Origin of the sequence: Paraburkholderia sp. EB58 (assembly GCF_050436665.1) — a bacterium.
GTDB lineage: Bacteria > Pseudomonadota > Gammaproteobacteria > Burkholderiales > Burkholderiaceae > Paraburkholderia.
The window spans coordinates 57,672-115,342 of the sequence record NZ_JBNDMQ010000024.1 but is presented as its reverse complement, the minus strand read 5'-3'; the positions used below and the strand labels follow the sequence as shown (position 1 = coordinate 115,342).

General features: G+C 62.8%; 46 protein-coding genes and 3 pseudogenes (1 of these 49 only partly in view). 27 read left to right on the top strand and 22 right to left on the bottom strand.

All coding sequences use genetic code 11. The annotated features are described in order from the left end of the window. The first annotated feature begins 300 nt into the window (after positions 1–300). From P3T40_RS29535 to P3T40_RS29525, 3 genes are all read left to right on the top strand, one after another. Positions 301–825 (top strand): hypothetical protein, encoded by a 525-nt coding sequence (locus P3T40_RS29535; protein ID WP_429271242.1) that lies wholly within the window; start codon positions 301–303, stop codon positions 823–825. A gap of 427 nt (positions 826–1,252) precedes the next feature. Next, the gene (locus tag P3T40_RS29530; RefSeq protein WP_429271241.1) at positions 1,253–2,854 is read left to right on the top strand and encodes an L-lactate permease; all 1,602 of its coding nucleotides are present in this window, start codon (positions 1,253–1,255) and stop codon (positions 2,852–2,854) included. A gap of 260 nt (positions 2,855–3,114) precedes the next feature. Next, the gene (locus P3T40_RS29525) at positions 3,115–4,050 is read left to right on the top strand and encodes a DMT family transporter (RefSeq protein WP_429271240.1); all 936 of its coding nucleotides are present in this window, start codon (positions 3,115–3,117) and stop codon (positions 4,048–4,050) included. Positions 4,051–4,481: 431 nt separating this feature from the next. Here the strand turns inward: P3T40_RS29525 and P3T40_RS29520 are convergent, their stop codons facing one another. Together P3T40_RS29520 and bamC are read right to left on the bottom strand one after the other, a co-directional pair. After that, positions 4,482–4,673 (bottom strand): hypothetical protein, encoded by a 192-nt coding sequence (locus tag P3T40_RS29520; RefSeq protein ID WP_429271239.1) that lies wholly within the window; start codon positions 4,671–4,673, stop codon positions 4,482–4,484. 162 nt (positions 4,674–4,835) lie between these two features. Continuing rightward, positions 4,836–6,071, bottom strand: coding sequence for an outer membrane protein assembly factor BamC (gene bamC / locus P3T40_RS29515; RefSeq protein ID WP_429271238.1), 1,236 nt, complete (start codon positions 6,069–6,071; stop codon positions 4,836–4,838). A gap of 511 nt (positions 6,072–6,582) precedes the next feature. Here bamC and P3T40_RS29510 point away from each other — a divergent pair. From P3T40_RS29510 to P3T40_RS29495, 4 genes and pseudogenes are all read left to right on the top strand, one after another. Then, positions 6,583–7,005: a DUF2844 domain-containing protein gene (locus tag P3T40_RS29510; RefSeq protein WP_429271269.1), complete on the top strand. Its 423-nt coding sequence runs from the start codon at positions 6,583–6,585 to the stop codon at positions 7,003–7,005. Between the two features lie 12 nt (positions 7,006–7,017). Then, a complete protein-coding gene (locus P3T40_RS29505) occupies positions 7,018–8,289 on the top strand; it encodes a DUF3443 domain-containing protein (RefSeq protein ID WP_429271237.1) in 1,272 nt (423 codons plus the stop codon). Between the two features lie 276 nt (positions 8,290–8,565). Then, positions 8,566–10,458 carry a glycosyl transferase family 1 gene (locus tag P3T40_RS29500; RefSeq protein ID WP_429271236.1) on the top strand — a complete coding sequence of 631 codons (1,893 nt, stop codon included), beginning with the start codon at positions 8,566–8,568 and terminating at the stop codon, positions 10,456–10,458. A 178-nt stretch (positions 10,459–10,636) separates the two neighbouring features. Beyond that, positions 10,637–12,528: pseudogene (locus P3T40_RS29495) on the top strand (glycosyl transferase family 1). A gap of 86 nt (positions 12,529–12,614) precedes the next feature. Here P3T40_RS29495 and P3T40_RS29490 read toward each other — a convergent pair. Next, the gene (locus tag P3T40_RS29490) at positions 12,615–13,076 is read right to left on the bottom strand and encodes a hypothetical protein (protein ID WP_429271235.1); all 462 of its coding nucleotides are present in this window, start codon (positions 13,074–13,076) and stop codon (positions 12,615–12,617) included. Between the two features lie 137 nt (positions 13,077–13,213). On the opposite strand from P3T40_RS29490, the gene P3T40_RS29485 reads away from it, so the two are divergent. Continuing rightward, positions 13,214–13,822 (top strand): cadmium resistance transporter, encoded by a 609-nt coding sequence (locus P3T40_RS29485; protein WP_429271234.1) that lies wholly within the window; start codon positions 13,214–13,216, stop codon positions 13,820–13,822. An 80-nt stretch (positions 13,823–13,902) separates the two neighbouring features. Here P3T40_RS29485 and P3T40_RS29480 read toward each other — a convergent pair whose 3' ends face one another. Together P3T40_RS29480 and P3T40_RS29475 are read right to left on the bottom strand one after the other, a co-directional pair. Next, the gene (locus tag P3T40_RS29480) at positions 13,903–14,220 is read right to left on the bottom strand and encodes a hypothetical protein (protein ID WP_429271233.1); all 318 of its coding nucleotides are present in this window, start codon (positions 14,218–14,220) and stop codon (positions 13,903–13,905) included. Positions 14,221–14,475: 255 nt separating this feature from the next. After that, positions 14,476–15,807 (bottom strand): LLM class flavin-dependent oxidoreductase, encoded by a 1,332-nt coding sequence (locus P3T40_RS29475; RefSeq protein ID WP_429271232.1) that lies wholly within the window; start codon positions 15,805–15,807, stop codon positions 14,476–14,478. 377 nt (positions 15,808–16,184) lie between these two features. Between P3T40_RS29475 and P3T40_RS29470 the strand changes: the two genes are divergently transcribed. From P3T40_RS29470 to P3T40_RS29450, 5 genes and pseudogenes are all read left to right on the top strand, one after another. After that, entirely contained in the window at positions 16,185–17,036 is an 852-nt protein-coding gene (locus P3T40_RS29470) for a class I SAM-dependent methyltransferase (protein WP_429271231.1), read from the top strand. Between the two features lie 281 nt (positions 17,037–17,317). Further along, complete coding sequence (locus tag P3T40_RS29465) at positions 17,318–18,310, top strand: aliphatic sulfonate ABC transporter substrate-binding protein (protein ID WP_429271230.1); 993 nt, start codon at positions 17,318–17,320, stop codon at positions 18,308–18,310. 10 nt (positions 18,311–18,320) lie between these two features. Continuing rightward, entirely contained in the window at positions 18,321–19,241 is a 921-nt protein-coding gene (locus P3T40_RS29460; protein ID WP_429271229.1) for an ABC transporter permease, read from the top strand. Beyond that, positions 19,238–19,987, top strand: a complete 750-nt coding sequence (locus P3T40_RS29455) for an ABC transporter ATP-binding protein (RefSeq protein WP_429271228.1) — start codon at positions 19,238–19,240, stop codon at positions 19,985–19,987. The genes P3T40_RS29460 and P3T40_RS29455 overlap by 4 nt, the downstream gene beginning before the upstream one ends. Before the next feature lie 27 nt (positions 19,988–20,014). Then, positions 20,015–20,470 (top strand): annotated as a pseudogene (locus P3T40_RS29450) (LLM class flavin-dependent oxidoreductase); the annotation flags it as partial. A gap of 143 nt (positions 20,471–20,613) precedes the next feature. Here the strand turns inward: P3T40_RS29450 and P3T40_RS29445 are convergent. Further along, positions 20,614–21,276 carry an amino acid ABC transporter ATP-binding protein gene (locus P3T40_RS29445; RefSeq protein WP_429271227.1) on the bottom strand — a complete coding sequence of 221 codons (663 nt, stop codon included), beginning with the start codon at positions 21,274–21,276 and terminating at the stop codon, positions 20,614–20,616. A 404-nt stretch (positions 21,277–21,680) separates the two neighbouring features. Here P3T40_RS29445 and P3T40_RS29440 point away from each other — a divergent pair, with 404 nt between their 5' ends. Beyond that, positions 21,681–22,877: a mechanosensitive ion channel family protein gene (locus P3T40_RS29440; protein WP_429271226.1), complete on the top strand. Its 1,197-nt coding sequence runs from the start codon at positions 21,681–21,683 to the stop codon at positions 22,875–22,877. Between the two features lie 117 nt (positions 22,878–22,994). Here P3T40_RS29440 and hydA read toward each other — a convergent pair whose 3' ends face one another. The 5 genes from hydA to P3T40_RS29415 all read right to left on the bottom strand — a co-directional run bounded on the left by hydA (position 22,995) and on the right by P3T40_RS29415 (position 30,354). Then, positions 22,995–24,446, bottom strand: coding sequence for a dihydropyrimidinase (gene hydA, locus P3T40_RS29435; RefSeq protein ID WP_429271225.1), 1,452 nt, complete (start codon positions 24,444–24,446; stop codon positions 22,995–22,997). Positions 24,447–24,544: 98 nt separating this feature from the next. After that, a complete protein-coding gene (locus P3T40_RS29430; RefSeq protein ID WP_429271224.1) occupies positions 24,545–26,056 on the bottom strand; it encodes an NCS1 family nucleobase:cation symporter-1 in 1,512 nt (503 codons plus the stop codon). A 131-nt stretch (positions 26,057–26,187) separates the two neighbouring features. Then, complete coding sequence (preA, locus tag P3T40_RS29425) at positions 26,188–27,495, bottom strand: NAD-dependent dihydropyrimidine dehydrogenase subunit PreA (protein WP_429271223.1); 1,308 nt, start codon at positions 27,493–27,495, stop codon at positions 26,188–26,190. A 72-nt stretch (positions 27,496–27,567) separates the two neighbouring features. Next, positions 27,568–28,914: an NAD(P)-dependent oxidoreductase gene (locus P3T40_RS29420; RefSeq protein ID WP_429271222.1), complete on the bottom strand. Its 1,347-nt coding sequence runs from the start codon at positions 28,912–28,914 to the stop codon at positions 27,568–27,570. A gap of 159 nt (positions 28,915–29,073) precedes the next feature. Further along, the gene (locus tag P3T40_RS29415) at positions 29,074–30,354 is read right to left on the bottom strand and encodes a Zn-dependent hydrolase (protein ID WP_429271221.1); all 1,281 of its coding nucleotides are present in this window, start codon (positions 30,352–30,354) and stop codon (positions 29,074–29,076) included. 318 nt (positions 30,355–30,672) lie between these two features. Between P3T40_RS29415 and P3T40_RS29410 the strand changes: the two are divergent. From P3T40_RS29410 to P3T40_RS29395, 4 genes and pseudogenes are all read left to right on the top strand, one after another. Further along, a pseudogene (locus P3T40_RS29410) lies at positions 30,673–31,402 on the top strand (TetR/AcrR family transcriptional regulator). A gap of 87 nt (positions 31,403–31,489) precedes the next feature. Continuing rightward, the gene (locus P3T40_RS29405; RefSeq protein WP_429271220.1) at positions 31,490–32,353 is read left to right on the top strand and encodes an alpha/beta fold hydrolase; all 864 of its coding nucleotides are present in this window, start codon (positions 31,490–31,492) and stop codon (positions 32,351–32,353) included. A gap of 179 nt (positions 32,354–32,532) precedes the next feature. Beyond that, the gene (locus P3T40_RS29400) at positions 32,533–32,895 is read left to right on the top strand and encodes a hypothetical protein (protein ID WP_429271219.1); all 363 of its coding nucleotides are present in this window, start codon (positions 32,533–32,535) and stop codon (positions 32,893–32,895) included. A gap of 82 nt (positions 32,896–32,977) precedes the next feature. Continuing rightward, positions 32,978–35,122: a phosphocholine-specific phospholipase C gene (locus P3T40_RS29395; RefSeq protein WP_429271218.1), complete on the top strand. Its 2,145-nt coding sequence runs from the start codon at positions 32,978–32,980 to the stop codon at positions 35,120–35,122. A gap of 163 nt (positions 35,123–35,285) precedes the next feature. Here P3T40_RS29395 and P3T40_RS29390 read toward each other — a convergent pair whose 3' ends face one another. The 8 genes from P3T40_RS29390 to P3T40_RS29355 form a co-directional block, all read right to left on the bottom strand. Further along, the gene (locus P3T40_RS29390) at positions 35,286–36,587 is read right to left on the bottom strand and encodes an MSMEG_0569 family flavin-dependent oxidoreductase (protein WP_429271217.1); all 1,302 of its coding nucleotides are present in this window, start codon (positions 36,585–36,587) and stop codon (positions 35,286–35,288) included. Positions 36,588–36,692: 105 nt separating this feature from the next. Further along, positions 36,693–36,977: an MSMEG_0570 family nitrogen starvation response protein gene (locus tag P3T40_RS29385; protein ID WP_429271216.1), complete on the bottom strand. Its 285-nt coding sequence runs from the start codon at positions 36,975–36,977 to the stop codon at positions 36,693–36,695. Positions 36,978–37,000: 23 nt separating this feature from the next. Continuing rightward, the gene (locus P3T40_RS29380) at positions 37,001–38,179 is read right to left on the bottom strand and encodes an MSMEG_0565 family glycosyltransferase (protein WP_429271215.1); all 1,179 of its coding nucleotides are present in this window, start codon (positions 38,177–38,179) and stop codon (positions 37,001–37,003) included. Next, positions 38,176–39,162, bottom strand: a complete 987-nt coding sequence (locus tag P3T40_RS29375; RefSeq protein WP_429271214.1) for a sll0787 family AIR synthase-like protein — start codon at positions 39,160–39,162, stop codon at positions 38,176–38,178. Before P3T40_RS29375 ends, P3T40_RS29380 begins: the two co-directional genes overlap by 4 nt. After that, positions 39,159–39,743, bottom strand: coding sequence for an MSMEG_0567/Sll0786 family nitrogen starvation N-acetyltransferase (locus tag P3T40_RS29370; protein WP_429271213.1), 585 nt, complete (start codon positions 39,741–39,743; stop codon positions 39,159–39,161). The genes P3T40_RS29375 and P3T40_RS29370 overlap by 4 nt, the downstream gene beginning before the upstream one ends. A 2-nt stretch (positions 39,744–39,745) precedes the next feature. After that, positions 39,746–40,816, bottom strand: coding sequence for an MSMEG_0568 family radical SAM protein (locus P3T40_RS29365; protein WP_429271268.1), 1,071 nt, complete (start codon positions 40,814–40,816; stop codon positions 39,746–39,748). 10 nt (positions 40,817–40,826) lie between these two features. Then, entirely contained in the window at positions 40,827–41,876 is a 1,050-nt protein-coding gene (locus P3T40_RS29360; protein WP_429271212.1) for a Nit6803 family nitrilase, read from the bottom strand. Between the two features lie 18 nt (positions 41,877–41,894). After that, positions 41,895–42,377, bottom strand: a complete 483-nt coding sequence (locus P3T40_RS29355) for an MSMEG_0572/Sll0783 family nitrogen starvation response protein (RefSeq protein WP_429271211.1) — start codon at positions 42,375–42,377, stop codon at positions 41,895–41,897. Positions 42,378–42,768: 391 nt separating this feature from the next. Between P3T40_RS29355 and P3T40_RS29350 the strand changes: the two genes are divergently transcribed. The 3 genes from P3T40_RS29350 (at position 42,769) to P3T40_RS29340 (ending at position 47,804) form a co-directional block, all read left to right on the top strand. Further along, positions 42,769–44,160 (top strand): PLP-dependent aminotransferase family protein, encoded by a 1,392-nt coding sequence (locus P3T40_RS29350; RefSeq protein WP_429271210.1) that lies wholly within the window; start codon positions 42,769–42,771, stop codon positions 44,158–44,160. A gap of 249 nt (positions 44,161–44,409) precedes the next feature. Beyond that, the gene (locus P3T40_RS29345) at positions 44,410–45,990 is read left to right on the top strand and encodes a methyl-accepting chemotaxis protein (protein ID WP_429271209.1); all 1,581 of its coding nucleotides are present in this window, start codon (positions 44,410–44,412) and stop codon (positions 45,988–45,990) included. A gap of 110 nt (positions 45,991–46,100) precedes the next feature. Continuing rightward, a complete protein-coding gene (locus P3T40_RS29340; RefSeq protein WP_429271208.1) occupies positions 46,101–47,804 on the top strand; it encodes a hypothetical protein in 1,704 nt (567 codons plus the stop codon). A 57-nt stretch (positions 47,805–47,861) separates the two neighbouring features. On the opposite strand, the gene P3T40_RS29335 is transcribed toward P3T40_RS29340, so the two are convergent. Then, positions 47,862–49,757, bottom strand: coding sequence for a methyl-accepting chemotaxis protein (locus tag P3T40_RS29335; protein ID WP_429271207.1), 1,896 nt, complete (start codon positions 49,755–49,757; stop codon positions 47,862–47,864). Between the two features lie 244 nt (positions 49,758–50,001). Beyond that, positions 50,002–50,382 (bottom strand): DUF5594 family protein, encoded by a 381-nt coding sequence (locus tag P3T40_RS29330; RefSeq protein ID WP_429271206.1) that lies wholly within the window; start codon positions 50,380–50,382, stop codon positions 50,002–50,004. A 200-nt stretch (positions 50,383–50,582) separates the two neighbouring features. On the opposite strand from P3T40_RS29330, the gene P3T40_RS29325 reads away from it, so the two are divergent. The 3 genes from P3T40_RS29325 to P3T40_RS29315 all read left to right on the top strand — a co-directional run bounded on the left by P3T40_RS29325 (position 50,583) and on the right by P3T40_RS29315 (position 52,956). Then, positions 50,583–51,644: a hypothetical protein gene (locus tag P3T40_RS29325; protein WP_429271205.1), complete on the top strand. Its 1,062-nt coding sequence runs from the start codon at positions 50,583–50,585 to the stop codon at positions 51,642–51,644. A gap of 332 nt (positions 51,645–51,976) precedes the next feature. Continuing rightward, a complete protein-coding gene (gene tssD, locus P3T40_RS29320) occupies positions 51,977–52,459 on the top strand; it encodes a type VI secretion system tube protein TssD (protein WP_429271204.1) in 483 nt (160 codons plus the stop codon). A gap of 14 nt (positions 52,460–52,473) precedes the next feature. Further along, positions 52,474–52,956, top strand: coding sequence for a DUF2778 domain-containing protein (locus tag P3T40_RS29315; protein WP_429271267.1), 483 nt, complete (start codon positions 52,474–52,476; stop codon positions 52,954–52,956). Between the two features lie 424 nt (positions 52,957–53,380). Here the strand turns inward: P3T40_RS29315 and P3T40_RS29310 are convergent, their stop codons facing one another. After that, on the bottom strand, positions 53,381–54,622 hold the full coding sequence (locus P3T40_RS29310; RefSeq protein ID WP_429271203.1) for an alpha/beta hydrolase family protein: 1,242 nt from the start codon (positions 54,620–54,622) through the stop codon (positions 53,381–53,383). 490 nt (positions 54,623–55,112) lie between these two features. On the opposite strand from P3T40_RS29310, the gene P3T40_RS29305 reads away from it, so the two are divergent. The 3 genes in view from P3T40_RS29305 to P3T40_RS29295 are tightly spaced (at most 34 nt apart) and all read left to right on the top strand, a layout consistent with a single transcriptional unit that may run on beyond the window. Continuing rightward, a complete protein-coding gene (locus P3T40_RS29305; protein ID WP_429271202.1) occupies positions 55,113–57,245 on the top strand; it encodes an FUSC family protein in 2,133 nt (710 codons plus the stop codon). Between the two features lie 34 nt (positions 57,246–57,279). Continuing rightward, positions 57,280–57,489: a DUF1656 domain-containing protein gene (locus tag P3T40_RS29300; protein WP_429271201.1), complete on the top strand. Its 210-nt coding sequence runs from the start codon at positions 57,280–57,282 to the stop codon at positions 57,487–57,489. Further along, positions 57,486–57,671, top strand: partial view of an efflux RND transporter periplasmic adaptor subunit gene (locus tag P3T40_RS29295; protein WP_429271200.1) — the 5' portion only. It continues 822 nt past the right edge of the window; 186 of the gene's 1,008 nt are visible here — the first part of the coding sequence; its start codon is at positions 57,486–57,488; its stop codon lies off the right edge, out of view. The genes P3T40_RS29300 and P3T40_RS29295 overlap by 4 nt, the downstream gene beginning before the upstream one ends.

Genomic DNA, 57,671 nt, shown 5'->3' with positions numbered 1-57,671 from the left:
CCGCGGGCGAGTATGGCGGCGCTCGCAGCATTTGCCGCCGCACTCGCTTGCCTGCTAGTCATGAATGCAGCATTGAGCCCGCCCCCAGCGGGCTCTTTCATTTATGACGCGCCCTCGACGACGCACAGGGCGCCGCCCCGAGCCATTTCCTCTCAACAATCCACTGAAATAAGCGGTAACGACTTTGCAACCTGACAAGCGACGGCGCGGCGTAAGCTGAGAAGATGATGCCGTTTTGCGCATCCGTTGCGCGCCATTAATATCAACCGTCGCGGCATCCAGACGTATCAGGAGCGTGCCATGAGTTTTCTTTCGGCTACCAGCCGCCTCGCCGCCGGGGCCGTGGTGCTTGCCCTCGCAGGCTGTTACTACCCCTACGGCTACTATCCCTACGGCGCGAACGGCTATTACGCCACGGTGCCGGGTTCGTCTACCCAGACCGCAGTCCCGGTAACCGCTAGTGGCGAACCGCAACCGGCCTTGAACAACCATGACCCTATCCCGGCCCCGCCGCCGCCGTCGGTCACGGCTTCGGGTTCTTACACGGTGCCGTCCGCGTCGTACGCGGCGACCCAACAACAGCAGGTCTATGTGCCGGCGCCCGCGCCCGCTTATCCGGCCTATCCCGCTCCGGCTTACTATCCCTACCCAGCCTACCCTGCCTACTACGGCTACGGCTACGGTTATGGCTATCCGTACTACGGACCGTCGGTCTCGATCGGCTTTACCGGATTCTGGGGCGGCGGTTGCTGCTGGGGCGGCGGCTGGCACGGCGGCGGTGGCTGGGGTGGCGGCTGGCACGGCGGCGGCGGTCATTGGCATTGAGTTTTACGCCCGGTTTTGCGATCACGCACCTGGCTATGAGCGGCGGCGAGCGGTCCAAATGGCCGCGCCCGCCGCGACGCTTTAGCACTACGGCGCCCGTCGGCCTCTGCACTACCCCTGCATCAACTCACTCTCCACTCCAAAACATCCAATCTGACCGCAACGCCAACCCGGCGCCATCTGCCGGTCAGCCACAAGTCACCTGACCGCCATCCGCGTCACTAAGTGCCGCTTCTCCCGTAGTTTCCCGTCTTGACTGCGCCAGCGTTAGCTCTATGCTGGAAACGGCATGTGCACTATCTATTTAAATACGCGATTCCGGTGCTGTTCCCACACGCAGCCATACCGTCATCCGTCCTGCCTAATCCGACGCGTCACATAACACGCAGTCCGTCGCGCCGACTCGAACAACAAAGAAGGAGACGTGATGTTTCACCAACTGTTGACCCCCATCGGCAATTCGCTCTTGCCGTCGTTCCTCGTCGCCGCGCTACCAATCCTGGTCGTGCTGGTGCTGCTCGGCTGGGCCCGGCGCCCGGCCTGGCAGGCCTCGCTCGCCGGACTGATCGTCGGGCTGCTGGTGGCGATCTTCGGCTGGCAGTTTCCGGTCGGGCTCGCCATCAACACTGTGGTCGCCGGCGCCGTATTCGCGTGCTGGCCGATCATGTGGATCGTCGTCACCGCGATCCTGCTGTACAACATCGCGCAACGCTCGGGCCGCTTCGCCGCGTTCCGCATGTGGATGATCGACAATCTGCCGAACGACCGGCGCATCGTGCTCGTCGTGATCGGCTTCTCGTTCGGCGCACTGCTCGAAGGCATCTCCGGATTCGGCACGCCGGTTGCCATCACCAGTTCGCTCTTGATCATGCTCGGCTTCCCGACGCTCGAAGCCCTGACCTTCACGCTGATCTTCGACACCGCGCCGGTAGCGTTCGGCGCGCTCGGCGTGCCGGTCACCGTGCTCGCCGCGGTCACGCACCTGCCTGCCGACAGCCTCGCCCAGATGATCGGCCGCCAGTTGCCGTTCTTCGCGTTCCTGCTGCCGTTCTATGTGATCGCCGTGTATGCGGGCTTTCGCAACATGCTGCGCATCTGGCCGGTGCTGCTGGTGGCCGGCGGCAGCTTCGCCGTCACCCAGTTCATCTCCTCGAACTACCTCAACTACAGCCTGACCGACGTGCTCTCGTCATTGGTCTCGCTGATCGTGACGGTGGCCTTCCTGAAGGTCTGGAAGCCCGCCCCGGATCCGAAGTTCGCCGTCAATATCGAACGCCTCGCCGAAGTGCGCGACAGCAAGATCAGCGGCGCGCAGGGCTGGTATCCGTGGATCATCGTCTCGGTGGTCGTGATCGTCTGGACCATCGCCAAGGTGTTCACGATCGGCGACGTCAAGGTGCCGTGGCCCGGTCTCGACAAGGCGGTCTACATCACGTTGTACCACACGCCGTATGGAGCCATCTGGGACTTCCAGCCGCTCGCCACCGGCACGGCGATTCTGGTTGCGGCGATCATCACTGCGCTGCTGGTGCGCATCTCCGTGGCTGAATTCGGCCGCGCGATCGTCGATACCTGGGTGCAGACGCGCATCGCCATCCTGACGGTGGCGACGATCGTGGGGCTCGCCTATCTGATGAACTACTCGGGGCTCACCTACACGCTCGGCCTCGGTGTAGCGTCGGTGGGCGCGTTCTTCCCGCTGGTGTCGGCCTTCCTCGGCTGGATCGCAGTGTTCCTGTCGGGTAGCGACACCTCCGGCAACGCCCTGTTCGGCAACCTGCAGGTGGTGGCGGCCAACCAGCTCAACCTGAACCCGATCCTGATGGCGGCAACCAATTCGTCGGGCGGTGTGATGGGCAAGATGATCTCGCCGCAGAACATTTCCACCGGCGTCGCGACAACCGAACTCAAAGGCAAGGAAGGCGTCGTGTTTGCGAAGACGTTCAAACACTCGCTGATCCTCACGATCGTGCTCGGCATCATCGTGTGGCTGCAGCAGAACTACCTGCAGTGGATGATTCCGCATTGAGCTAGCGCTCGCAGTCATGACGAAGGGGCACGCCCGCGGGCGTGCCTTTTTTTGCCCCGCACCCTGGCTTCTGTCAATTTTTCTCACATATCAGTGAGAATTGATCGTTTTACGCCGAGCGCCGCGACGCCTACGCTTAACCCCGTCGAACCGGCCACAGCAAAGCGATCTTGCTGTTTCATTCCAGCGTGAAGTATTCGCGAAACCGCGCTGGTACCATCTCTTCGCGTCTCGACTCAACCGCGCGCGGCGTGCCTTCCATGAATTCCAAAAGCATAGTCCAGCTTCTCGTCCTCGCAGCCCTGTGGGGTGCCTCGTTCCTCTTCATCCGGGTCGGCGTGACCGACTTCGGAGTCGCGCCGCTGATGGCCTTGCGCGTCGGCATCGGTGCGGTGTTTCTCGTGATCGTGCTGTTTGCGAGGCGCCCGGTGCGCCAGTCGCTTACGACCCTGCGCTCCCGTGCGCTGCCGCTGCTCGTGGTGGGCATCCTGAATTCGGCTGCACCCTTCTGCCTGTTTGCCTACGCGGAGTTGACGCTGGCGGCGGGCGTCACCTCGGTGATCAACGCAACCGCGCCGCTGTGGGGCGCGCTAGTGGCCTTCCTGTGGCTCAAGGACCGGCTGAGTGCGCTGCGCAGCGTGGGCCTCGTGATCGGCTTCCTCGGGGTATCGATGCTCGTGTGGGATCAGATCACGGGATCGCCTGGCGGCAGCGCGACGCCCATGACCGTGGCGCTCGCCGCCGGGGCCGGCCTCGGCGCGACGCTGCTCTACGGCATTGCCGCCAACTATACGAAGCGCTATCTGACTGGCGTCGACGCCCTCATCGTCGCCACCGGCACCATGATCGGCGCCACCGTCGTGCTGGTGCCGATCGCGGCGATCTACTGGCCAGCCACTCCGATCTCGCTGCACGCGTGGGGTGCGGTCATTGCACTGGGCATCGCCTGCACCGGCGTTGCCTACATGCTGTACTTCCATCTGATCGCCACCGTCGGTCCGGCGCGCGCCATCACCGTGACGTTCGTGGTCCCGATCTTCGGCATCCTGTGGGGCGCGCTGTTCCTCGCCGAAAGCGTGTCGGCGGGCATGCTCGAAGGCGGCGTGGTGATCCTGACCGGTACCGCGCTCGCAACCGGCGTGGTCAAACGGATTCCGTGGGTGGGGCCGCGCCACCATAGCCGCGCCGATACCTGAAAGCGTTGCACGCGGCGCCGTCCCCAAGCGTCGCGTCCACTCGAAACGCCATCCCGGAACTCCCTCTCGCCAACCGCTCAGCCAAAAAATAACCCGCGCTCCAATGGAGCGCGGGCGAAACCGTCGCCCTACGAGGATAGGCGACGGGGCCACCGGGGCCCGCGCGTCAAGCGCGCAGGCCGTCATCGGGCAAAGCACCGGCTGGTCGGCCGGCACCAACAATCATCACGTTTCGAGGTGGGTAGACGTCGTCAGTTGCATGAGCGGCTGCCACTCGGCCATCGGGCCCCATGAGGTAGATAAAAGCAGCTTGCGTGCCATGCTGAAATGCTGTTGACACACCGCTGCAAGCCTTTGATTTTTATATTTATTTTTTAACCCCCTAAGCAGATCTGGCTGGTTTCCGAAGCGCGTTACGCCGTAACGTCACGTTACGTGCGGTCTGCACACGCGGTGACAGAGGCCGCGCGGGCTCGCCGCGTCCACCATCTGGCGCGCGGCGCCGGATGACGTGCGCGCATCAGGGTGCGCTCAGACTCTTTTGCCGACAGCGCTGCGCCGCACACGAGCGCGAGAACGAGCAGGCTAACTGCCCACATCCAGTAGGGAATGACGTCGAACATGGCGGGTCTCCTTTGTCATGGTTCTCCCAGACAAGCAAACTCCATGCGAACGACATGGCCCCGACGGGTAGGGGCGGTACGGCCGCTCGAGGCCGGGCCAGGGCTATAAAAAAACCCGCCTGGAAACCATTCCAGGCGGGTTTTGACTGAGCTGACGGCGAATCAGCGCAACTGATCGACCACGAGGCTCATGATCTCCTTGGCCGGCTGCGACGCGTCGATATTGCCCTTGTCGTCGACCACCGCTATGCGGGTCTGGTCCGGCGTAACCGCGCGCACGTTCAGGAGGTACTGCTTGGCAACCTTTTCGGTCTTGCCGTGGAACACCTGGCTCCAGAAGCCCTGCTCGGCGGACCTCATATCCTTCGGATCCACGTAGCGGATCGAATACAGGCCGCGCGTGCGGTCGCGATTGTCGACCGTGAAGTTGCTGCGGTCCAGCGCGATGCCCACGCGCACCCAAGCGCGGTCATACGGCTCGCCCAGCGTGAGTTCGGTGGACGTGTATTGCGCCGAGGTGTTCGACGTCTCGTTCTGATCCGGCACGGGCGGTTGCGTCGACAGGGCGACGTTTTCCGCAGCGGCCTTGGCGGCGGCGGAGTTCGCTCCCGCGGTTGCCGCGCCCGGCGCCGTCTGCGCGCCAGCCGGCGACAGGGCCGTGCTCTGCGTCGTGCTGCCCGCTGCGGAACGCGAATCGGCCAGTGCCAGCGACGCCATCAGGCGCTTCAGGTATTCCGTTTCGAGACCCGGATCGTTCGGCTTGGGCTGCCACGTCGTCGAGTCGTTATTGGTGCCGGAGAGAGCCTCCTGCATGCCCTTCTGGCTGATGAACACGTAGGTGCCGCCGTTCGGCGCCGCTTCAAGGCGGGTCCGGTATTTGTTGCGTTCCGACGCCACGTACGAGTTGCCCATTGCCTTCGACAGCGTACTGCGGATCAGGCCGTCGTTGATCGACGCATGGGTTTCGTTCCAGTCCGTCTCCATCACGCCCTTGTCGCGCTGGTCCACCACCAGCAGGAAACCCTGCTCCTGCCAGAACCGGCGGATCTGCGCCCAGGCCTGATCAGGGGTCTTGTTGTCGAGCACGAGCCAGCTCTCGGTGCCGTCACGCTGGATATGCATGCCCTGGACCACCGGCGCTACCGTCAGGTCGGAAACCGGTGCCTGCGCCTGAACCTGCTTGAGGGCAGACAACGACGTCTCGCCGCCCTGCGGCGGAAGCGAGCGCTGATCCGACGTCTCATCGATCATGTTCGGCGGCACGGCCAACGACGCCTGCTTGGATTTTGAGTCGCTCTTGTAGTCAATCTGGGTCGGCGACGAGGTACCACAGCCGGCGACCAGCCCGCCTGCCATCAGCAATACTGCATACCGCTTGGTAAGACGAAGATGAGTCATGTTCAGGGAATCCTTCCGCTACGCCACGGCAAGTTTCCGTGGATCAACCCGTTATTTTACCGATCCCGGACGCACATGTGCAAAAAGCCGGTTTAGCGGCCGCGTGACGGGGCCTCAAAGGCGATTTTGAGCGGCCACATTTACGGCTCGCCGGACGGGTGAAACGCGGCGCCAAATCCCGCGAATTGGCCTCGAGTTCGCCAGGAAATCCTGTGTTGCGGACGCCTTGACGGCCCGACGCGCACGCGCAATTTAACAGTTCACAACAATCCTCACACCATTGTCAGAGCGCTCTGTCAGAAGCACTATCCCGTTGTTTTATCGAGCCATTTCCGACACTCCCGGCCGCTGTTTTTGAGATTTCAGAACGGCACGCTCTGCCCCGCCAGTATTGATGAGGAAACCTCAGTGATATCTTGAATTAACCATCTTGAAAAGAACGAAGAGGCCAGCCATGCGGGTGTCGAGGATGATCCCAATCCCCATTTGTGGAAGCGTCGCGTTGTCGGCGATGCTGACTGTCTTACTTTCCATCACAGACGCCTACGCCGCGCTCGGCGGCACCGTGGCCGCCACATCAGGGAGCGCAAACGCCGCGCCGGTGGGGCTGCTGAACGGCGCGGTGCAGATGCGCACGCGTGTCGACACGGGCGGCACAACCGTCAACGAATTCGCGTCCAGCACGGGCCAGATCGTCGCCTACAGCTGGCAAGGGCCGACGATGCCCGACCTGCCGGCGCTGCTCGGCGCCTACAACGCCTCCTACCGGGCCGGCGCGGCCGAGGGGTTCGCCGCCGGCCAGGACCTGCACGCGTCGCGCGTGGTCCGCTCCGACGTGGTCGTGGAGTCGGGTGGCCAGATGCGCAGCTATGTGGGCCGCGCATGGCTGCCCAGAGCGCTGCCCGGCGGCGTCACGCCTGCCGATCTGCCCTGAAGGAGCACGCTCATGCCGACCCGCATCGTGTCCCTGCTCCTGCTATGCAGCGTGCTAGGCAGCTTCCTCGCCGCCTGCGGCGGAGGGGGCGGAAACGCCAACACCGGCACAACCGGTGCGGCCGCCGCGCCAGCCGCAGCCTCCGGTGCGGCAAGCGCGCCGCTCGCCGGCGTCCCGCCCAGTAGCCCGGTGGCGATTCCCCAGTCCAGCACGCCGAACGTCCAGCCAATCGCCGTGGCCGCGGCACCCGGACTGACCCGCAATATGCTGACCACCAGCATCACGGTCTGCGCGCCCGGCACCAGCAACTGCGCGACGATTGACAACATTCAGGTCGACACCGGCTCCCAGGGCCTGCGTATCCTCGCCTCGGCGCTGCCGGCCAGCCTGCAACTGGCGGCGCTGCCGTCCGGAGGCGGCACGGCTGGCGAGTGCGCGGTGTTCGGCGGCGGCTACACCTGGGGCGCAGTGCGCAGCGCGGACGTGCGGATGGCCGGCCAACTCGCCGCCTCGCTAGCGATCCAGCTGATTGCCGATCCAACCGTTCCCACCGTGCCGTCCGACTGCGCCGGTTCTGGCCTCGCCATGCAGACGACCACGCTCTTGCGCAGCAACGGGATTTTGGGGGTCGGACTGTTCGCGGCGGATTGCGGCAGCGCCTGCGCGAATGCCGCCCTGCCGCGCTGGTATTACAGTTGCACCGCGAGCGGCGCCCGACAGGCCAGCATCCAACCGCTCGCCCAGCAGGTCACAAATCCGGTGAGTGAATTCGCCCTCGATAACAACGGTGTGGTCATCGACCTGCCTGCGGTCGCCGATACCGGCGCGCCGTCGGTCGCGGGATCGCTGATTTTCGGCATCGGCACCCAGGCCGATAACGTGCTCGGCGGCGCGACGGTTCTGCGGGCGAATTCGCAGAGCGGCTACGTGACGACGGTCAGCGGCGGCCAAACCTACTCGCAGAGTTATCTGGACAGCGGCTCGAATGCGCTCTTCATCGCCAACGCCGGGTTGCCCGAATGCGGCCTGTGGTATTGCCCTGCTACGCCGCTATCTGCTACCGCGAGCATCGCTGGCACCGACGGCACCATTTCCACGGTCGCCTATTCGATCGGCAATTCGACCGCTCTGTTCAATAGCGGGAACAACGCCTTCGACAATCTTGCCGGCATCACCGGCAACAGTTTCGGCTGGGGCCTGCCGTTCTTCTATGGGCGTCGTATCTATACCGCAATCGAATCACGCCTGACCTCGGCGGGCGCCGGTCCTTACTACGCGTTCTGAACGCGCGGCGGATTTATCGGACTTCTGCACACGGCGGCGGGAGGCAGATTGCCGCCTCACTCGCCTGGTCACGACCCGCGACACTCCTACGCGCAATCTCGGTATGCCTCACACCGCCCCGTGCGATCCTTACGGCCTGCACGCAAGACTCCTACACAGAAAATTCCCAAAGTCCCGGCCCGGGCATATTTGATACGAGCCAACTGCGATAATTCGATTCTGGGACGACATCATCTCAATATTGTTAGTCATGCCTATCTTTAAAGAATCGACATCATGGCATTTACCTTTTCGCTCGATGAGTTCGAGCAGCTCGTCTATACGAAAGAGAACTACGTCGCCTCGTTCCGGCTGATCGGCGCGCTCGCGCTGCTCGAACACAATCGCGGCGAGGTCGATGCAAACTTCCTCGCTTCGGACCTGAATCATCTGCCGCCTGAGGAGCGCAGCGAGCGTCTTTGCACCCGCCTCGCCAGCGCGATTTCCACCTTGTTCTCGCGCCATGACTTCACCCCGGTCGACGATTGCTACCGGGTGCTGCTCACGCTGCACCAATGGCTCGGCCGGCTGTTTGCAGCGACCGCGTTCGGCAATGCGGATCACATCCTCCGTCACCTGAATCCGCGCGGTCCAGCCGACCGGCAGTTTCTGCCCGGCGACCGTTTTACCGACAAGCTCAGCCTGTTGTATTCGACCGAGTCGGAATTTGACGTGGATCTCGCTGCACTCTGGGCGCACGACAAAACCACCGCGGCACGTCTCGCCCTCGTGCTGCTCGCGCCCGTCTTCCAGGGTTCGGCGCATGCGCATGGCAAGCGCGAAGCGCTGCTGGAATGGCTGCCCGGCAAGCTTCAGCAGATCGACGATCTGGACGACCTACCGACCGCCGTGCTGCATCACGCGTACATGTTCTGCAGCTACGCCGATACACCCCGGCGTCATGCGATCAAGCGCGACCTGAATGTGTTGATACGCCGCAAGCTGGACCAACTCGCTCTGACCGACCTGCCCACGGCGATTCCCGGTTCAGCGCCGCAACCCGCCCGCCAACGCCAACGCCAACGCAAGAAGCCGTTGATGGTCGTAGTGTTGGAATGGTTCGGCGGCACGCATTCGATTTACCGAACCCATTCGCGGACCATCGAGGCCGCACGCGAGCATTTCGAAGTGGTCGCATTTGGCTTCGGCTCCGCGACCGACTTTGCCGGACACGCGATCTTCGACCGCTTTATCGAACTGGAACAGCCGGACTATCTCGGCGAGTGCCTGAAAACGATTCGCGATTTCGCCGAAGCCGAACAGCCCGATGTGTTGTATATGCCGAGCGTCGGCATGTTCGTGCTGACCTTGTTCATGTCGAACCTGCGCATTGCGCCATTGCAGATAGCCGCGCTTGGCCACCCTGCTACGACGCATTCGGACAAGATCGACTACATCAGCGTCGAGGAAGACTATGTCGGCGACCCGGCCTGCTTCAGCGAACGCTTGCTGACGCTGCCCACGGACGGTCAGCCCTACCGGCCATCGTGCGCGCTGCCGGTAATCACGCCGCGCGCGCCAGAGCGCCGCGAAACGATCCAGATTGTCGTCACAGCGAGCGCGATGAAAGTAAATCCAGGGTTTCTCGATGCCTGCCGGCAAATTCAGGCACGCGCGAGTGTGCCGGTCGAGTTCCATTTCATGGCGGGCGTGATTGCCGGGCTGCCGCTCCAGCACATGCGCCGCGTCGTCAGTCATGCCGTGCCCGGGGCTTCGGTCCACGGCTCGCACGACTACGTGTCCTATCTGGCGCGTGTCGACCAGTCGGACCTGTTTCTCAGCCCGTTTCCGTTTGGGAACACCAACGGGATTGTCGACGCCTTCACACTGGGCGTCCCGGGCGTCTGCAAGACCGGTCCCGAGGTGTTCGAGCATATCGACGGCGCGCTATTCGCACGCGCCGGCATGCCCACCTGGACCACGACTGACACGGTCGAAGCCTATATCGAGGCAGCCGTGCGCATGATCACACAGCACGACGAACGCGAGGCCTTACGGCGCCAGTTGATCGAGACCAGGGCAGTCGAGCGGTTCTTCGAAGGACGGCCGGAAGTCTTCGGTGAGCGCGTCTTGCAACTCGTCGCCGAGCATGGAAATCACGAGCCGGCGGCGGTGTGCGGCGTTGCCTAGCCCGGCCAGCTTCAGCGCCAGAGTCTGGCGAAAGGGTGACGTCCAACCCACCCTACAGAAAATTCCTAAAATCGCAGACCGCACATATTTGATACCCATGCGCTGCGATAATCATCGTTTGTGGCTGACTTCATCTCAATATAGTTAGTCATGCCTATCTTTATAAAGTGTTGAATCGATGGAAGACATTTTTTCGCTCGACGATTTCGAGCAACTGGTCTACACCCGGGCGTACGATCAGGCCTCGATAAAGTTCATCGCGTTTCTGGCGCTTCTGCACAGCAAACGCGGCGAACTGGACGGAAGTTTCCGCGCGTCGGGTATGGACGGTCTGCCGCCTGACGACCAACACGAGCGCTTTTGCTCGCGTCTCGCAAGCGCCGCCTCGACGCTGTTTGCCGATCCGGATTTTCGTCCAGCTACCGAATGCTTCAGATTGATGCTGACGCTGCACGAATGGGTCGGCGTGCTATTTTCGGCCACTGCGCTCGGCAACGCCGATCACATCACCCGCCATCTGAATCCTCGCGGCCCGGCTGGCCCGGCGTTTATGCCCGGCGACCGGTTTATCGAAAAGTTGTGCGTGCTCTACTCGAGCGAATCCACCCAGGAGCTCGATTTCACCGCGCTGTGGGCGCACGACAAAACCCTCGCGGCCTGTCTCGCACTCGTCCTGATGGCACCGCTCTTCCATGGTTCGGCCCATGCGCACGGCAAACGTGAAGCGTTGCTGCAGTGGCTGCCGGGCAAGCTGCAGCAGATCGACGATCTGGACGACCTGCCCTCGGCCGTGCTGCACAACGCCTACATGTTCTGCAGCTACGCCGACACGCCCGAGCGTCATGCGATCAAGCGGGACATCAACGTGCTGGTACGCCGCAAGCTGGACCAACTGGGCCTGACGGACCTGCCGCAGCCCACAGCGGCACCTGGCAAAGGACGCGGGCGGCGTGGCAAGAAGCCGTTGATGGTCGTGGTCACGGAATGGTTCAGCGGCGCCCATTCGATCTATCGCACCCATTCGCGGACGATCGAGGCCGCGCGCGAGCATTTCGAGGTGGTCGGGTTCGGCTTCGGCTACGCGGTCGACGACGTCGGACGCGCAGTCTTCGACCGCTTTATCGAACTCGAGCGGCCGGAATATATCGGCGAATGCCTGAAAACGATTCGTGATTTCGCCGAGGTCGAGCAGCCAGACGTGCTGTATATGCCGAGTGTAGGCATGTTCGTGCTGACCGTGTTCATGTCGAACCTGCGCATCGCTCCCCTGCAGATTGCGGCGCTCGGCCATCCGGCCACCACGCACTCGGACCGGATCGATTACATCAGCGTCGAAGAAGACTACGTCGGCGACCCGGCCTGTTTCAGCGAACGTCTGCTGCAACTGCCCAAGGACGGTCAGCCGTATCGCGCCTCATGTGCACTGCCGGACATCGCCCCGCGCGTGCCGGAACGGCGCGAGACGATCCAGGTCATCGTCACGGCCAGCCCAATGAAGCTCAACCCGGCGTTTCTCGATGCCTGCCGCCAGATTCAGGAGCGCGCAGGCGTGCCCGTCCAGTTCCATTTCATGACCGGTAACAGTAACGGCTTGCCGCTCAAGCACATGCGCCGCGTCATCAGTCAGACCGTGCCGGGGGCCGTCACGCACGGTTTTCACCAGTACACCGCCTATCTGGCGCGGGTCGACCAATCGGACCTGTTTCTGAGCCCGTTCCCATTCGGCAATACCAACGGGATTGTGGACGCCTTTACGCTTGGCTTGCCGGGCGTCTGCAAGACGGGACCGGAAGTCTTCGAGCATATCGACGGCGCACTGTTCGAGCGCGCCGGCATGCCCGCCTGGACCACGGCGGACACGGTCGAAGCCTATGTCCAGGCCGCCGTGCGCATGATCACGCAGCATGACGAGCGCGAGGCTTTGCGCCGCCAGTTGATCGAAACCAAGGCGGTCGAAGGTTCTTCGAAGGATGCCCGGAGGCGTTCGGCGAGCGCGTCTTGCGGCTTGTGCGCGACATCCGCAAGCGCAACGCGCAAGCGGCCGCGGCCTCAGCTGTTACCAGCGCTTGAAGTTAGGGGCGAGCGCCCCTGAACCCGGCCGGCGCCGCAGACAAGGCAGAGCGTGGCGCAATGCTGCTCTGCCCTGCGCAATGCCCTTATTCTGCGGTCTCGCTGGCCGCCTTGTCGCCGGTCTGCACGAGTTCCTTTGGCGCCAGCCAACGGAATGACGCCAGATTCAGCCCGGTAAACGTGCATTCGGCGGCTACGTTCTTCGCCAGCTTCTTGGGTTTGGCAGCTTTTGCGCTGGCCGCCTTCGCCGACATGCCCGCAGGAGGGGCTGACGCAGCCGCGGCGGCCGAGGCAGCCGCTTCCGCAGCGGTCTGCATACGCGACAGCGAGGCCTCTACCACGACCCGCGTGCCGTCAATGCCGGTGCCGCGATGATCGATGGACAGCTTGCCGGTCGTTAAATCAGGCAACTGCTCAGACGGCACGTCAGCCAGCTTGCTGCGCATCATCTGTTCACACGCGTCCGTGTTCTTGTAGACGGCCGTACACCCCACCAGCAGCACGGCGGCGGTCGTTACGCATGCGATACATAGAGTGCGGATCTTCATTGCTATTCCGTTTTTCAGGCTGTCGGCATTGTAGCGTAAGCGCCGCGACGCCCGCACTGCCCGACCGGAGCGCTCGGACCCGCCCGCTGCTGGCAGAATGGCTGGTCGCCTCTCGTTCCGTGTACCGGCCCGCTCGCATGCTCAGTCTCGTTGCCCTCGCCATCGGCGCCTTCGCCGCCACCAACATCGATAACCTGTTCGTGTTGCTCGCCTTCGTCGCCGAGGCGCACGGCTCAAAGCGGCGCGTGATCGTCGGCCAGTATGCGGGCTCGCTGGCGCTGATCGCCGTCGCGATCGGCCTGGCGGAGATGCTGAGGAGTCTCCCGCATGGGTACGTCGGCGTGCTGGGTGTGCTGCCGATCGCGGTCGGCCTCGCCAAGGCATGGGCGCGGTTCGGCCCGCGCCGCGCATCGGAGGCTGACTCGGCGGACGCCTCGCGGCTCGCGCAGGCGGGCTCGTCGTGGTGGACCGTGGCCGGTGTCGCCATCGCCAACGGTTCGGACAACATCGCCGTCTACGTGCCACTTTACGCGGGGCATTCGCGCATCGATTGCGTGACGATTTCTCTCGTATTCGTCGCGATGATCGGCATCTGGTGTGCCGGTGCCGTCTGGCTAGTCAATCATCCATTGCTGGGCGCGCCGATCCGGCGCTACGGCACCGCGCTGCTGCCGCTCGTCCTGCTCGTGATCGGCGTCTCGGTGATCATGCAGAACGATACGCTGCGCGTGCTGTTCGGGATCTGAACCTAGGCGATCGCCGAGAGCACCCAGCATCACGGCACCGCCTTCACGCTGGCGCTGCCGCGCGCCTGACGTCAGTCAGGTCAGTTCGACGGGGGCGGCTGCACATTGGTGCGCACGCCAGCCAGCGGCGCGCCGTAGCCGCCCGCCTCCGCATTGTTAGGCAGTCCGTTGGCAAGCTGCGCGCGCGGATCCACCGGGTTCAGGTTCATTTCCCCCGCCTGCTGGTTGCCGTGCGACGGATATTCGCTGCCGAGCGCTGCGTTCGGCATCAACTGTTTACCGTTTTGCGGCGCATACACATCGTCCTGCGGGGCGAGGCCCTGCGCGCCCGCGTGAGCTGCGGCGCCCAAGGCTGCTGCGCACAATACGGCCTGCAATAGTTTCGATGTTAGCTTCATGTTGCCTCCGACAAAGTAAATGGGTCAAGTCGCGCACGATCCACGTCTTGCCAGCCAGAAATCGGCCGGACATTGTTTACCAGCATAGACGAGCCACGCCGCTCTTGCAGCGCATGATGGCATGGCTCTCAACACATATACGCGCGGCGCCCCGCACCGGTTTCAGCGTGTGCTCGGGCAACCGGCGTCACTCCCGAGACATTGGACGGCCGACGTTTCATCCCCGTTTCAAGGGTGCCATCCACGACACTGCAATCAAGCGCGGAAAAAGCGATTCTCCGGGCGCGGCAGACCGAGATTTTCGCGTAGCGTCGCGCCTTCGTATTCACGCCGGAAAATCCCTCTGCGCTGCAACTCGGGAATCACCTTGTCGACGAAGTCATCGAGGCCGCCAGGCAGATGCGAGAACATCACGTTGAAGCCATCCGAGCCCTCTCCGACGAGCCAAGCTTCCATCTGATCGGCGATCATCGCGGGCGTGCCGACCATTTCCAGCCCCGAGTAGCCGCCAATGCGCTGCGCCAGTTGGCGAATCGTCAGGTTGTCCCGCTCTGCCCACTCCACTACGCGCTGCCGGCTGGTACGGCTCGCGTTGCTCTCCGGGATCTCGGGCAGCGGGCCGTCCGGATCGAAGCCCGACACATCGTGTCCAAGCGCGATGGAGAGCGACGCGATGCCGCTGTCGTAATGCACGAAAGTGTCCAGACGTGCGCGCTTTTCCAGCGCTTCATCCAGCGTGTCACCCACGACCACGAACGCGGCGGGCAAAATCTTCATATGGTCGCGCGAGCGTCCGAGTTTCTCCATGCGGCCTTTTACGTCTGCGTAGAAGCGTTGGCCTTCGGCGAGCGTCGTCTGCGCGGTGAAAACAGCCTCGGCGGATTCGGCGGCGATCTGCCGTCCCGCTTCCGATGAACCGGCCTGCACGATCACGGGCCAACCTTGCACCGGACGGGCGATGTTAAGCGGCCCCCGCACCGAATAGTATTTGCCTTTGTGATCGAGCACGTGCAACTTGTCCGGATCGAAGAAGATGCCGGACTCGACGTCGCGAATCAGCGCGTCGTCGGCCCAGCTATCCCACAGGCCGGTGACGACATCGAAGAATTCGCGCGCCCGGCGATATCGTTCGTCATGCTCAACATGTTCTTCGAGGCCGAAGTTGAGCGCCGCATCGGGGTTCGAAGTCGTCACGAGATTCCAGCCCGCGCGGCCGCCGCTGATGTGATCGAGCGAGGCGAAGCGGCGCGCGACGTGATACGGCGCGTCGAACGTGGTAGACGCTGTCGCGATCAGGCCGAGGTGCTCGGTTACGGCAGCGAGCGCCGGCAGCAAGGTCATCGGTTCGAATGACGTGACGGTGTGACTGCGCTTTAACGACGCCACCGGCATGTTGAGCACGGCGAGGTGATCGGCCATGAAGAACGCATCGAAACGGCCGCGCTCGAGCGTCTGCGCGAAGCGCTTCATATGCGCGAAATTGAAGTTGGCATCCGGGTAGGCGCCAGGATAGCGCCATGCGCCGGTGTGAATCGTCACGGGTCGCATGAAGGCACCGAGGCGCAACTGCCGTGGCTGGGTCGACATAAAGGCAATCTCCGCTTGAATCGACGACCGCGTATCACCCTACAGGCGACGCGGGATTGAGAGAGTTCTTTAATCCTCTGCGCTCCGGTATCGGAGGGCCGTGTAATGCCAGGTCGGCACCCGTCAGCAGCAAACAGAGCAAACAGCGAGAGCAAATAGCGAACTCGCGAAATAACATACGCTCAATCCGCCGCGCGTGCAGGCCACGTGCCTATCCCCGATGCACTCCGCCATGCATCCCCGCATGTCTCGCGGCGTCGGAAACGGACTGCGTCCGAACCGGCTGCGTGCAAAGCGCGCCGCAAACGCTTATCGTTAGGCCTGTTGCCGCTTTTGCCAATGTCTGCCGCGGCCCACTCGAACCCAAACCAGGCGCCATGACTCACCACCCCACTCCGTTGCTTCGCACGCTGCGTTACACACTCGCCGGGCTCTCCGCCGCGCTGCTTCTGGCGGCCTGCGCGTCGACCCCATCCAGCACGGACTCGTCGCTGGCTGCCGCCGTTGCCGGCCCGCAGCGCAGCGACGCCGCAAAAGCGCGCGACGTCTATCGTCATCCGCAAGGTACGCTGCAATTCTTCGAGATCGAGCCGACGCAAACGGTGCTCGAAATCGCCCCGGGCGGCGGCTGGTACACAGACATTCTCGCGCCTTATCTGCACGATCACGGCACGCTTTACGAAGCCGAATACGAGAGCCCGTCGCCGGACGCGGCGGCGGAAGAGAAGGCAGGCGACGCCGCGTTCGCACGCAAGCTCGCGGCAACACCGGCTGTCTACGGCAACGTAGTCGTCGGCACGCTGCAAACGGGACAGTTCAGCGGCTTCGAGGCGAACGGCAACGTCGACCGCGTATTCACGTTCCGCAATATCCATAACTGGATCAAGGACGGCCAGCTGGACGCCAACCTGCGCGCGTTCTACCGTGCGCTCAAACCGGGCGGCATACTCGGCGTCGAAGAACATCGCGCGGCACCGGGCACGTCGCTGCAGCAGATGATCGACAGCGGCTATGTGACGGAGGCTTATGTGATCGAGCATGCGAGCGCCGCAGGCTTTAAGCTCGCCGGCAGCAGCGAAATCAACAGCAACCCGCGCGATACCAAGGACTACCCGCACGGCGTGTGGTCGCTACCGCCGACCTACGAAGGCGGCGACGTCGACAAGGCGCGCTTCGCCGCAATCGGCGAATCGGACCGGATGACATTGAGGTTCGTGAAGCCACAATGATGAAGGCGGGAGGGTGGGCCGTGCTTCGCGTCGCCGGAGCAGGGCCCGTTTTCCAACAGGCACGTTGACGGCCAGGATGAGCATCAAAAGCAAAGACGCACCATCGTCAACACAACGTCTTTACTGACGCTATAACGCCAACAAACGCCGCCCCCACTCCGGCACATGCGATATCGCTGCCGCGGGTTTCCTTGTGATCTTTCGTTAGTTACCGAACGCGGTGTCTTTCTTTACATTAACCGGTCTACTCACACCAATCTCTGGATACTGGGAGACCACACATGAAGCGGTTCTTCAATCGTGCGCTGGGCCGGCTTGCCGTGCTTGCGGCGGCCCTCGCTACGATGGCCGCGGCGCACGCCGCGACACCGCCGGAGATCCGTGTCGACTATGCGTACTACTCGCCGGAAAGTCTCGTCATCAAGCGCTTTGGCTGGCTCGAAGACGAATTCAAGCCCGACCATGCGCAGATCAAATGGGTCCTGAGTCTCGGCAGCAATCGCGCGCTCGAATATCTGAACAGTGCTGCGATCGACATCGGTTCGACCGCAGGCCTCGCTGCCGTGCTCGGCAAGGCGAACGGCAATCCGATCAGAACCGTGTATATCTTCTCGCGTCCCGAATGGACCGCGCTGCTGGTGCGCAAAGACTCGCCCATCAAGACGCTCGCCGATCTGAAGGGCAAGAAAATCGCCGCCACCAAGGGCACCGATCCGTTCCTGTTCACCTTGCGTGCGCTGCATACAGTGGGCCTGACGCGCGACGATGTCGAGCTCGTGAATCTGCAGCATCCGGATGGCCGCACGGCGCTGGCAAACGGCCAGGTGGATGCATGGGCGGGTCTCGATCCGCATATGGCCGCCGCGCAGATCGACGACGGCGACCGCCTGCTCTACCGCAACGTCGACTTCAATACCTACGGCTTTCTGGACGCCCGCGAAGCGTTTCTCCAGCAATATCCGGAGACGGTGGCGCGCGTGCTGAAGGTCTATGAAAAGGCGCGCGTGTGGATCATCGCGCATCCCGACGACGCCGCCACAATCGTCGCAGAGGAATCCAAAGTATCGTTGCCGGTCGCCAAGCTGCAGTTGCAGCGCAACGACTTCAGCCAGCCGGTGCCGGGCGCGCAACAGATTGCAGCGCTCAAGGCGGCCGCGCCGATTCTGGTTCAGGAGCAACTGGTCAAGCCAGGCACCGATCTGCCGCAGGTAATCGACGCCCTGGTCGATTCGCAGGTCGCCCAGCCAGTCGTGACGGCGGCAACGTCCCAGTGAGTGCGGTGTGATGGCTTCTGCTCCTGAAGACTCCTTAGCGTTCGACGCGACTGAAGCGGAGCATCTCGCGCCGCACACGCCCGTAGTGAACGGCACCAATGACTCCAACGTACGAGCGTCAGTATTGCAGCCGCATAGCGGTCTGCGCCGCTGGCATATCGCCGGCCTGGCGCTGCCTGTTGCCCTGCTTGCGCTGATCGAAGTGCTGGTGCGCACGAACGTCGTGCCGGATCATCTGCTACCCGCCCCGAGCACGATCGCACAGACGCTCTGGCAAATGGGTGCCGCGCGGCTTGGGCGTCATATCGCGGCCAGTACGCTACGGGTGTTCGCGGGCTTCGGCATCGGCGCTGCGTTGGCGCTCATACTGGGTGCCGCAATGGGTCTGAGCCGCCGGCTCGACGCCCTGCTCGAGCCTTGCTTTCAGGCGCTGCGCTCGATTCCGTCGCTTGCCTGGGTGCCCGTGCTGCTGTTGTGGATGGGCATCGACGAAGCACCGAAAATTACGCTGATCGCGATAGGCGCATTCTTCCCCGTGCATTTGAGCGTGGTGGCGGGGATTCGCGGCGTCGATCGCAAACTGGTCGAACTGGGCGCGATCTACCGGCTGAAGCCCGCAGCGCTATTCACCCGCATCCTCCTGCCCGCTGCGTTGCCGCAGATTTTCACAGGCCTGCGCACGGGACTCAGTCTTGCGTGGATGTTCATGGTCGCCGCGGAACTGATCGCCGCGACGCGCGGCCTCGGCTACATGCTGAGCGACGGCCGTGAAACCGGCCGCCCCGATCTGGTGTTCGGCGCCATCATCCTGCTCGCCGTGCTCGGCAAGCTGAGCGATGGCGCCATGCGCTGGCTCGAAAACAGCGTGCTGAGCTGGCGCGATGCCTTCGACGCATTCAGCGATCAATCACGCGCAGGAGAGGAGCGATGAGTACGTCGGTTCAAGCGGCGCTGCTGGACGTGCGCGTCGAGGCCAAACACTACGCGGCCCGCACCGTACTCGATCATCTGTCGTTGCGCATCGCGCCTGGCGAGGCTGTGAGTCTGGTGGGCCCCAGCGGCTGCGGGAAAAGCACGCTATTGCGGATTGTCGCTGGACTGGATCGCCAGTATCAAGGCGAAGTACGGGTGAACGACGTACCGCAACACGGACCTTCGCCGCAGATCGGCGTGATCTTCCAGGAACCGCGTCTGTTGCCGTGGCTGACAGTGGCCGATAACGTCGGCTTCGAAGCGGGCCGTGGCGGTGGGCGCGATCCGCGAGTGGGACACCTGCTTGCCGAAGTGGGACTGGCAGGCCAGGAGCATGCGTTGCCGAAGGCGCTCTCCGGTGGCATGGCGCAGCGCGTCGCGATCGCCAGAGGGCTTTTCTCGCAACCCGATCTGTTGTTGCTCGACGAGCCGTTTAGCGCCGTCGACGCGATGACGCGGATGCGTTTGCAGGCACTGTTGCTGTCGGTGACACGCGCGCATGGTACGGCGGCGTTGCTGGTCACCCACGATCTCGACGAGGCGTTGTACCTCAGCGACCGCGTGCTGCTGATGTCCGCGGCGCCTCCCCGCATCGACCGCGAATATCGCGTCGCACGTCCACGGCCACGTGACCGGCGCGACCCCGTGCTCGCTGATTTACGCGCGCAAGTGCTCGAACGGCTCGACAGCTTCGAAACGGTGTGAACTGAGGTGGGACGCCTCGCGGCCAGAGCCCTCTCGGTCGTGACACAGCATATCGGACTGGTCGCCACCGTCTCCACCAGTTTCAACGAGCCGTACAACCTGGCGCGCAAATTTGCCTCACTCGATCATCTGAGCGGCGGACGCTCGGGCTGGAATCTCGTCACATCCAGTACGGAGTCCGAAGCGCACAACTTCAGCTTCGAACAGCATCCGGATCATGCCGTGCGCTATGAACGCGCCCGTGAGTTCTACGACGTCGTGGCTGGCCTCTGGGATAGCTGGGAAGACGACACGGTCCTGCGCGATAAGGAGAGCGGCGTCTACTTCGATCTGGCCAAGCTGCATGTGCTCAATCACCACGGCAAGCACTTCAAGGTGCGTGGGCCGCTGAACGTAGCACGCGCGCCGCAGGGCTGGCCGGTGGTCGTGCAGGCGGACGCCTCCGAGGCCGGCAAGGAACTCGCAGCGCAAACTGCGGAGGTACAGCGGCGTGGCCTGTTCAGAACCGAATACGAGGGGCGCACGCTGCGTGACAATCTGGGTCTGCCGCGGCCGCAGAACCGTTATACGCAGCTGGCTGCCAAGCAGGCTCAGTCAGTGGCAGGAGCGCGCTAGCGCGGCGCGGCTCATTCGGCCCACGCGTCCGGCAAAGTTTGCGTCAACGTCGACACAAAGCGCGCGCTCTCGGCTTGCCGGGGCTGCGTAAAGATCTGCCGCGACGCGCCCTGCTCCACCACCACGCCGTTGCTCAGAAACACGACATCGCGCGCAATCGACGCGGCCAACCGCAGGTCGTGTGTCGCCATCAGCATCGTCATGCCTTCGCTGGCGAGCTGCTTGAGCACTTCCACCACCTCCGCAGCCAGGCCCGGATCGAGCGCCGAGGTCGGCTCGTCGCACAACAGCACCTCTGGCGACGGGGCCAGTGCCCGTGCAATCGCGACACGCTGCTGCTGTCCACCGGAAAGGGTCGCGGGCCACGCATCCGCCTTTTGCGCGATGCCCACTTTTGTCAGCAATTCATGCGCACGTTCCCGTGCCCGCGCCTTGTCCCACTTCTGAACCGTTAGGAGGCCTTCCATCACGTTCTGGAGTACCGTCAGATGTGGGAACAACTGGAAGTTCTGGAACACCATGCCAGTGCGGCGCCGGATGGCGAGCACCGCGTCGCGCGCGGGCTTGTGCTCCCGGCTGAATTCAAGCCGCTGGTCGCCAGGCTGGAGCGAGCCAGCCACCGCCCAGCGCGGGCCAAACAGGCGGATCAAGGCGGCGGCGAACGCCAGCGTCAAGCCGAGGTCAGGCTGCCGCCTGCAGGAGAGCAATCAACAGGATGGAACGAATCGACCTCATGAGAATGTGCTCCGTAGGTATTGGTATGGAGAATCAGTTGCCTGCCCGGCTAGCCGCCCCGGCAGAGTGGGCGGACTGTAGCAAACGGCCTCCGTTTCCACAAAGCATCAAGTTTTCGAAGAATATGCGGATCGGTGATAAGCCGCCAGGACGCGGATTTGAGAGTATTAGACGCGACGGGGCGGCTCGCCATTACAATACCGCCTGAGGCGCCGAGGCCAGCCTCACCCGCATTGCAGCAAAGGCTCAAGGCGACTGGGTAACGCATCTGTGCTGCGCTGGTTGTTGTCAGCCACCACCGGAAGCCCTGCAACGAACGACCTGCTCACGACTGCGAGGTTCTATGTTCGGCGGCATTTTCCAGATCGTGACGGACCGGGACGGGCACCGTCATTTCTATGCCCATACCGACAGCGCCGTCGTCGCCACGCTTCTTGTGATTGCATTGCTGCTGCTCATTCTGCTGACCAGCACGCTCTGCTACTACCTCACCCGTCTCATCATGCTGTGGATCGTCGGCCGGCTCGCGCGCGGCGAGCGCCGCAAGTGGCTGCAAGCCGCCGTGAAGCACAAGGTGTTCGACCGCCTCGCGCCGCTCGTGCCCGCGTATTTTGTTTACCTGTCCGCGCCGCTCATATCGAACCTGACGTTTCCGGTGGTCTACCTGTTGGGGCCGCCGCTGGAGACTCTCGCCGCGTGCTACATGGTGCTGACTACCCTGCGCGCCGCCTTCGCTTTCCTCGCCAGCATTGAAGATCGCTACAGCCACTTTCCGCACGCGAGTGAAAGGCCGATCAAGAGCTTCCTGCAGGTCACCACCATCGTCCTGTATCTCGCGGCCCTGATCGCGCTCATCTCCGTGCTGCTGCATCGCTCGCCAGCTTATTTCCTCACCGGCGTGAGCGCGATGACCGCACTCCTGATCATCATCTTTCGCGATTCGCTACTGGGCTTTGTGGCCAGCATTCAACTGGCCGCGTACGACATGCTGCGCCTGGGCGACTGGATCGAAGTGCCGGGCTTCGTAGCCGACGGCACGGTCGTCGACATTGCCTTGAACACGATCACGGTGCGCAATTTCGACAACTCCATTGTGACCATACCCAGCTATGTACTGCTGAGCAATGGCGTCAAGAACTGGCGGGGCATGGTCGAATCCGGCGGACGGCGTCTCAGGCACGAGATTCATCTGGACGTCGACAGCATCCGGTTTGGCGATGAGGAATTGTTTGCGAAACTGCAGACGAGCACGGATTTGCAGACGCCCTTGATCTTCGCGGAAGAAGACCCGCGGCTCACCAATCTCGGCATGTTTCGCCGCTATCTGATGGCATTCTTTCGCCAGCATGCTGCGATTCGAACCGATATGCCACTGGTGGTCCGGCTCCTGCAAACGACAGACCGCGGTCTGCCGCTGGAGGTGTTCCTGTATATCGACAACACCGACTGGGAGTCGTTCGAACGTATCCAGTCAGACATGCTGGACCATGTGTATGGGGTCCTGCCGCAGTTCGGACTACGCGTCTGGCAAAAGCGTTAGCGCGCCGTCGTCAATCCGGGTGCCTCGCGCTCGCGGCATGTACACGTTGAAGATGCCAACAGGTCTTTCAAAAAGCCTGGCCCGTGGACGACCAGTCACAGGCCAGGGTCACACTCATTACCGCTCAACCGCGTGCGGCTCCTTGAGCTTGTTAGCCACGCGAATCGCGTCGAAGTAGGCGGAGTTCGGCGGACGTTTCAGATACTGACCCGCTCCGCGTACCGCACGCAAATCGCCGTCCTTCCAGGCAAGCGCACCGCGTGTGAGCGTATGGGTTGCCACGCCCTGCACGGTCATACCTTCAAATACGTTGAAGTCCACCTTCTGGTGGTGTGTCTTGACCGAGATGGTTTTGGTCGCGGCCGGGTCCCACACCACGATGTCCGCATCGGCGCCCACTTGCACCGCCCCTTTACGCGGATACAGGTTGAAGATTTGCGCGGCATTCGTGGAGGTAATACGCACGAACTCGTTTGGCGTCAGGCGCCCGGAATTCACACCGTGATGCCAGAGCACCGACATGCGATCTTCGACACCGCCGCAGCCGTTTGGAATCTTCGTGAAGTCTTCCCTGCCCATGGCCTTCTGCGACGCGCAGAATACGCAATGATCGGTCGCAGTGGTATGCAACTGCCCTGCTTGCAGACCGCTCCACAGCGCCTCGCGATGCTCGGCCGAACGGAACGGCGGGCTCATCACATGCGCCGCTGCACGAGTCCAGTCAGGATCGCGATAGACGGCCTCATCGATCACCAGGTGCCCCGGCAAGACCTCGCCGAACACCCGCAGGCCCTCGCTGCGCGCCCGTGCAATCGCGTCGGCCGCGTCTTTCGACGACACATGCACGATATAGACCGGCACACCCAGCACCTGCGCGATCCGGATCGCCCGGTTGGCCGCCTCGCCTTCCACTTCAGGCGGCCGCGAGAGCGGATGCGCTTCCGGCCCGGTGATGCCGCGTGCCAGCAACTGCCGCTGCAACTGGAACACCAGTTCGCCGTTTTCCGCATGGACGGTAGGCAGCGCACCGAGTTCGAGCGAACGTGCGAAGCTGTTCACCAGCACTTCGTCGTCGGCCATGATGGCGTTCTTGTAGGCCATGAAGTGCTTGAAGCTCGACACGCCATATTCATGCACGAGCGTGCCCATGTCGCGATGCACCGATTCGTCCCACCATGTCACCGCAACGTGAAAACCGTAATCGGAAGAGGCTTTCTCGGCCCAGCCGCGCCATGAATGGAACGCCTCCATCAGTGACTGGCGCGGGCTCGGAATCACGAAGTCGATGATGCTCGTGGTGCCGCCCGAGAGGCCTGCTGCGGTACCCGTATAGAAATCGTCACTGGCGGTGGTTCCCATGAAGGGCAACTCCATGTGCGTGTGCGGATCGATGCCGCCTGGCATCACATACTGTCCGTGTGCGTCGACAATCGACGCGCCCGCCGGCACCTCCAGGTCCGGGCCGATCTGCAGGATCGTGCCGCCGTCCTGCGGGTCCGCGCACAACACGTCCGCCCGCCAGCTACGGTCCGCGTCGATTACCGTGCCGCCGCGAATCAGGGTCGTCATCTTGCTGCCTCCTCATTAACTGCTACGTGTTCATTGCCGCTGTTACTGTTACCGCATCGAAGCGGCGGGCCACCCGGCCCACCCGCTCAACATGCGCCTCATGCGCTGGCAACCCGCGCACTCAGTCCTTTGCTCAACTTCATCCAGGCGCTATAGACGATGGACGCGAGCGCGAGGCCCACGAACCACGCATACGTGTAGAGCGTATTGAAGAATGCCGGCACGTTCGGGAACGTCGCCGGAAACGCGGTATGCAAAAATCCCGGCAGGTTCGGCAACACGCCCACCAGCAGCGCCACCACGGCGCCGATATTCCAGCCGCCTGTGTAACTGTACTCGCCGTTTTCGTCGAACAGTTCGCGCGGATCGAGCCGCGTGCCGCGAATCAGGAAGTAATCGACCATCAGAATGCCGGCGACGGGTCCGAGCAAGGCCGAATAGCCCACCAGCCACGTGAAGATATAGCCCTGCGTCGTGGCCAGAATCTTCCAAGGCATCATCACAATCGCGATGGTCGCGGTAATCATGCCGCCCACGCGATACGAAATCCCCTTCGGCCACAGGCTCGAGAAGTCATAGGCCGGCCCGACGAGGTTGGCAGCAAGGTTGCAACACATCGTATCCAGCGTCAGGATCACCAGTGCAACGCCTACGCCGATGCCAGTCATGCGGCTGGTGAGATCGATAGGATCCCAGATTGCCTTGCCGTAGATCACCACCGTCGCCGACGTCACCACCACGGAGATCACCGAGAGCAAGGCCATCGGCGCCGGCAAGCCAATCGACTGGCCGATGATCTGATCGCGCTGCGAACGGGCAAAACGCGTGAAGTCTGGAATGTTCAGCGCAAGCGTGGCCCAAAAGCCGACCATCGCCGTCAGCCCCGGCCAGAAGGTCACCCAGAAGAGCCCTTCTTTCTTGCCGCCGGCCACGAATTGCGACGGCGCCGAGAGCATCGAACCAATACCGCCAGCCTTTGATGTAGCCCACCACACGAGCGCGACACACATCACCACCTTGATCGGCGCCGACCAGCTTTCGAGCCAGCGGATCGAATCGGTGCCGTGCACAATGAAGTAGATCTGCAAGGCCCAAAACACGAGGAAACACGCCAGTTGCCCGAGCGAGATGTCGAGGAACGGCAACGCGTCGCCGTGCAGCGCATTGCCGGTCAGGATATTGAGCAGCGTATAGATCGCGCTGCCGCCAAGCCACGTTTGGATCCCATACCAGCCGCACGCCACGATCGCCCGCAGCATGGCCGGCAGTTTTGCTCCTTGCGTGCCGAACGACGAACGCACCAGCACCGCATACGGAATGCCGTGTTTGGCGCCCGCATGGCCGATCAGCAGCATCGGCGCCAGCACGATCAGGTTGCCCAGCAGCACGGTCACCACCGCCTGCCACGGCGACATGCCCTGCTCCGTCAAGCCGGCCGCCAGCATGTATGAAGCGATATTCATGACCATCCCCACCCACAGCGCCGCGAAGTGATACCACTTCCACGTGCGCTGCGCGACGCCGGTTGGAGCCAGGTCGTCGTTGTAAAGACTGCTGCCTTGCGCGCCGGCCGCTAGCTGCGGATCGACGGTTTGCGCTGTCTGCTTCATTGAATGATCTCCACTGGGTCGTTGAATCGCTGAATCGCTTAGGCCTGCGCATCTTCTGGGGATGCATCGGACCGGATCAGAACAGGCTTCGGTACAAACGCTTCACTTTTGCGGGTTCTCGCCTTCTTTCCTCATGCGGCTTTCGCGGTGTCCTGCGCTGCATCCTCTAGCCCGGCTGCATCCACCCGCGACGGGTTGTTCGGATGCGTGGTCCAGTTGGCATATGCGCCGGCGTCGACGCGTTCCATCGTGATGCACTGCTCGACCGGGCATACGTGCATGCATAAGTTACACCCAACACATTCGGAGTCCACCACTTCAAAATGCCGGACGCCATCCTTTTCGCGCGTGATCGCCTGGTGCGCCGTGTCTTCGCAGGCGATATGGCACAGCCCGCACTGGATGCACTTGTCCTGATCGATGCGAGCCTTGATGTCGTACTTGAGATTCAGGTACTTCCAGTCGGTGACGTTGGGCACGGCGCGGCCGCGGATCTCGTCGAGCGTCGCGTAGCCTTTCTCGTCCATCCAGTTCGACAGGCCGTCAGCCAGATCCGAGACGATCCGAAAGCCGTAGTGCATCGCCGCCGTGCAGACCTGCACGCTGCCCGCGCCCAGCACGATGAATTCCGCGGCATCGCGCCACGTGGAAATGCCGCCGATGCCGGAGATCGGCAGACCCGGCGTTTCAACGTCGCGTGCAATTTCGGCCACCATGTTCAACGCAATCGGCTTGACGGCCGGGCCACAGTAGCCGCCGTGCGTACCCTTGCCGTCGACGATCGGCATGGGCGCCATCACATCCAGATCCACGCCGACGATCGAGTTGATGGTGTTGATCAGCGACACGCCATCCGCACCACCCTTGTAGGCCGCTCGCGAACCCATGCGGATATCGCTGATGTTCGGCGTGAGTTTCACGAGGCATGGCAGCTTCGTGCCCTCTTTGACCCAGCGCGTGACCATCTCTACGTATTCGGGCACCTGGCCTACCGCCGCGCCCATGCCACGCTCGCTCATGCCGTGTGGGCAACCGAAGTTCAGCTCGACCGCATCGGCGCCGGTGTCTTCGACGAGCGGCAGGATCCATTTCCAGTCGCTTTCGTTGCACGGCACCATCAGCGAGACGATCAGCGCGCGATCCGGCCAGTCGCGCTTGACCTGGGCGATCTCGCGCAGGTTGACGTCAAGAGGCCGGTCGGTGATCAGTTCGATATTGTTCAGGCCTGCGATGCGTTGGCCGTTCCATTGCACCGCGCCGTAGCGCGAGCTGACATTGACCACGTGCGGGTCGAGGCCCAGGGTTTTCCAGACCACTCCGCCCCAGCCTGCTTCGAAGGCGCGGTTGACGTTATAGGCTTTATCGGTCGGCGGTGCGGACGCGAGCCAGAAAGGGTTCGGCGACGTGATGCCGGCAATCGTACAGCGCAGATCGGCCATGTTCGGCTCCTTGGGACTCTGTTTTATCTTGATGTCGGATGTTTGGCTTGGGCGCGGCGCGCTCGCTATTCGCTAGGCGGCCTTGATCGCCGTGCGAGCAAAGTGAGCATCGATGCCGGCTGCCGCCAGCTTGCCGTCCTGCACCGCCTGCACGGTCAGATCGACGCCGCCCGTCGCGGCACAATCGCCGCCTGCCCAGACATCCGGCAATGACGTCTGCCCGTTGGCCTCCACGGCAATCCGGCTACCGTCGAGAGTCAGCAACTCGCGCTCGACACCCACTGCGACCAGCGTCTGGCCGATGGCCTTCAGCACCATGTCCGCCTCCAGAATGAAACGCTCCGTGCCCTCGGCCGACGTGCGCTCGAATTCGACGCCCGTCACGTTGCCGTCACTGCCAATCAGTCGGACCGGCTTCGCGTGCGTGATCAGCGTCACGCCCTGACTCTGCGCGAACTCGCGCTCAGCCCACGTTGCGCTCATCGTCTCCACACCGCGGCGATAGACCATCGACACCATCGTTGCGCCCAGCTTGCGGCTTTGCACGGCCGCGTCCACTGCCGTATTGCCGCCGCCTATCACGACGACACGGCGTCCCACCGGCACGGTCGCGAGGTCGCTTGCCTGGCGTACCTGCTCGATGAAGTCCACCGCGTTCAGTACGCCGCCGAGGTCCTCGCCTTCCATTGCCAATTCACGCACGCCGGTGAGGCCAATCGCCAGAAACACCGCGTCATGCTGCTTGCGCAGCGCATCAAGCGTCACGTCGCGTCCGAGCGCCACACCGTTTTTGATTTCAATGCCGCCCACCGAGCACAGCCATGCCACCTCACGCTGCGCGAAATCGTCGACCGTCTTGTACGCCGCAATGCCGTATTCGTTGAGGCCGCCTGCCTTCTCGCGGGCGCCGTAGATCGTCACGCGATGGCCGGCCAGCGCGAGGCGATGCGCGCACGCGAGGCCTGCCGGCCCCGCGCCGACCACCGCGACGTGACGGCCCGTATCGGCTGCGCGCTTGAACAACACCTCGCCGCGAGCCATCGCCCAATCGGTCGCATGACGCTGCAGCGCGCCGATCGCTACCGGTTTTTCGTCCTGATGGTTGCGCACGCAAGCACCTTCGCAAAGGATCTCGGTCGGGCAAACCCGCGAGCACATGCCACCGAGCGGATTCGCCGAAAGAATATCGACGGCAGCTCCTTTCAGATTGCCGTTGCCGATCTTGCGGATGAAGCTCGGAATATCGATCTGCGTCGGGCACGCCTCTATGCACGGCGCGTCGTAGCAGTAGTGACAGCGGCTCGCGGCCACCGCTGCGGCAGCAGGATCGAGCAAGGGCGCGATGTCGGTAAATTCGCAGGAAAGCTGCTCGGGCGACAGACGATGCGGGGCAATGTCGCCGGTATGCTTGATGGCCATACACGTTCCTTCTTGAATGTGAGGACGTAGCCGTACCCGCCGGCTGCGCTCGCGCGCAGTCGGGACGGCTTGTTTTATAAGCAATACGGTCAGGCTTTTCTAAAGACGCCTACGCGGACCAGACCAGGTCAACGAAGCGCCTTTGTCACCCTTGCAAGCTCATGAAGCCGGTTCGCAGGCACGCTCCAGCATGGCGTGCAGCAGCACATTGGCGCCCGCCTCGATCCATTCGAGCGTGGCGTCCTCGATCTCGTTGTGACTGATCCCGTCGACGCAGGGCACGAACACCATCGACGTCGGCGCGACCTGCGACAGATAGCAGGCGTCGTGGCCCGCGCCCGACACAATGTCGCGATGCGGATAGCCGAAGCGTTGCGCAGCTGCGCGCACTGACTTCACACAGGCGGCGTCGAAGGCAACGGGCTTGTAATAGAAAATCTGTTCGAGCTCGGTTTCAAGGCCTATGCCAGTCGCGATACGCTCAACGCCTTCGCGCAGCGCAGCATCCATTTTCGCGAGCACGGCATCGTCCGGATGACGGAAGTCCACGGTGAAAAACACACGGCCCGGAATCACGTTGCGTGAATTCGGGTGCACCTGCATCATGCCGACCGTCGCGCAGCCAAATGGCGCGTTGTCGAGCCCGATGCGATTGACCAGATCGACCACTCGCGCCGCACCGAGCAGCGCATCGCGGCGGCGTGGCATCGGCGTGGGACCCGCATGCGCTTCCTGTCCCGTCAGCGTGATTTCGTACCAGCGTTGCCCCTGCGCATCGGTCACGACGCCAATGGTCTTGTGCTCCGCTTCAAGAATCGGCCCCTGTTCGATATGCAATTCGAACGCGGCATGCAAGGGCCGGCCACCGCACGGCACGTCGCCCGCATAGCCGATGCGCTTCAACTCCTCGCCGATGGTCTTGCCGTCCACGTCCTTGCGCGACAGGCCATACTCAAGCGAGAACACTCCGGCAAACACGCCCGAGGCCACCATCGCCGGTGCAAAACGCGAGCCTTCCTCGTTGGTCCAGATCACCACCTCGACCGGATGCTCAGTCTCGATGCCGTGATCGTTCAGACTGCGAATCACTTCAAGGCCGCCCAGCACACCGTATATGCCGTCGAAACGGCCGCCGGTCGGCTGCGAATCCGCATGCGAGCCAGTCATCACCGGCAGCGCGTTCGGGTTGCGCCCCGCACGGCGCATGAAGACGTTGCCCATCTGGTCGACCGTCACCGTGCAACCCGCCTCCTTAGCCCAACTCACGATCAGGTCACGCCCTTCCTTGTCGAGATCAGTCAGCGCGAGGCGGCAAACACCGCCCTTAGGGGTTGCGCCGATCTTCGCCATCGTCATCAGGCTGTCCCACAGACGCTTGCCGTCGATCTTGATCGACGTATCGGGTTCAGCGTGCTTTAACGCCTCGGATACCGCGTTCATTCGTCTCGCTCCTTTCGATGAATCCAGACGCCCTGCGCGCCTTATAAAACTGGTGCATCTCCGGCGGATTTTGGGGCGTTTTCGCACGACCACGGTGCACACCCTAGGCCGTTTCGCACGCGCTCGACAGAGGGCTAACCCTGGGGTGCCAGCCTCTCCTCCAATCCTGTCCAGTTGGACAGGTTGTAGCCGATTAACTCCGCTAAATCAATGCCTTTTGTACGCTGCGATACAGAGCGAGAAACGTGCCATTGCAGCGCAGCATGTGGTTTGGGCGTGATTCGATTGAGCGTGTCCAGCGCGGCCCAAACGACTAGAATGAAGCGCGACGCGGCATGCACGCCGCGCGAGGCCAACGATGAGACACGACGAAGTGGCAGCCGACATTGCTGAAAACGACGAGACGCCCACGCCTTTGCGGCGGCGCAAGGCGCACATCCGCGAATCGAACGAGGCCCATCTGCTGGCCTGCGCGGAAGCCGTATTCGCCGAGCGCGGCCTGGAAGGGACCAGCACTGCGATGATCGCTGAACGTGCAGGCTTACCGAAAGCCAACCTGCATTACTACTTCCCTACAAAGCTCGCGCTGTATCGCCGGGTGCTCGAAGACCTGTTCGAAGACTGGCATCGCGCCGCGGATACCTTCGAGGGCAGCGACGATCCGGTGGAAGCGATCAGCGGCTACGTGCGCGCGAAAATGGAATTGTCGCGGCGGCGACCGCTCGGATCGAAGGTGTGGGCCAACGAGATCATCCACGGCGCGGAGCATATGCAGGACATCCTCACGCAACGCGTGAAGCCCTGGCTCGAAAGCCGTGTCACTGTCATCGACGACTGGATCGCCCGCGGCCTGCTGGCGCCGGTCAGTGCGCAGACCTTGATGTACATGATCTGGGCGACCACGCAGCACTATGCGGATTTCGATGCGCAGATTCTGGCGCTTGGCGGCAAGCGTGCGCTGACCCAGAAGGCCTTTAATGCCTCGACTGAGGAAGTGGTGCAACTGGTGATTCGCGCGTGTGGCGCGGTGTCGCCTACTGCACGCTAAACCGCAAGCGGAGACTCGCGTCTCGATGCGTCTATAGACGAAGCGGCTCGTTACGTTTCGAACTACGCGAATAACCTTAGGTGGTCCATGCACAACCCGGCAACAACCGCAGACGCAGCAACCGTAGCGACAGTAGTAACGGCGAGCGAATTCGCCATCCTGCCCGCCACCGCCACGCGCGATGCGCTGCGAATCGAGTACCAGTGGGTCAATCAGGCACTAAGCGATGCACCCATCGCCGTCTTTTTGCACGAGGGGTTGGGCTCGATTGCCATGTGGCGCGAATGGCCCCAACAACTTTGCGAGCAGCTTGGCATGCGCGGTCTCGTCTATTCACGGCCCGGCTATGGACGCTCGACACCGCGGCCTCACAACATCATCTGGCCGGTGGATTTTCTGACCATCCAGGCACGCGAGATTTTGCCGGCGCTATTGGACACACTCGGTGTCGATGCCGGGCAACGCCGACGCATGTGGGTCATCGGCCATAGCGACGGCGGTTCGATCGCGCTGCTGTACGCTGCTTTGTGTCCTGATCAACTGGCAGGCGCCGTCTCCATCGCGCCTCATGTGTTTGTCGAAGACATCTCGCTGCAAGGTATCGGAGAGACCAAAGCTGCCTACCAGAAAGCCGATCTGCGCGAGAAGCTCAGCCGCTATCACGACGATGTCGATTCGGCGTTCTACGGCTGGAGCGACATCTGGTTAAGCCCGGCGTTCAGAAGCTGGAGCATAGTCGACACGCTGCGCGCGATTCGCTGCCCACTGCTCGCCGTGCAGGGTCATGACGATCACTACGGCACCATGGCGCATATCGATGCGGTCGCCGAGCAGGTGCCGCACGCGCGCCTTGCCAAGCTCGACGCTTGCGGGCATTCGCCACATCGCGATGCCCCTGCCGCGCTCAATGCGGCGATTGTCGAATTTGTCGAGGCGAACCACCAGGATTGACGCGAACGGGCCATCAAAGCGTGCCTCGGCTGGCATTTGCAAAATGCGCAAACCTACACAATCGCAACTTCTTACCCAACGTTCATAAATCTTACACAGGTAAGTAGTTATGCTTTGGCGGTGATGAGCGAGGGACCCCACACCCTCGCCAGATTCCTTCCCACCGTCAAGGACCTCCCATGTTCGCCAGGTCTGCGTGTAGCGTTTTGTTCAACGAAAACTCCGTAGGCAAACGTTTGGTGACGGGGCCAGGCGCGTGCTTACGCGTGCTCTGGGCAAGCATCTTCGCGGCATCCTTGTGCCTGTTCGTGAGTGCCTGCGGCAACGACGACAACAAGCCGCCCGAGACACCCACCACCACCGCCGAACAAATCAACGCCGCCCCGCCAGCGCCCTGGGCGGTGCCGCAAAACACTGCGGCCCAAACGGCGCAGACCGCCTTGCCGGCGCAAACCATCCAGACACCGCCGCCCGCCCACGCGCAGGTCGGCGCAGCCGCATCCGACAGTCTTGCAACACCCGTGATTCACACCGTTGATTGAGGTCGCCTGACTCCCCGCGCCGGTTAATTCTGTACCCGTTTGCCGTCGCGCATATTCCTTCTCCTGAAGATCGAAGCCCAACATGACATCAAAAAATCGCCGTGAGTTTCTGCGCGCAGCCGCTTCGGCTGCCGGTTCCGCAACCGCGTTAGGCATGCTGCCGCTCGGCATCCGCAACGCGCTTGCGCTCCCCGCCAACAACGCAACAGGCAGCATCCAGGACGTTGAGCACATCATCATCCTGATGCAGGAAAACCGCTCGTTCGATCACTATTTCGGCACGCTGCGCGGCGTGCGCGGTTTCGGTGACACGCGTGCGGTCTCGCTGCCTACCGGCAATCCGGTGTGGTATCAGCCGCTCGCCGAGGGCGCCGCCGCGGACGCCGCCTATGTGCTGCCGTTCCGTCCGAGCGCGCCGAATCTGGGCCTGCAGTTCCTGCAGGATCTGGCGCACGACTGGAACACCACGCACACTGCATGGAACGGCGGTCTCTACGACCAGTGGGTGCCGGCCAAGGGCACTACGACGATGGCGTACATGACGCGTGAAGACATTCCGTTCCACTACGCACTCGCCGACGCGTTCACGATCTGCGACGCATACCACTGCTCGATCATGGCCCCGACGGATCCGAACCGCTACTACATGTGGACCGGCTGGGTGGGTAACGATGGCAGCGGCGGCGGCCCGGTGATCGACAACGCCGAACTCGGCTACGGCTGGTCGACCTATCCAGAAGTCCTGCAAAACGCGGGTATTTCGTGGAAGATCTATCAGGACATGGGCACCGGCCTCAATGCCGCCGGTTCGTGGGGCTGGACCGCAAACCCTTACATCGGCAACTACGGCGACAACTCGCTGCTCTACTTCGACCAGTACCGCAACGCGCAACCGGGCAATCCGCTGTACGACAAGGCACGCATCGGCACCAACGTGTCGACCGGCGGCACTTACTTCGATATCCTGAAGCAGGACATAGCGAACAACACGCTGCCACAGGTCTCGTGGATCGTCGCGCCGGAAGCCTATTCCGAGCACCCGAACTGGCCCGCCAACTACGGCGCGTGGTACGTCGACCAGGTACTGCAGATTCTGACGTCGAACCCGGAGGTGTGGAGCAAGACAGTGTTGCTCATCAACTACGACGAGAACGACGGCTTCTTCGATCACATGGCGCCGCCGTTTGCGCCCACCACGAGCGCCAACGGTCTTTCCACCGTCGCGCTCACCAACGAAATCTATACGGGTAACGGTCAATACCCGGCCGGCTCGAACTCTAACGGCCCCTACGGTCTCGGACCGCGCGTGCCGATGCTCGTGGTGTCGCCATGGTCGAAGGGCGGCTATGTGTGCTCACAACTGTTCGACCATACGTCGGTGATTCGCTTCATCGAAAAGCGCTTCGGCCAGAGTCACAATCTCGCCGAATCGAATATCACGCCGTGGCGCCAGGCGATTTGCGGCGACCTGACTTCTGCGTTCAACTTCGTCAATCCGAACGACGCGGAGCCGACGCTGCCGAGCACCGCCGGCTACGTGCCGCCGGATCAGTTGCGTCATCCGGACTACGTGCCGCTGCCGCCGCTGGTCCAGGCCGTGCCGAAGCAGGAAGCGGGCGTGCGTCCCGCGCGTGCCCTGCCCTACGAATTTTTCGTGCGCCTGCAGGACGAGGCTTCTTCGCAAGGTCAGTTGTCGATGCGCTTCGTCAACAGCGGCCAGGCCGGTGCAGCGTTTCTGGTGTATGCGACCAATAGCAGCGCAACGCCGCGCAGCTACACGGTCGAAGCCGGTAAGCGTCTCGACGATAAGCTGCCGGTCAACGCCAACGGCACCTACGACTACACCGTGTTCGGCGCGAACGGCTATCTGCGCCGTTTCGCCGGCAAGCCGGCCGTCGCTTCGAACTGGTGGAACCATACGGAAGTGGCCCGTCCGGAAGTGGCGGAAGGCTACGACGTCGCCAACGGCAACCTGCAGTTGCGTCTCGAGAACCTCGGCACGGCACGCTGCGAGTTCACCATCACCAATGCATACGATCCGAGCATGACCCTCACGCGCACGGTGGTGGGTGGCAATAATGAGGAGATCTATCTGGATCTGCGCGCTGCCTACGGCTGGTACGACCTGACGGTGACCGTGAATACGGACGCGACTTTCGTGCGGCGTCTGGCCGGTCACGTGGAAACGGGCCGCAGCAGCATGAGCGATCCGGCGTTGGGTAGCTAAGCGTCTGGCGTCTGTATAGACCGCCTCCCGTCTCGCGCTCCTTGCGCGAGGCGCGGACTGGGTGGCGCAAAAAGCGGTAAGACTGAAACGGCCATTGCCTTCAATCACGGGCAATGGCCGTTTTGCTAGCCGCGTAGTTTGCTTAACCAGGCGCTTTGGCTTTTCAAGCCGCCATCGACGCGCAAGCTGCAGCCCGTTCGCGCTGCTTCGCAAGAATTGCCTGCACGACATGTTCCGAGTCGCGCGCAATTCCCGAGAAACGGCCGGAGCCCCACGTGTGCAGCCACGGCAAGCCGACGAAATACAAACCCTCGATCGGCGTGATACCGCGCGTATGGGCGGGATAGCCTCGCCCATTGAACACGGGCGCATCGATCCAGCTAAAGTCCGGCGTAAAGCCAATACACCAGATAATCGCCGCAATGCCGCTGCCTTCGAGTGCGAGCGTCGCGCGTTCATGCGGTGGCTGCCACACGGGTTCATAGACGCCGCCGGGTGGCGCGTCGATCACGTGCTTTGCGATGAAGCCATCGATGCTCGCGTTGATCCGGTTATAGGTATCGTCCGCATCGTCGAGATTGGCCGCGAGATTCGGCGTAAAGTGCAACAGCCCGTCGCGCAGGTCTTCGAGCCGTCCGTATAACTGCATGCCCTCGGCGGCAAACCTGCGCAGGTCGATGTCGCGGCCGCCGTCACGACCGGTCACATAGTGATTGGTGTTATCACGCACGCCTTCGCGCAACGGATGCTTTTCGACCGGCATATCGTAGTACTGCATGTCCGCGAGCCAATCCACCACATCACGCCCGCGATAAAACCGCGCGCAACGCGGCGCCTCGCCCACCGCAAGTACCACTTTGCGGCCGGCCAGATGTAGGTCTTCCGCAATCTGTGCACCGGACTGTCCGGAACCCACCACCAGCACGGCGCCCTCGGGCAACGCCTGCGGATTGCGATACTCCGACGACTGCAACTGCACGATCTGCGCGGGCAGGCGTTCAGCCATGCGCGGCACGATAGGCGTGTGGTAACCGCCCGAGGCCACTACCATGTGATCGGCGGTGAAATCCCCTTGGGTGGTCGCCACTGCATAAACGCCGTCGTCGCGCCGCTTCACGCGGCTGACCTGCGTATGCTCGAGAACGGGCGCATTCACCATCGCGATGAAGCCATCGAGGTAGGCGATGATTTCATCCTTCTTCATGAAGCCGTGCGGATCGTCGCCCGTATAAGGGTAGCCCGGCAGCGCGCACTGCCAGTTTGGCGTGACAAGGCAGAAGGCATCCCAGCGCTGCTTGCGCCAGGTATGCGTGACGGTCTGCTTCTCAAGCACAAGATGATCGACACCCGCCTGTCTCAGGTAGTAACTGATCGACAAACCTGCCTGCCCGCCGCCGACGACGAGCACACTGTAGTGCCCATGCTCGCCTGTGCCGCTGTTCACGGAGTGCCCTGTGTTCGACATGATGCGTCCTTGCAAGTAGAAGATCGGGCCGCCGTCGCGGCGTTATCGCGCGGCCGGCGGGGCGAAACGGTTTGGCGTGGCCTAAACCCGTGGTGTGTACCCGGCTCAGCTCAGTTCGATCACTTTCACGGTGGCGCCCGCCTGCTCTCGAAAGCGCTCCGCGTCGCGCTCGATCTGCGCGAGTTGATCCATCGCAGCCGAGCACGCGAAGCCGTACTTCTGCCGCACGCGTTCCGAAGCGATGTTGAGCGCCTCGCGCGAGCGTTGGACAAAGTCGTCGAGCGGATACGCCTCGCCCGGAGTAAAGAAATCGCTGACCACTTGCGACGGCGAATAGCAATTCGCTTCGTCGCCATCGGGCCATTGAATCCGGAAGTGCATGACAGGCATGGAGATTCCTTTCTGCTGATAACTTAAACAACCGCAAGCGGCGGCTGCGCGAGCCAAGCGCGATAAGCGTCGACATGGCAGCGGGCGCTTGCGGTCCAGCAATACCGTGCGAGCAACGCGGGCACGGCCTGCGCGAAATCGGTGCCGCTGTCGCCGCGAATCACGCGCAGCAGTGCGCCGGCAATCGAATCTGCGTCAGTTGGATCGGCCCAGCAGCAGGTGGCGTCATCGAGGTATTCGGTGAACGGCGCAATCGCCGAAGCGACGACCGGCGTGCCGCAGGCGAGCGCTTCGAGAACCACGAGGCCGAAGCCCTCGCGCACCGACACCATCGCCAGCACATCTGCGCTTCGGAGCAATGCGGGCAACGCCGCGTCTTCAAGCGGCCCGGTAATCACGATGTTTTCGTGCGGTCCGATAGATAAACCGTGTTGCGCCGCGCGTTGGATGAACCGTCGCGTGTAGGCATCGTGATCGAGCAAGCTTGCGCCGCCTGCAATCACAAGCTGCGCCTCGGGAAAGACGCTAAGCACGGCGGGAAATGCGTCGAGCAGTGCAAGCGTATTCTTGCGCTCTTCAACGCCGCCGACGGCAAGGACGAGCGGCCCCGCACCTATCCCTAAGCTCTGCCGGATTCTTTCATCACCGGGTTGCGGCTTTGGAGCGAAGCGCGTCGTCTCGACACCGTTCGGTACCGTAACAGCCCCAACGCCGTAGCGCTGCCGCATCTCGCGGGTCCACGTGTCGCTCACACATAGCACCTGATCTGCAGCGCGATACGCGCGCTCCTGCCAGGCCGCGAGACGCGGGTTATCGAAGTGATCGAGGTGGTGCACAGTGCGCACGAAGCCGCGAATCGCGCCCTCCTCCTTGAGTTCTGCAAGCGCATTGCCGCTGATACTGTCTTCCGCATGCAGGATGTCGAAGGCTGCCGTGCCATGCGCGCGCAAACTGCTCTTCAAGGCGCGGATGCGCGCATCGACCAGCGCCACGGTGCCGGCCTGCGATCCGATGACCGGGGCGTACGTCACGCGGCACGGCGGCAGGCGAAACAGGACCTCACCGTTGGTTGCGGGCGCAAACACCGTGACTTCATGTCCCTGCGCGGTGAGTGCGCTCGCCAGTTCGAGGGTGTGCACAACCCCGCCACGCGGATTGACCGAATGCGTCAGCAACGCAATCCGCAATGCGCCTGTATTCATCGCAACACCTGCTCCGCCGGGACGATAAACGACTCGCCGCTGAAGTCCCATAACACTGCGGCGTCGTCACCGCGGTGCACGACCACCTCAAGGGAAGCGTCCACCGTCCCGATCGCCGCGCAGGCCAGTGAACGCGCCGCGAATTGCGCCTGCACGCGCTCGACGTGTTCCTCACGCACTGCCAGCAGATAGCCGTAGCTCGGAAACGCCGTGACCCAGCGCGCCAGCGGCACGTCAGCGGGCTTGGGAATGGCGTCGAGATCGATCCGCGCGCCAACCCGCGAGCACTCGAGCAACATCAATGCGGTGCCGAGCGTGCCCGCCATGCTGATGTCCTTGGCGGCGTCGCACAGGCCGCTTTCCGTCAACTGCGGCAAGAGTTCGAGATCACCGCGAAGGCGCGCGGCCGGCGCCCCGACCGAAGCATTCCAGAACGGATAGGGCTCTTCGAAGCGGCCGCGCAAATCCACCGCCATCAACAGCCGGTCACCGCGTCGCGCGTTGAAGCTCGACAACAGCGCCTTGGCGCGCCCGACGATCGACACGGCCAACTGCGCCTGATCGCTGCGTGCATTGGTGTGTCCGCCGACAATCGGCACACCGTACGCTACCGACGCCGCAGCCATTCCCGCGAGCACCTCGTGCGCCGCTTCGATGCCGTCGCTCCATAACGCATCCACGACAGCGAGCGGCCGACCGCCCATCGCATAGATATCGCTGACGTTGACCATCACGCTGCTATAGCCCGCGAACCACGGCATCGCCTGCACGAAATCGCTCACCATACCTTCGATGGCGAACAGCAGATAGCCATCGCCGTCTCGCAAGGCTGCGCAGTCGTCGCCTAACGCCACCGCCTGGTCGAGATCGCTCGCACCGCCCGGCAAGCGGCGCGCGAGTGACGACACCACGCCGGCAATATCGGTCTTGTGCCGAAAGCCACGGCTCTCGCGCAAGCCCGCGACCAGATCCGCCACGCTCATGACCCGCTCCGCGCCTGCGTGACGAAGCCGCTGCGCGGCGCCGTGCACGGCGGATAGTGATCGAGCTGCGCCTGCATCAGATGATGCGAACGGCCATGCACCATCTCCTGCTCGAGGGCATCCCAATGCAAGGCGCGAAACAGCGGCACATTCTGGCTCTGCACATGCGCAAGAAACGTCTCGCAGCCGAGCGCGTGGGCGCTCGTCACCGCAAGGCGGATCAGCGTCGCGCCAATCTTGCCGTGGCGGCGAAACGCCGCGTGCACGGCCAGCCGCGAGCCATACCACACGTCCGGCGCTTCCTGATGGATGCGCACCGTGCCCACTACCTGCTCGGGTATCCCGGCAAGACAGCTCACTGCCACCAGTTGCTGGGCCCGTTCGTCGATCTCGTCGCGGTCGTCCCCGACAAAAATGCCCTGCTCAATGCAAAACACCGCGCGTCGCAATTTGTAGGCTTCCTCAGCTTCCCATGGCAGCGTGGTCCATTTGATACGGTACTCGGTGGGCGTGTACAACGCCGGCATTGCCGGCGTGACATCAAGTGATTCCCGTATCCCTGCGATCGCTTCACCAAACATGATCACACCTCGTACGAAGACAACGACGAACACGCGCCGCACTTGCCGCAGCCGGCCTTGATGTCGCTCGAACGCAGACTCGCCGCGGCGAGCATCGCACCGAGCGGCTGCAGAACCGACTTCATGAATTCGGGCGTCGGGGCTGGATGGTCCTCGAGCGGCGTGCCGCTGATCGGCACGAATGGCACTACGAACGGATACACGCCGAGCTCGATCAGCTCGCGCGAGATGCTCAGGATCGCTTCAGCGCTATCGCCGAGTCCCGCCAGGATATAGGTGCTGACCTGGCCGCGTCCAAATACGGCCACCGCCGCCTTGAATGCCTCCATATAGCGCGCGAGCGGCACGCTCGACTTGCCGGGCATGATCCTCTCGCGCAAGGCCGGCGTGACCACTTCGAGGTGCATGCCGAGCGTGTCGATGCCGCTCGCTTTCATGCGCGCGAACCAGCGGTCGTCATCGGGCGGTTCACATTGCGCCTGAATGGGCAGGTCGACCGCGGCCCGGATCGCGAACGTGCTTTCGCACAGAATCTGCGCGCCGCGGTCGCTGGTGGGCGGCGTGCCGGTCGTCAGCACCATATGCTTGACGCCGTCCAGCAGCACCGCGGCGCGCGCCACCTCGGCAAGCTGTTCGGGCGTCTTGCGCGCAATCGTGCGGCCCGCCGCCAACGACTGGCCAATCGCGCAGAATTTGCAGGTCTTGCGGCGGCTCTCGTAGCGGATGCAGGTCTGCAGCACCGTCGTCGCCAGCACATCCGCGCTATGCAACGTCGCAATATGCGAGTACGGCACGCCGTCGAGCGTCTGCATGCCATAAAAACGCGGTGCCTTCGGAAAGCTGATATTGGCAATTGGGATCGTGCCGCGCAGCAGCGCACTGACGCCGCCCGCATCCGCTGGTGCGGCGACGAACGGCGAATGCCATGCGGTGTTGGTATGCACCGGCACCATGATGGTCACGCCGTCCACCGTCACCGCCTTATGGTCCGACGGCCCCGCACCGCCGCGCCGGCTGGCGACGCCCGCGCCCGGATCGGCGAGCCGCAAACCGACCGACTGCAACTCAGTCATCAATTGCCGACTAGCGGCCGGCAGGGTCTCGTTGGAGTTCATCGCGGCATCCCAAGGTTGAGTTGAAATCGGTGACGGCGTCGGCGGCAGAGTCAGTGGCGAATGCGTTGGAAGAAGCGCCCCACGACGGCATCGGCGACACCGTCGTCGCCGGCCGTTCGTTGATCGCGAGGCTCAACAGTTCCGGCCGCGCATAGTGGCCCACCGAATCCATCATGCGTTTGCGCTTGGTGATCAGCGCCATGTCCAGATCCGCGATCACCATGCCTTCGCCTTCACGCAACGGTGCCGCCAGATGCTGGCCTTCCGGCGAGACGATCGCTGTGTTGCAGCCGCCGCGCAGCGCCTTCTGCAGATTCGTGTCGCTAGTGATCGAGGCAACCTGCGCTTCGGTCAGCCACCCGGTTGCATTGACCACGAAGCAACCCGACTCCAGCGCGTGATGACGGATCGTGACTTCGATCTGCTCGGCGAAGATCGGCCCCACCAGCGAGCCCGGAAACTGGCTGCAGTGAATCTCCTCGTGCTGCGTCATCAGCGCATAGCGCGCGAGCGGATTGTAGTGCTCCCAGCAGGCGAGCGCACCGACCCGCGCGACGGACGTCTGCACCACTTTCAACCCCGCCGCATCGCCTTGTCCCCAGATCATCCGTTCGTGAAACGTCGGCGTGATCTTGCGGCGCTTGAGCAGCAACTGGCCGTCTACATCGAAAATCAGTTGCGTGTTGTACAGGCTGCCGTAATCGCGCTCGTTGACGCCGAGCACGACCACCATGCGATTGAGGCGCGCGCGTTCGCCGACGGCCTGCGTCACGGGCCCCGGCACCACCACCGCCTCTTCATAAAGCCGCATGTGATCGGCACCGGAGGCCACCGGCGGCCGCACGAACGAAAAATACGGGTAATACGGCACGAAGGTCTCGGGAAACACAATCAGTTGCACGCCTTCGCGTCCCGCCTGATCGATGGCCTCGCAGACCTTGTTGAGGGTGCCGTCGCTGCGCTCGAAGTCCGGTGAAATCTGGACCGCCGCAGCGCGAACAATACGTTTTTCAGACATGGTGATGGCCGCCTGTGCTCAGACCGTCCAGGTGTGGATGATCAGTGCGTTGTCCTTGCGATGCAGAAGCTGGATGTCCAGTACGTCCAGTGGACTGATCGGCCGAATCCCTTCGATCAACGAAGCTTCTCCATGTCCGTACAGCGCCTGCAGCGCGAAGCGGCACGCGTACACCTTGCCGCCTTCCTCCATGAACTTCATCAACTGCCTGTTGAAGTTCAGATGGCCTGGAAATGCTTCGTCGCCGAGGGTCGGAAAGCCGCGCTGCAAGCCGAGCGTGACGCCGGGACCGTACAGGAGTACTGAGGTCTCGAAGCCTTTTCGCTGCAGACGGGTGGCCTGCAGCATATTGACGAAACCGATCGAGCCTTCGAACGCCACCGTATGAAACGTGACGAGCGCCTTTTCGCCCGGCTCGGCCTTCACGTCCTCGAAGACCTTCTCTTCGTAGTCGACGAAGTAATCGCCCTTCTGATGCAGCGGTGTGTTGACGGCAGGCATGGCACTCTCCAAGGTGGTTTGCGTGAACAGGAATGTCGCGTGGTAGCAGGCAGCGCCGCTTTGATGTTTGCGCCGAACTCACTAACGCAACGCCCGTGCCATTGAAGGTCGCCGCCCATGCGATCACTTTCCAATCAAACAGACGATCATTCGTCAAGCGCCCCGAAATTTTTTTGGCCCGAAGGTTGCATACAGCCAACGCCGTCAATGAAAGCGGCCTTGCGGGCCTTGATCGCACCAGCCGGGTGCGATCTTGCTGGTGCAAATGCGCGGGGCCGGTGCAGTCATTCACCAGATACGATCAATACGATCATTGCACGCGATCACTTTTCACGACTCACGCGACGCCCCTGCGAGGACCTTTTAACCGTCATCCATTTGCCCAAAAACGATGAGCAGCCCGACACATCACTGGATCAAACGCCTCGCCGAAATCCGCAAGCCCGCTTACCTCGCGATTCCCGATCTGATCGAAGAGGACCTCGCCACCGGACGCCTGCGGCCGCGTGACCGGCTGCCGGGTCTGCGCGATCTGGCCGACGAGTTGGCGCTCAACTACACCACCGTGGCGCGGGCCTACGCGGAAGCGAAGAAGCGCGGCCTGCTCGATTCGCGCGCCGGCAGCGGGACTTTCGTGCGCGGCCGCACGGCCACGCTGCCGCTGTCGGGCGGCAGCAGCATCGAAATGACGATGAATACACCGCCTGAACCGGCCGACTACGCGATCCGTCTGCGCGAGTCCGCGGCGCGTTTGATGGCGGATAGCGACCCCTATCAGTTGTTGCGCTATCAGGACTTCGGCGGCACACCGGCCGACAAGGCAGCCGGCACTGAATGGCTCAAGCGCCGTCTGCCGAACTGTTCGCCGGACAATGTGCTGGTCTGCCCCGGCATTCACAGCGCGCTCGTCGCGCTGGTCTCGCAACTGGCGCGGCCGGGTGCGATGATCTGCCTCGACACACTCGCCTATCCGGGCATCAAGGCGATTGCCGCGCAACTGGGCGTGCGTTTGCAGGCGCTCGCGCGCGACGATGAAGGACCGCTGGCGCATTCGTTCGAAGCGCTCTGCAAGACCGACAAGCCCAGCGCGTTCTATTGCAATCCCACCTTGCAGAACCCCAGCACACTGACGCTTACGCACAAGCGGCGCGAAACGCTCGCGGATGTCGCGCTACGCTACAGCGTGCCGATCATCGAAGACGACGCCTACGCGATGCTGCCGCTGCAGGCGCCGGATGCGCTGGCGAGCTTTGCGCCAGAGTTGACCTACTACGTCACGGGTTTGTCGAAGAGTCTCGGCGCCGGTTTGCGGGTCGCCTATCTGCAGGCGCCGACTCCGCGCCAGACGCAGCGTCTCGCGGGTGCCCTGCGCGCGACGACGGTAATGGCGAGTCCATTTACGGTGTCGCTCGCTACCCAGTGGGTGATCGACGGCACAGCGCAAGAGATGCTCAACGCCATTCGCAGCGAATCGAAAGCGCGTCAGGCGATTGCCTCGCGCGTGCTGGGCGAATGGTCTTACGACGCGCATCCTGATGGCTTTCATCTGTGGCTGCCGATAGCAGGCGTTGGCGGATGGAGTTCATCTGAACTCGCGCTACAGTTGCGCAACCAGGGTATCGCCGCGGTCGCCAGCGCAGCGTTCTCCACCGACGGCAATCCGCCCAACGCATTGCGCGTATGTCTCGGCGGTTCGAAGAATCGTGAAGAATGCGAGGAGGCGTTGCGCATCATCGCCGAGACGCTGGAGCATCCACACCATCTGCATTCCGCAATCATGTGAGACGCTTCGCGCGAAAGACGCACGATATCTCCAGACGAATACAACGCAGCACGTTCTCTTAGGCACGTGTTGAATACCCGCCTACGCCCTGCAAAAACTCTCCGCACTCATAGAGTGCCTTACCACAGGCACTCAAACGACTTCCGGTAACGCGCGGAAAGCTCAGCGTGAGCCCGTCCGCTCAAGTCTGCCCTCGCGCCGCCGTATACCCGGACGAGGCGTGTCGCCTTACCGAATCCTGGAGCAGTTGTGTCGTTTTATCGAAATATGAAAATTGCCGCCAAGCTGGCCCTGCTTGGAGCCGTGCTGTTAGCGGCGACGATGGTCGTAGGTCTGGAAGGATGGCACGCGCTGTCCAATACGCACACGCTGCAGATCGAGTCGGCCCAAACGCTCGAGCAGTACGGCCGCGCAGCCGACACGGCGCGCGTCGCCCAGGTCGAATTCAAGAAGCAGGTCCAGGAGTGGAAGGACCTGCTATTGCGCAGCAGCGATGCCGCAGCGCTCGCCACTCACCAGCAGGCCTTCGTGGCGCAGAGCGACAAGACGACTGCAGCGCTGCAGCAGCTCAGAAACCAGTTGAGCGCGCTGGGGGTCAACCTCGACGGCGTCGACAATGCGATTGCCACGCACGCCTCGCTGCAAACGAGCTACCTCGATGCATTGAAGCATTTCGATGTCGCCGACGCGAACAGTCCGCACGTTGTCGATGCCCTCGTCAAAGGCATCGACCGTGCACCCACCACGGCGATCGATGCGATCGTCGCCTCCGTCATGCAACAGGCGCAAGCCTCAGACGAGCGCATCCAGCAGACTGCCGAGGATGCGTATCGCCTCGCCTGCACGCTACTGCTGGTGGTAGTGGTGGGTGCACTGGTGCTCGGCGCAGCCGCGATCGGCTTCCTGAGCCGCAGCATCACAGGGCCGGTCCGGCAGGCCGTCGGAGTAGCGCAAGCGGTGGCGGCCGGTGATCTGCGCGCCGACGTCGAGGTGGTGAGCACCGACGAAACCGGTCAGTTGCTGGTCGCGTTGAACGACATGAACCATCGCTTGCGCCATATCGTCAGCGAGATCCGCGAAGGTGCCACGACCATCTCCTGCGCGACCCAGCAGATCGCAGCGGGCAATCTCGATCTGTCCGCGCGCACCGAACAGCAAGCCGCCTCGCTTGAAGAAACCGCTGCTTCGATGCAGCACTTCACCGACTCCGTGCAGCTGAACGCCACCCATGCACGCAATGCGACGGCACTCGCGCAAACCGCTGCGCAGGCGGCGCGCGACGGCGGCGTTGTGATGAGCGATGCGGTACGCACCATGGAGCAGATCAACGCCGCGTCGAAGCGCATCGTCGACATCATCGCGGTGGTCGAAGCGATTGCTGCCCAGACCAACATCCTCGCGCTCAACGCGGCCGTCGAGGCCGCTCGCGCAGGCAGTCAAGGGCGCGGCTTCGCGGTGGTGGCGAGCGAAGTGCGCAGTCTCGCGCAGCGTTCGGCGGATGCGGCGCGCGAGGTCAAAGAGTTGATCCGCGAGTCAGTGGCGACCATCGACGCCGGCACGCAACTGATCCATCGCGCGAGCCATACGATGGATGGCGTAGTGGAAAGCGCCGGCAGCGTCACGCGTATTGTTGAAGCGATTGCAACCGCCACGGTCGATCAGGCAACCGGTATCGCCGAAGTGAACGACGCGGTCAATCAGATGGATCAGGTCACGCAGAGCAACGCGGCATTGGTCGAACAGGCCGCGGCGGCCGCAGACGCCGTGCAGAACAAAGCCTCGGGCCTGGTGCAGAGCGTGAGTTTCTTCAGACTGGGAGCGACTGCCTGACGGAGATGAAAGCGTCACGTCAATAATCCTTCATGAAGCGCTGCTAGGGTAGCGCGGTTGTCCTGCAAGTCCGTCACTAATAATCCCCCCATGCCGTACGGAGACTACAGATGCAAACCGCCCCCCGCGCCTGCGCGCCTTCCTGCCTCATTTCCCGTTCCACGCTCAAAGCACGCGCCCCACTGCTTGCGTTGACCCTTCTCGCCGCAAGCGTAAGCGCCTCCGCGCAGCAATTTCCTTTCGGCGGTGAAAGCCCGTTTTTTCCGGGCCTGCTGGTGGTGAGCCGCAGTGTCTACGACAACCTGTCGAGCAACGTACAGCCAGGCACGATCCTGCCGCCGAACTGCGCGAACACGACGAGCGGCTGCAGCGCAGCAACCGGCGCCCCGAGTGACGGCACCTATCCGTACGTCTGGAACAACGTGCTGTATGACGCCAATTTCGGCATCACCTCGCGGATCTTTCTGGATCAGCTGACACCCTCGGGCGGATTCGTCAGTTCGCTCGAAGTGCCCAACAGCCTGCAGCACGGCGATGCACGCGGCCAGCTCGTGACGAGCTTCAGTTCGAAGTCCGAACTGGCCTTGCATCTGTCTACCGATGGCCAGTACCTGAGCTTTGTAGGCTATGTTGCGCCGGTCAACGCGATCGACGTCTCGAACGCGAATACACCTGGCGTGGTGGATCCGACCAATCCGGACGGGCAGAACTTCTATCGCGGCATTGCACTCGTGGACCGCGCGGGGAATTTCCGCTTCACCGAAACAAACGCCTTTAGCGGCGACAATGGACGTGCTGCGATTCTGAACACGGGCAACGGTCGAGACGAGGTGCTCTACACCACCGGCAATGCCGGTAACGGCGCGAACCCTCAACCCGACGGCGTCATCGTCGGCACCGGCGCACAGATCGTAGACCCGTCGAATCAGCCAGAAGCCCAGCAGAACCCCGGCACACCGACTCCGCTCGGTAGCTTCTCTGTCACCGAACTCGGCGCCAAGGCCGACAAGATCGGCAAGGACGACAATTTCCGCGGCATCACGATCTACAACAACGTCCTGTACTACACCAAAGGCAGCGGCAGCAATGGCGTCAACACGGTGTACTTCCTCGACACCACGGGCACGGCGTGCCCGACTGGCGTGGGCGTGCCGGCAGCCAACGCGAAGCTGCCCACCACGCCGCTCGCGTATAGCGCCGCTACGCTGCAAACGAGCGGCCTGCCCAACAACATGTGTATTTTGGCGGGCTTCCCGTCGACGCTCAACAAGAACGCCACCACGCTCGCCTTCCCGTTCGGTCTGTGGTTCGCCAACGCCACGACGCTCTACGTCGCGGATGAAGGCGACGGCTACACGGGCGGCACCGATCTCTTCACGCACGCCGCCGCACAGACGGGCGCCGGACTGCAGAAGTGGATCTATAACGCCGCGACGAAGAAGTGGACGCTGGCCTACACGCTGCAAGCAGGGCTGAATCTTGGCACGGAGTACACCGTGCCGCGTTATCCGACGGGTTCGAACTCGGCCACAGGTCTGCCGTGGGCGCCCGCGACTGACGGTCTGCGCAGCCTGACGGGCCGCGTCGAAAACGACGGCACCGTGACGCTGTGGGCGATTACCTCGACCGTGAGTGGCGACGGCGACATTGGCGCGGATCCGAACAAGCTGGTGGTGACGCGCGATATGCTGAAGAACACCACCGCGGCGGGTGCCTCCAGCGAGAAGTTCGTCACGCTGCGCAGCGCCGGGTTCGGCGAAGTGCTGCGCGGCGTGTCGTTCACGCCGGGTACCGACACGAACGGGCGGTTCTGACCGGTTTGCGGGCACGGGCCTAGTTGGCCACAACCCGCGGGCACAACGCGTGCTCGCTTAGTCCCGTGCCCGCAAACGGAACGCGGCCACCGTCTCGTTCAATTGCCGTCCTTGATCTTCCAGCGAACGGGAAGCCGCCGCGGCCTCTTCGACGAGTGCCGCGTTTTGCTGCGTGACGTCGTCCATCTGCGTGATGGCCAGATTGACCTGCGCGATCCCCCTGCTCTGTTCGTCGGACGCAGCCGCGATCTCGCCCATGATGGCCGTTACCTGCCCTACTGCATGCGTGACTTCCGACATGGTTTGCCCCGCTTGGGTGGCCAGCGCCGAACCCTGATGGATCTTGCCGACCGATGCGCCGATCAGTTCCTTGATCTCCTTGGCGGCGCTCGATGAGCGTTGCGCCAGACTGCGCACTTCGCTCGCCACCACCGCGAAGCCGCGGCCATGCTCGCCGGCACGCGCCGATTCCACCGCTGCATTGAGCGCGAGAATATTGGTCTGAAACGCGATGCCCTCGATGATGCCGGTGATATCCGCAATCCGGCTCGAGCTCTGGCTGATGTCGCCCATCGTCATCACGACCCGCTCCACCACATCGCTGCTGCGGCGCGCGACGTCCGACGCATTCGCGGCCAGCGAACTGGCTTCGCGCGCGTTGTCGGCGTTCTGTTTGACCGCTGAGGTCAGCTCCTCCATGCTCGCCGCGGTTTCCTCGAGCGCCGCGGCCTGCTGCTCGGTGCGCGCAGACAGATCGGCGTTGCCCGCCGAAATCTCGCCGGTGGCGACACGCAGCGTCTCGCTGTTGGCGCGGATGTTCAGCAGCACGCCATTGAGTTTTTCGACGAAGGCATTGAACTGTGCGGCCAGTACGCCGACTTCGTCGTCGCTCGTGACCGGCAATCGTTGCGTCAGATCGCCGTCGCCCGAGGCGATGTCCTGCATGCCGTTCGATACCTGACGCAGCGGCGCGGTCAGCCTGCGGCCCAACGCAGTAGTGAGCGCGAGTGCGGTGGCGAGCGCGATCAGGCCGGCTGCAATCAGGATCGCGCTCAGGCGATTCGCCGACGCCATCATCTCGCGGTGCGGAATCAGCCCGATGTATTTCCAGCCCAACTCAGGCGACGTATAGATGACGGCGTCGTAACGCGTGCCGTCGATATCAACCGACTGCGCGCCATTCGCGATGTCCGCCAGTTCGCGGTAGCCGTCGCCGAGGTCCTTGAGCGACTTGAAATTGTGCGACGGCTCGCGCGGATCGACAAGCACCGTGCCGCTGTCTTCGACCACCATCAGATAGCCAGTGTCGCCGAAGTGCACCTGGCCGATCATCTTCGCAAAGCCGTCGAGCGAGATGTCCATGCCGAGCACGCCGAGCGGTTTGCCCTGGCTGTCCTGGATGGTCCGCACGAAGCTGATGATGACGTTCTTATCGCCGCCCGTATTCGCGTAAGCGGGCGTGCGGCGCACGTCGCCTGCGGCCTGGGTGCCCTGGGTGAACCACGGGCGTTCGCGCGGATCGTAGTGATCGCTCGTGAATTTGCCCTTGGGCCACTGCACGTAGCCGCCCCACTTCGTGCCGATATAGACGTATTGCAGATCCGGGTGGCTGTCGCCGAAACGCTGCAGCAGATGGAAAATATCGGTTTCCACGCCGCCGTTGGTGTCGGGCGTCATCTGGCCGCCATGGGTCAGATAGTTCGTTACCGATTCGTTGGCCGACTGGACCAACGGTGTATCGGACAGAAACACGACGTTGTCGTGAATCCGCTTGAACGTCTCTTTAAGGCTGGCGTCGATCTGGCGAATCTGTCCGTTGCTCGCCTCGTTGAAATTGTCGATCGCCTGGCGGCGGACATTGAGTGTGGCAAACAGCGTGATCGCGAGAATCGTGGCCGCGAGCGCCGCGCCGAAAATGAGGCTCAGTTTGACTGCAATGGAGCGCATGCCCATGCGAAGGACTCCGTCCGGAAGGCGTTGGATATGTGACGGCAAGCGGCCAACAACACGGGGCAATGCCTCGGATGATTGAGGTTTATATGTGCCCCAAGTGCCCGAGGTGCCGAGGCGCCCCAAGTGTCCGCGCAGCTTGCGTCTCTTCCGTTTTATTACGGCGTCCTTGCGTCCCGTCTGAACGGGATTCATTTTAAATAATTGACTGATTCCGCAGCGGCATGCGCTGGGACGTGGACGACGGCTAAGCCTCGAAGTCCAGCCCCCCCAGCAACATCTCGATCTCGGCTTGCGTATGGGAGCGGAAATCCACGTCACGCGCGTTATGCCAGGCATCGAGCTTGCGTGGGAGTGCGTCCAGATAGCGTGAAAAGCGCGCCTCGCCGCCCTCGCCCATCAAGCGCTCGATCTCGTCGCTGTCCCAGGTGAGGTGCAGATTGAGCGGATGCGCATAGTGGCGCAGCGCTTCGATCGGCGTGGCCCACATCCTGATGCGGGTGGGATGGCCGTGGCCCTGGTAAGGCAAGACTTCCGTGTGAACGCCGGCATCGAACAGGCGAGCGATGGTCGCAGCGATACGAGGTGCAAATTCGTGGTCGAACCTGGCTACGGTCTCCGGATTCATGCAAGTCTCCATCACGATCTGCGAACCATCGTAGCACGAGCGCGCGGCGCGACGCGGCGCGCGGGTTGGACGTTCGCGAGGCTTGCACTTGAGGCTTACGCCGGAGCACCCGTGCGGCACCGTCATGTCCGAGCTTTCGCTTGTTGCCGTGGCAGCGGTTTTCTATAATCCGCGGCTGAATTGAATCTTGAGGACGGCAGATGCTGCAAACACGTTTCGCCATGCTGGCGTTGAGCCTTGGCGTACTTTCGACTCACGCGCAGGCTGACGACCTGATCGCCTCGCATCCGGGTGTCATGTGCGCCTCTGCCGATGCGCTGGCCCATCTCACGCTGCCGAGCGGCGACAGCCGCACCCATACTGCCGCACCGGAGCCTCAGATGCTGACTCTCGCGGCCTCGGGTGGTTGCATCGATATCAAGCCGGGCATCAGGGTGACGGCGCAAAAGGCCTTTAAAAACACCTCGGTTGTGACTTATCGTGGTCCGGACGCGCAGATCGATCAAACGTTCGTTGTCCCGAATATTGATTTTGTACCTGCGACGGGGGAGCACACGCAGACGGCTGCGGCTAACGCCGTGCAAGCTTCGACCCCTGGCTCCGGTTCGACAGCATCCGCCCCTGCACAAGATTATCGCGTTACGCAACGCGTGCCGACCATCGACCGGGCCGGCACGTTTCTCGAGATTCTCGAAGACGCGCGTATCACGCCCGAGCTGCACAAAACGCTGTGGGGAAGCGGCGCAAGCGCCGACGGGTTACCCGACGGCGTGAATCACGCTCCACTGTTGAATGCGCAAGTGCAACTCGTTTCGGCGGCGGATACGGTGCTCGCCAGCAGAAAGCTCGACTACCCGCTTGCCACGCTCGAACCCGCGCCGCTACATGGTTTGCCTTCACCCGCGTGGTTTCTGACCATCGATGCAACCGCGTCGATGGGTTCGTATAGCGGACCCGCCACCGAGATGCTGGCGCCGGCGCACAGCGGACTCGAACCCGTCGGCTACGAATCGGCGCAGGGCCAGGCCGCCCCGCTCGTGCTCGCGCGCACGGGCAAAGCCGACTGGAAAGTCGTACCGCCGCGCTCGGGTGCCACCGATGAGATCGAGGCCGTTTTCTGCGCGCCTGCGGATGGCGGCAACTTCGTCACCACGTATCGGACCTACAGCCTGGTCGACGGAAAGTGGCAAGCAGCTTCACGCGAACTGCGAGGGCTGTGGGAAAGCGATCGCCAGTTCCCGGCACGCCCGGATTTCCCTTGAGCTTGAGCTGGCGGAATCGGCGGGGCTGCGCGGCTGCACCCCCGCCCTCACGCGACCGCACTGTTCAGCACATGCTGCCGCTCAGCATAGACATTCCCTCCCGCCCCCTTCGCATTGCAATCTTCCAACGCGTGCTGCACCGCGTCCTGCATCGACTCCGAGTCGACAAAACGCCTCGCCCCTTGTCCTCGTGTGCAGGTCTTTGACCCAATGCAATAAGGATTAGCGCAGCGAGCAAAACGAGCAAAACGAGCAAAACCATTTTGACAAGTTTTGACAGCTACGGGCGATGACTCCCCTACATTCACATTTTTTAACGACGAGGTTTCAGCATGGCGACTCCCCTGCATCTCTGGTTGAAGGATGTCGGTGGCGCGAATATAAGAGGTTCGAGCATGGTCGCGGGTCGAGAAGGCAGTATTGAGGTTTTGGGGCTGACGCATTCAATATACGCACCCGCCGACCATACAACCGGAAATCTGATGGGCGGCCGTTCTCATCGACCGCTTACCATCGAGAAGGAGATAGACCGTTCGTCCGTCATGCTTAATTTGGCAGTTGTATTAGGTAAAACTTTGCAATCCGCCGAACTGAAATGGTATCGAGCGAACGACGCGGGCAAAGAAGAAGAATATTTCAACATGACCATGCGGAACGTCAAAGTTGTGTCCGTATCTCCTAAGGTTCCAAACATCAAAGAAGTGGCTTCGATACACCGGAACCACTTTGAAATAGTCGAGTTCCGTTATCAGGAAATAGCGTGGTCCTATCTCGACGGGAACCTGATTTTCAAAGATTCGTGGATGCTGATCTAGAAACGCACATACGAATGCCAGTACGCTGCTCTTTTTCACTGAATAACAGGGAATCGTCGCAACTCTACTGCTCTGGTTTCGGTTCGGTTAAAGCGTTTTCGGGAACCGCACGCGGGCGTGACAATCCGTATGCTACTGCATGGCCGGATGTTGGCCCGCTTCCCGCAGGGACTTACTACCTTGTTGACCGCCAGTCAGGCGGCACCCTTGGATGGTTGCATGACTGGATTGACGCGCACGGGTACGGAACGACTGACCGAACGAAATGGTTTATGCTCTGGAACCCGGACGGCGGCGATACAACGATGGTCAACGGCATCAAGCGAGGTGAATTCAGGCTGCATCCAATGGGCCCGCTTCGCTTAAGTCACGGTTGCATCACGGTAAACAGCCCGCTAGAGTTCGACAGCTTGCAACGCTACATTCGTTCCCGTGCGCCAGATATCCCTATTCCCGGTTCGACCATGAAGGCTTACGGCACGGTTGAGGTTCGATGATTCGCCTGATAAAGCGCGTCGCACTCGTAATCGCCTTCGTGGGTATATCGTGCGTTGGCGGTTGGGGCTTAGGGGCATTCATTGCGCGGTTCGCATTCGAAATGCCATTATGGCTATACCACGTGATCCGATTTGCCATTCAACTTTCCGGTCATGACGGACTGGACAATCTTGATGATATAGAGACGCTAGCGCTAGCGGGCATGATCGCCGTGTGTTGCATCGTCGTGGCAATCACGTTAGCGATTACCCTTCGGGTTGTCGCGCACTATGTCAGGAAGCGGCGAGCGGCAACGACGATATAGCGCAAAGAGCCGAGCATCGTTGCTCGGCGTTTTCTTACCTCTGCGGTTTTCCATCTGCACCTGAAGCGACCGGCACTTTCCGGCGCGCCCGGATCTTCCTTGAACCTAAGCGCGCCACCCTACTCGCCCACATGCTGCCCCTCAGCATAGACCTTGCACCCCGACCACTTCCCATTGCAGTATTCCAGCGCATGCTGCGCCGCCTCCTGCGTCGAACGTTCAATCAGACTGTACGAGCAGTGACCACCCTCGGCAATCACGAAGACCTTACCTTCATTGCGCGACGCGCCGTATGCATCGAACCGGTCCTGGCAGCCGGGGTTCAACCCAGGCGGCACCGGTAAAGCTGCGAGCGCGGGCAAATCGACCACGATCGCGGTCGGCAGATTCAAGCTCTTCAGAAACGGTTCCACCGTCGGCCACCAGGTTTGCACCGGCGCATCGTAGAGCAGTTCATGTCCGTCCTCGCCAAACGGCGGCAGCACCGCGAGCTGTCCCGGTGCGCCATGCGAGGTGTAGGCGCTCAACATCTGCTGGGCCAGTCCGGGGCTGAAATAGTGGTCGTTTTCCGACCACACCCACTGGCTTGGAATCTTCGCGGTCTCGCCATATTGCTCGATGGTCGCAATCAGTTGATCCGCGCGGCACACATAGTCGGGGCGCAGCGATCCGCGGCCACCGGCAAAATCCAGCACGCCCACCACACCCTGCGGATTGCGCGCCGCCGCCGCGAGCACTGCAAAGCCGCCGGTCGACTTGCCAAGCAGGATCACGCGCTGGGGATCCACCCAAGGTTGCGCGCGCAACGTTTCCAGCGCACCGAGCACGTCGTCGGCAGATGCCTTGCCCGTGCCGGGATAGTCCTCATGGTGACAGGTGCCCAGGCTCTCCGCATAGGGTCCTTCCGAGTGACCAAACCCGCGCCGCAGCACGACCACCGCTGCGTAGCCTCGCTGCGCGAACGCTACCGCTACGCTCAGCATCAGCTCCGGCGCGCGGTCCACGACGCCCGCACCAGCACCCGCACCGACACCGCGCGGCGTGCCCGGCGTCATCAGGACGAGCGGCAAGCGACCGGGGCGGTCGGGCCGAACGACCAGCGCTTCGAGCGTGGGCTTCGCGCCCTCCGGCAAACTGATCTGCAGGCCGATGCGCTCGCGCACCAGACCGGGCAACAGGGTTGCCTGGGACGACGTCATGCCACCCGGCGCCTGCGACACCGCGGCCCACTGCTGCGCCAGCGCGTGAAGCGGCACGCTCGCCACCGCGAGCAACAGGGCGTATGCGCGCAGGCGTTGCGTGGTCCGGCGCAGAAGCATTGCGCAACGCAGCCGGATGTCCTGGGCAGTTTGTTCACTCATTGTTAATTGCCTCTGCGGGTGTCGAGCCATGCGCCGGCGGCGGGAACCGTCCGGGCGAACTGGTCGTCAGTTTAGTCTGCGAACTGGCGAACGGTCTACGGCGCGCCACCTGCCGTCTGGTAGCCGAACAACGCATAGAGGTCGGCGCGTCTGGACGATCTATATGCAACGAGGGTGTCGCCGCATTGCAGCGAAGCGGCTTCCCAGCGCGCGGATTTGTCAGCCCAGAAAGCACTGTTTGCGGACGTCAACGCATAAGCGGGACAGACTCATTTATCATGCAATCTTTATACAAGTCCCACGGACGCACCGCCTCAGGTGGTCGCGCCGGATAAAAACCGGGCGTAAACTACCGGTGCTTCTCTATCCACCCGAGCCGATGCGAACCATGTCGAATCCCGCTGCAGAGCAGCCTGGCGTCCGCAGCCCTCGTGGGCTCGCCCGAGCATGGCGGCGTGCCGCGCCTGCGCCAGCCTCCGCATAGCGCCCCATGGTCTACCCCTCACTGCGCGACTGGCTCTTTTCCGTCAAGACATTTGCGGCGGCGATGCTCGCCCTCTACCTCGGGCTCGCCTTCCAGCTGCCGCGCCCTTACTGGGCCATGGCAACCGTCTACATCGTGTCGAATCCGTTTGTCGGCGCGACCCGCTCGAAAGCGCTTTATCGTGCGCTCGGCACCGCCCTCGGCGCATCGGCGGCCGTGCTGTTCGTACCGCCCTTCGTCGAATCGCCGTATCTCTTCAGCGTGGTGGTCGCCCTCTGGACCGGCACCCTGCTCTATCTCGCGATCTCGGACCGCACCGCGCGCGCCTACGTCTTTATGCTCGCCGGATACACCATGCCGTTGATCGCGTTGCCGGCGGTCTTCAATCCCATCAACGTGTTCGACCTGGCCATCACCCGCACCGAGGAAATCCTGCTCGGCATCGTGTGCGCCAGCGTGGTAGGCAGCGTGATTCTGCCGAATCGCCTCGCGCCGACGATCATCGAGCGCACCGATGGCTGGTTCCGCGACGCCGTCTTCTACGCCACCGAAACGCTATCGGGTCGCATTGCGGGCGCGTCGATTTCGGCCTGCCGCCAACGGCTCGCCTCCACCGTCAACGCCCTCGAGCTGCTGCTGAGCCAGCTCGCCTACGACGACACCCGGCCCGACGTCCTGAATCGCGTCCATGCATTACGCGGCCGTATGCAATTGCTGCTGCCCATCATGTCGTCGCTCGCCGATCCGCTGGTAGCCTCGCTTCGCGGCCAGCGGGAGCGCCCCCCCGGACTCGAGGCGCTGCTCGCAGACGTCATCAAATGGATCAATACGCCGTTGCGCCCGGCAAGCCAGGGCGTGCGGCCCTACCCCGAAGCCGACGCCCTGCGCGAGCGCATCGCCGCGTTGCAGCCACCGCCTGCGGAACTCGCAACGTGGGACGGCGCACTGCTCTCGAATGCCTTGTGGCGCCTGGAACAGGTGGTCGATGTCTGGCAGGACTGCCGTGCCCTGCGCCACCTCATCACGGCAGAAAGTGGCACGTGGCAGCCGCGCTTTCATCACTGGCGGGTGGGCGGCACGGAGCGCTATTTCGACCGCGGCATCATGCTGTTCTCAACCGGCTCGGCGTTTGGCGCCATTGTCCTCGCCTGCGCGCTCTGGATCGGTTCGGGCTGGAACGACGGTGCCAGCGCGGTCACGCTGGCAGCCATCGCCTGCTGCTTCTTCGCGGCGCTCGACGACCCCGCGCCGCAGGTTTTCAAGTTCTTCACGGCAACCGCCGCCAGTGTTGCGCTGGCGGGGCTCTACCTGTTCGTCGTGCTGCCGAACGTGCACGATTTCCCGATGCTCGTGATCCTGTTCGCGGGACCGTTCATTCTGGTCGGCACCCTGATCCCGCGTCCGCAGTTCAATCTCGCGACCATGCTGGTGGCCGTGAACACCGCTACCTTCATCAGCATCCAGGATGCCTATGACGCCGATTTTTTCATCTTCCTGAACAGCAACCTCGCGGGTCTCGCGGGCCTCCTGTACGCCTACCTGTGGACCCGTGTGACACGGCCATTTGGCGCCGAACTTGCGGCAGCCCGCCTGATGCGTTCAAGCTGGGCGGACGTGGTGCTGAGCGCCTCGAAGGCGCCGATCGAAGATCAGCGCAACCTCGCCGCGCGCATGTTGGACCGCCTGATGCAACTGATCCCGCGACTCGCCGCAACCGACGACAACTTCCACCCGTCCATCGAAAGCTTCCGCGATCTGCGCATCGCGTTTAACGCGGTCGACTTGCGCCGCCTGCGTCCGAAGCTAAGTGGCGAGGCGCACGCTGCGATCGACGGTGTGCTCGACGGTATCCGCAGTCACTTCGAGACCTGCGTGACCCGCCGCACGCGCCAGCCGGTGCCCGAGAGCCTGATGTCCTCCATCGACGTGGCGCTCGCGCGCGTCACCGCACTTGGGCTCGCTAATGCCGCGGCCAACGCGCCCAATACGGCCACCAGCGTGGCCACCAGCGCGGCGGGCCCGGCGCGGCAACTGCGCGATGCGCTGCATGCGCTGGTGGGCTTGCGCCTCTCGCTGTTTCCAGCCACGATCGCTTCGTTGACCCCGCCTGCTCCGCCCAAAGAGGAACCTGCCGCCTGATGAGCCCATTGACCTCACCGCAGAGTTTCAGACCATGATCGGCGAAATCGATATTTTCGGCGTGTTCGTGCCGACCGTGCTCGTGCTGATGTTCGTCGCCTATCTGATCAATCTCGTCATCCGCACGGTGCTGGCACGCACCGGCTTTTACCGCTTTGTCTGGCACCGCTCCATTTTCGATCTCGGCATCTATGTGCTCGTGCTGGGTCTTGTCGTCATCGTTTCGCACCGGTTCATAACGTGAAAAAAACCTGGTTCTCCTTTGGTCAGATCCTGCTGACCCTGATCGTCGTCGTGGTTGCGGGCCTCGTGCTGTGGAAGCTGGTCAACTACTACATGTTCTCGCCATGGACGCGCGACGGCCGCATCCGCGCCGACATCATCCAGGTGGCGCCCGACGTGTCCGGTCTGATCACCGAAGTGGAC

Coding starts and splice junctions, on each gene's coding strand:
- P3T40_RS29535 (WP_429271242.1), top strand. CDS start 301: ATGAGTTTTCTTTCGGCTACCAGCCGCCTCGCCGCCGGGGCCGTGGTG.
- P3T40_RS29500 (WP_429271236.1), top strand. CDS start 8,566: ATGGCATTTACCTTTTCGCTCGATGAGTTCGAGCAGCTCGTCTATACG.
- P3T40_RS29415 (WP_429271221.1), bottom strand. CDS start 30,354: ATGAACGCGGTATCCGAGGCGTTAAAGCACGCTGAACCCGATACGTCG.
- P3T40_RS29335 (WP_429271207.1), bottom strand. CDS start 49,757: ATGGGCATGCGCTCCATTGCAGTCAAACTGAGCCTCATTTTCGGCGCG.
- P3T40_RS29305 (WP_429271202.1), top strand. CDS start 55,113: ATGGTCTACCCCTCACTGCGCGACTGGCTCTTTTCCGTCAAGACATTT.
- P3T40_RS29370 (WP_429271213.1), bottom strand. CDS start 39,743: ATGTTTGGTGAAGCGATCGCAGGGATACGGGAATCACTTGATGTCACG.
- P3T40_RS29475 (WP_429271232.1), bottom strand. CDS start 15,807: ATGTCGACCCAGCCACGGCAGTTGCGCCTCGGTGCCTTCATGCGACCC.
- P3T40_RS29330 (WP_429271206.1), bottom strand. CDS start 50,382: ATGAATCCGGAGACCGTAGCCAGGTTCGACCACGAATTTGCACCTCGT.
- preA (WP_429271223.1), bottom strand. CDS start 27,495: ATGGCCGATCTGCGCTGTACGATTGCCGGCATCACGTCGCCGAACCCT.
- P3T40_RS29525 (WP_429271240.1), top strand. CDS start 3,115: ATGAATTCCAAAAGCATAGTCCAGCTTCTCGTCCTCGCAGCCCTGTGG.
- P3T40_RS29455 (WP_429271228.1), top strand. CDS start 19,238: ATGAGTACGTCGGTTCAAGCGGCGCTGCTGGACGTGCGCGTCGAGGCC.
- tssD (WP_429271204.1), top strand. CDS start 51,977: ATGGCGACTCCCCTGCATCTCTGGTTGAAGGATGTCGGTGGCGCGAAT.
- P3T40_RS29300 (WP_429271201.1), top strand. CDS start 57,280: ATGATCGGCGAAATCGATATTTTCGGCGTGTTCGTGCCGACCGTGCTC.
- P3T40_RS29380 (WP_429271215.1), bottom strand. CDS start 38,179: ATGAATACAGGCGCATTGCGGATTGCGTTGCTGACGCATTCGGTCAAT.
- P3T40_RS29355 (WP_429271211.1), bottom strand. CDS start 42,377: ATGCCTGCCGTCAACACACCGCTGCATCAGAAGGGCGATTACTTCGTC.
- P3T40_RS29385 (WP_429271216.1), bottom strand. CDS start 36,977: ATGCCTGTCATGCACTTCCGGATTCAATGGCCCGATGGCGACGAAGCG.
- P3T40_RS29510 (WP_429271269.1), top strand. CDS start 6,583: ATGCTGACTGTCTTACTTTCCATCACAGACGCCTACGCCGCGCTCGGC.
- P3T40_RS29530 (WP_429271241.1), top strand. CDS start 1,253: ATGTTTCACCAACTGTTGACCCCCATCGGCAATTCGCTCTTGCCGTCG.
- P3T40_RS29520 (WP_429271239.1), bottom strand. CDS start 4,673: ATGTTCGACGTCATTCCCTACTGGATGTGGGCAGTTAGCCTGCTCGTT.
- P3T40_RS29390 (WP_429271217.1), bottom strand. CDS start 36,587: ATGTCGAACACAGGGCACTCCGTGAACAGCGGCACAGGCGAGCATGGG.
- P3T40_RS29315 (WP_429271267.1), top strand. CDS start 52,474: ATGCCAGTACGCTGCTCTTTTTCACTGAATAACAGGGAATCGTCGCAA.
- P3T40_RS29350 (WP_429271210.1), top strand. CDS start 42,769: ATGAGCAGCCCGACACATCACTGGATCAAACGCCTCGCCGAAATCCGC.
- P3T40_RS29365 (WP_429271268.1), bottom strand. CDS start 40,816: ATGACTGAGTTGCAGTCGGTCGGTTTGCGGCTCGCCGATCCGGGCGCG.
- P3T40_RS29395 (WP_429271218.1), top strand. CDS start 32,978: ATGACATCAAAAAATCGCCGTGAGTTTCTGCGCGCAGCCGCTTCGGCT.
- P3T40_RS29420 (WP_429271222.1), bottom strand. CDS start 28,914: ATGGCCATCAAGCATACCGGCGACATTGCCCCGCATCGTCTGTCGCCC.
- P3T40_RS29360 (WP_429271212.1), bottom strand. CDS start 41,876: ATGTCTGAAAAACGTATTGTTCGCGCTGCGGCGGTCCAGATTTCACCG.
- P3T40_RS29405 (WP_429271220.1), top strand. CDS start 31,490: ATGCACAACCCGGCAACAACCGCAGACGCAGCAACCGTAGCGACAGTA.
- P3T40_RS29400 (WP_429271219.1), top strand. CDS start 32,533: ATGTTCGCCAGGTCTGCGTGTAGCGTTTTGTTCAACGAAAACTCCGTA.
- P3T40_RS29480 (WP_429271233.1), bottom strand. CDS start 14,220: ATGAAGCTAACATCGAAACTATTGCAGGCCGTATTGTGCGCAGCAGCC.
- P3T40_RS29465 (WP_429271230.1), top strand. CDS start 17,318: ATGAAGCGGTTCTTCAATCGTGCGCTGGGCCGGCTTGCCGTGCTTGCG.
- P3T40_RS29430 (WP_429271224.1), bottom strand. CDS start 26,056: ATGAAGCAGACAGCGCAAACCGTCGATCCGCAGCTAGCGGCCGGCGCG.
- P3T40_RS29325 (WP_429271205.1), top strand. CDS start 50,583: ATGCTGCAAACACGTTTCGCCATGCTGGCGTTGAGCCTTGGCGTACTT.
- P3T40_RS29485 (WP_429271234.1), top strand. CDS start 13,214: ATGCTCAGTCTCGTTGCCCTCGCCATCGGCGCCTTCGCCGCCACCAAC.
- hydA (WP_429271225.1), bottom strand. CDS start 24,446: ATGACGACCCTGATTCGCGGCGGCACGGTAATCGACGCGGACCGTAGC.
- P3T40_RS29310 (WP_429271203.1), bottom strand. CDS start 54,622: ATGAGTGAACAAACTGCCCAGGACATCCGGCTGCGTTGCGCAATGCTT.
- P3T40_RS29375 (WP_429271214.1), bottom strand. CDS start 39,162: ATGAGCGTGGCGGATCTGGTCGCGGGCTTGCGCGAGAGCCGTGGCTTT.
- P3T40_RS29440 (WP_429271226.1), top strand. CDS start 21,681: ATGTTCGGCGGCATTTTCCAGATCGTGACGGACCGGGACGGGCACCGT.
- bamC (WP_429271238.1), bottom strand. CDS start 6,071: ATGACTCATCTTCGTCTTACCAAGCGGTATGCAGTATTGCTGATGGCA.
- P3T40_RS29470 (WP_429271231.1), top strand. CDS start 16,185: ATGACTCACCACCCCACTCCGTTGCTTCGCACGCTGCGTTACACACTC.
- P3T40_RS29340 (WP_429271208.1), top strand. CDS start 46,101: ATGCAAACCGCCCCCCGCGCCTGCGCGCCTTCCTGCCTCATTTCCCGT.
- P3T40_RS29490 (WP_429271235.1), bottom strand. CDS start 13,076: ATGAAGATCCGCACTCTATGTATCGCATGCGTAACGACCGCCGCCGTG.
- P3T40_RS29505 (WP_429271237.1), top strand. CDS start 7,018: ATGCCGACCCGCATCGTGTCCCTGCTCCTGCTATGCAGCGTGCTAGGC.
- P3T40_RS29460 (WP_429271229.1), top strand. CDS start 18,321: ATGGCTTCTGCTCCTGAAGACTCCTTAGCGTTCGACGCGACTGAAGCG.